This window comes from uncultured Alsobacter sp. (assembly GCF_945952055.1).
In the GTDB taxonomy this organism is placed as follows: Bacteria; Pseudomonadota; Alphaproteobacteria; order Rhizobiales; family Beijerinckiaceae; genus Alsobacter.
Genome location: NZ_CAMFHB010000015.1, coordinates 1 through 56087 on the forward strand (window position 1 = coordinate 1; position 56087 = coordinate 56087).

The window sequence follows — 56087 nt, forward strand, 5'->3', positions numbered from 1 at the left end:
GGGCCCGGAAGGTCCAGACAAAGCCGGCGCCGGCCGGCGTTCCCGTGCGGATCGAGACATAGGTGCGGTGCGGATGGTCGGCGTCGGCCCGCAGGCCGTAGCCGATCCAGGTGTCGTTCGCCCCCACGCAGGGCAGGCCGAGCGCGCCCAGGACGGCATCGTAGAAGCGCCGGGCGGCGGCGAGATCCGGGACGTAGAGGCAGACGTGATCGATCACGCCCGTCACAGCATCGACGGAAGGACCCGGTCCGGCGGACGGTGGCCGTCCATGAAGGTCTTGATGTTGACGATGACCTTCTCGCCCATGTCGATGCGGCCTTCGTGCGTGGCCGATCCCATGTGCGGCAGCACGACGACCCGATGCTGGCGCGCCAGCTTCAGGAGCCGGGGCGAAATGGCCGGCTCGTGCTCGAAGACGTCGAGGCCGGCGCCTGCGATCTCGCCCGCTTCCAGCATCCGGGTGAGGGCATTCTCGTCGATGATCTCGCCGCGGGCCGTGTTGACGACGATGGCATCGGGCTTGAGGAGCTTGAGCCGGCGCGCCGAGAGCAGATGGTAGGTCGCGGGCGTGTGCGGGCAGTTCACCGACACGATGTCCATGCGCGCGAGCATCTGGTCCAGCGAATCCCAGTAGGTCGCCTCCAGCGTCTCCTCGATCGGCGCGGCGACGCGGCGACGGTTGTGGTAGTGCACCTGCAGGCCGAAGGCGCGGGCGCGGCGCGCCACCGCCTGGCCGATGCGGCCCATGCCGACGATGCCGAGGCGCTTGCCGGTGATCCGGCGGCCCAGCATCCAGGTGGGGGACCAGCCGTTCCAGGCCTCGTCGGGGATCACCCGCGAGCCTTCGGCGATCCGGCGGGCGACCGCCAGGATCAGCGCCATGGTCATGTCGGCGGTGTCTTCTGTCAGCACGCCTGGCGTGTTGGTGACGGTGAGACCGCGCGTCAGCGCCGTCTGCACGTCGATATTGTCCACGCCGTTGCCGAAATTGGCGATAAGCTTCAGGTTTTCGCCGGTCTGGGCGAGGAGCTGGGCGTCGATCTTGTCCGTAACGGTGGGCACGAGCACGTCCGCCGTGCGCAGGGCCTCGGCCAGCTCGGCCTGGGTCATGGGGTGGTCGTCGACGTTCAGACGTGCATCGAAGAGCTCACGCATCCTCGTTTCCACGACGTCGGGCAGTTTGCGCGTGACGACGACGAGCGGCTTCTTCTTGCTCATGACCGGCCTCACCCCCTCGCTCGACGCCCGACCGCGCACCCGACGGATGCCCGGCCTTTCACCATCCGTTAACCGCCTCGACCCCAGAACTTGGGGCCATACGGTGACGGTTCGCGGGCGCGTCGGACTTCTGTATCGGTGCGGATTGCGAAAGACAATCTCCGCTCAGCCGCCACCTTCGGACGAGACCCGGGACCGCCTTTCCATGCCCCATGCCCCGCGCCGCGCTCCGGCCCTCCTCGCCCTCCTCGCTCTCCTCGCCGTGGCCCCGACCGGGGGGCCCGGGGCTCGGGCCGCCGAGCCGGTCAGCATCGGCCCGGTCTCAAAATTGCCGGTCCCGCGCTTCGTGAGCCTGAAGTCGGACAGGGTTAACCTGCGTGAAGGTCCGTCCAAGGAGCACCGCACGAGCTGGGTGTTCCAGCGGTCGGGACTACCGGTGGAGATCACCGCGGAATTCGAGACCTGGCGCCGGATTCGCGACTCGGAGGGCTCGGAAGGCTGGGTGCTGCACAGCCTGCTCAGCGCCCGCCGGACAGCCCTGGTAGCACCGTGGTCGAAGGACGCGGCACTACCTCTTTACGCAAAGTCGAATACCTCTTCGGAAGTATCCGCCCAGTTGCAGCCGGGCGTGCTGGCTTCGGTCAAGGCTTGCGATGGCACGTGGTGCCGGCTTACAGGTCAAGGCTTCGACGGCTACATGCAGCAGGCGAAGCTTTGGGGCGTCTATCCGAACGAGAAGGTCGAGTAATCGCCGCCGCCCGGCCAACGGGCTGCATGGCACCTCTGCGCCTGCGCGGTCGTGTCCAAGACTGCGTGACAAGATCTGCGAAATTGAGCAGGCTTGTGCCATGACCATGGGTTTCCGCCTCGGCTGGCAGCGCACCAAACGCCAGCCGGATCCTTCACATCTCGAAATTCCGCACGCCGGAGAGGTCTTCCGGGTGGCCGTGCGGCGTGTTGCCGCTGCGCGCCGGTTCACCCTGCGCGTCAGCGCGGCCACCGGCGACGTCGTCCTGACCCTGCCCTACAGGGCGGATTTCGCCCGCGCGGCGGATTTCGCACAGCGCCACGGCGGCTGGATCGCCGCGCGCGTGGCGAAGCTCCCGGAAACGGTCGAGCTCCTGCCCGGCGCCGTCGTCCCCATCCGGGGCGTGGAACACCGCATCGAAAACCGCCCGAATGCCCGCGGCACCGTCTGGGAGGAGCCCAGGGCGACCGGCCGGCCGCGGCTCGTGGTGTCGGGCCTGCCCGAGCACGCCCATCGCCGGATCCTGGATTTCCTCAAGCGGGAGGCCCGCAAGGACATCGAGGCGGCGGTCCTGCGCCACACCGCGGCGCTCGGCAAGCGCGCGACCAAGATCACGATCCGCGACACCACCAGCCGCTGGGGATCCTGCTCAACCACCGGCAGGCTGAACTTCTCGTGGCGCCTGATCCTCGCGCCGCCCTTCGTGCTGGACTACCTGGCCGCCCACGAGGTCGCCCACCTGAAGGAAATGAACCACTCGCCGCGTTTCTGGCGCCTGGTCTACAAGCTGTGCGAGAACACGGACGAGGCCGAGGCCTGGCTGAAACGCCACGGCGCAGGCCTGCATCGCTTCCGCTGAACATACTGAGAGAAGGTGGATCCGGCTTCTCGCGAGAAGCATGCGACCACCCGGAAATTGGGATCGCAGCTCGTTTCCGTTGAAACGAGCTGCGACCAGACGGTCGACAACACCCATTTCAGCCGATAAACGGGGTTTTTGAGCAAGAAAGCCCGTCCTCAATGCGTCTACGCCCCGACACGCTGGCTCTGACCGCTGTTCTCGGGCTGATGACGGCCTTGGGCCCGCTCTCGACGGACATGTACCTCCCGTCGCTGCCGGCGATCGCGGAGGCCTTCGGCGCCTCGACGAGCCACGTGCAGCTCACGCTGTCGACCTACCTGGTGGCGTTCGCCGTCGGGCAGGTCATCTACGGTCCCTTGTCGGACCGCTACGGGCGCAGGCCCGTGCTGATCGCAAGCTTCTCGCTCTACGTCCTGGCGTCCGGCGCCTGCGCGGCCGCGCCGTCGGTCAACGGCCTGATCATGGCCCGTGCGCTGCAGGCTCTCGGCGCGGCCGGACCGATCATCCTGGCCCGGACCGTCGTGCGCGACCTGTACGACGGCCACCGGGCCGCCCGGGAGATGGCCCGGATGGGCACCATCATGGGCGTGGTACCGGCGATCGCGCCGGCCCTGGGAGGGCTGCTGCAGACGTGGTTCGGGTGGCGGGCGAGCTTCATCGCCAGCTTCGCCGGGGCGGCGATGCTGGCCGCCGCGGTCATCGTCCTGCTGCCCGAAACGCTGCGCCAGCGATCAGATGCGTCGATCTCGCCGCTCGGGATCCTGCGCAACTTCGCCTTCATCGGCAAAAATCCCGTGTTCCGCATGAACGCGGCCATCGCGGCGCTGGCCTATGGCGGCCTCTTCGCCTTCATCTCGGGCGCGTCCTTCGTGCTCCAGGGGCCCTACGGACTGACGCCCTTCCAGATGGGGCTGTCGTTCTGCCTCGTCGTGGTCGGCTACGTCTCCGGGACCGTGCTCAGCCGGCGGGTGATCGGGATCGGCGGCGGTCCCGCCGTCATTCGCTACGGCACCTCGTTCCTGGCCGCGGGCGGCGTGGTGATGCTGGCGTTGCGGCTGGTAGGCACCGGATCCTTCCTCGAGATCGTGCTGCCCATGATGCTCTACACCTGCGGGATCGGCTTCATCCTGCCGCAGACCATGCTCGGCGCCATGCAGCCCTTCCCCGAGCGCGCGGGGGCAGCGTCCTCGCTGCAGGGGGTGACCCAGATGACCTCGGCGGCGCTGGTCGGCATCGCCGTGGCCTGGGGCCTCTCCTACTCCCCCACGGCCCTGCCGCTCGCCATTGCCGCCTCGGGCCTGGCCTCGTTCACCGTGGCGCGCCTCTCACTGCGCCGCTCAGCCACCGGCTGAGGCGACCAGCCGCATCGCCGAAAAGCGGCCCCTACCGGCGTCGTCGAGACACATGCGACGGTTTGAACCGTTAGCCTTGCTCCCGTCACAAATGAGAAGTTAAGATCGACCATCGGGAGAGTTCCATGGCAAAACTCATTTTGGCGGTCGTTTGGTTGACGCTGGCGGTAGACGCTGTCGCTGCGGGTCCGCTGAAGTGGCAGCCGTGAGCCAAGCGAGATTTTCGCCGCCGTTCTAGCCGCACAGCGTAGCCGGCGCCTGCTTTAGAATAGACTGTATGCGCTTTTGCAGCGCGCCCACCTTGTCGCCGATCTTGTCATCGTCAACCTGATCCAGCTGCACATAGAGATAGCTGTCGTTGTCCAGCGGCGCCGCCTCCGACAAGCAGGACGCTGTGATTGCAGCAACCTCGATGGCAGATCTGGCGGAGCAGAGATGCTTTTTGGCGTCGCCTGACCATTCCCCGTCAAAGGTTTTCAGGGCAAAATGTAATTCTGCGCCGGCTATCGTATGGTAAATATTCGCCTTGACCTCATTGTAGTCCGACCCTGTACCTTTCAAACATTCCCAGCGGAATGCCTGCAGATCTTTGATCATTCGACTGGCGCGATCGACGTGGCTTGGCTTGACCTCGGCCAGCTTGTCTGCAGTCATGTAAAACAGCGACATGTTCTTTGCTAGATATGTATTGTAGATTGCACGCTTCACCATCGTGGGCACACGAAGACATTCGGCCTCGTTGCGCGCGGAAAAATCTGATTTGTCTTTGAACAAATCCAAATACTTGGCGACCGTTTCGGATCCGACCAAGAGCTGCATGCCCGTATCGGCAGCATCGCTCCAAATCCGGGCAACCATGGTCAATCCCGGCCAGGCCGAAGAACCATCGAGTTGCATCGCCCCGGCAAGCCGCGCTCGGAACTCCCAAACCTTCAACCGGAAGGCGCCTTCCGGACTATTGTCTTTGCTGGCGCGGGACTGGGCCTTTCGCATCCACTCGTGCAATTCCGCGACGCCGGCGTTTCCGTGTCCTATACCGTTGAGCAGACCGGCCAATGCGATGTGAAGAAAGGGCCTCTCTTGCGGCTTTTCGAGAGCACCATCGCGCACCGCAATGCCCAGTGTTGGCAATGATGAACGGGTGGGGTGTCGATTGCCGATGACCTGGACAGCCTCTGCTTCCAAGAAGAGCTGGGCGTTTGGTGCGGTGGGACAGCGCTCGACCTCTTTCTTGCCATTCTTGTTGAAATGGAACGCCATGAACTCGGGCTCATTCGCGCATAGCAATCGAAACTGGTCCGCTACCGAATAATAGATGGCGTTGATATGAAGGATGGCCTCGTCGAGGTTGGGGTTCTCCCGTGCCAAGGCCAGCCGAATTCCGTGGACTGATTTGGGGTCGACGATAAACTCGAGGCTCTTGTTGTGCCAGCGATCGTGCATGACGCGCAGGCGACTGACTGTCGGATCGATAACGGTCCGGATGAACTCATGCTCCGGGTAGTCTTCGACTTTACGACCAGAATTTCCCGCGAAGACTTCGCGCACGAGGGTCTCATCCCGGGCCATCTGGCCCGAGATATCCGTGGCGAGCAGAAACGCCACGGCCGTGGGGTCGGACGACACGGGCGCCTTGAAGCTCGTGGGAGGTACAATGGCCGGGTCCGACGAATCTGCCCCGCGGAGCGACTGGGCCAGCTCGAGGGTGAACCCACTCGTCTGCACCTTGGCGACGCGAGACATGATCCCGTAGTCGTGGTCGAGCGCCAGGATCAGGCCGGCGATACCCAAGCCGACGACGACCAGTGAACGCTGGGTGTAGAACAGGTCGGAGCGCTTCGAGTCCTGTGACGGGTCGGTTTCCGACAGCCAGGCACTCACGAAGGAACCGATGAAAAATCCCGAGAGCGACAGAAGCAGCCTGGACTCGCTGAGCTTCCCCCAGAATGCCGGCAGCTTGTGGGATGCGGCGAGATCGGGCGGAAAGGTCAGGGCCAGCAGACCCACCGCAACGAAGCCGAAGAAGACAGCGAGGACGAAGGGCCCGGAACTTCCTCGGAACAGCCAGCGCTGGGGCCAACCAAAGAGCGAGACGCCAAACAGCCGATCGCAGTAGTACCCAATGACGAAAGCAACGACGAGATTGAGCATGACGGCCTCGCTGAAGATGGAAGGCAGACACGCCGACAGACTATGACAAAGCAGCGCTCACGTTAAGGCCCGTTCGACTGGCTCAAGCGACACTTGACGGCCGATCCGCCGTCATCGGCCGTCTGTCGCGCATGACAGGATCGCGCCCCGAAAGGCAACCTGGACATCAACCTCGATGCGGTGGCGTCCGCGAAATGACCGCACGAAGCGCCAATACGGACGAAGGCACGCCCCCCTCCGGCTTGAGAACCAGCGGCAGCCCCGCGGCGACGAACACGGCCGCGTCGCAGGCCTGCGCCATGCGTTGGTTCAGCCGTCCCTGCGCATCCCGGAAGCGGCGCCCGAGCGGCGTGTCGGGCACCAGGCCCAGCCCGATCTCGTTGCTGACCAGCACGACGGGGACGGTGACGGACCTCAGGGCCTCGATCGCCTCCGCGGTGCGCGCTTCGACGTCGTGCCCGCCGAACGTCAGGTTGGACAGCCAGAGCGTCAGGCAATCCACGACCACGGCGGCGCCGGGCGCGTCGGCGGCGCGCAGGGCACCGGCGAGATCGACGGTTTCCTCGATCGTCCGCCAGCGCGGCCCGCGCTCCTCGCGGTGCCGCGCGATCCGGTCGGCCATTTCCGCGTCCCCCGCGGTCGCGGTGGCGATCATCACCGGCTCGTCCGAGGCAGCTTCCACGGCGGACAGAGCGAGGCGGGTCTTGCCGGAGCGGGCTCCGCCGAGGACGAGAAGGGTGCGCAGGCTGCTCATGGGCGGCGGGATGACACGGGACGCGCGGGCGGGCAAGAGCGAGGGCGGCCCCCGGCTTGGGCGCCTTCGCGGCCCATGATACGGAAGACCCCGTCACGACGGGGACGATGCATGAATCCGCTGTTCGCCGAGCTTCCCACCACCGTGTTCGAGGTGATGTCGCGCCTCGCCCGCGAAACCGGCGCCATCAATCTCGGCCAGGGCTTTCCCGACGATCCCGGCCCGGAGGACGTTCGCCGCGCCGCCGCGGACGCGGTGATGACGGGCTGGAACCAGTATCCGCCGATGATGGGCCTGCCGGAACTGCGCCAGGCGGTCGCGGGCCACTACGCGCGCCACCAGGACGTCGCGCTCGACTGGGAAAGCGAGGTGATGATCACCTCCGGCGCCACCGAGGCGCTCGCCGGCGCGCTGATGGCGCTGATCCAGCCGGGCGACGAGGTCGTCCTGTTCCAGCCGCTCTACGACGCCTATCTCCCTCTCGTGCTGCGGGCGGGCGGCGTGCCCAGGTTCGTTCGCCTGGAGCCGCCGCACTGGCGCTTCGACGAGGCGCAGCTGAGGGCGGCCTTCTCGCCGAAGACCCGGGTGGTCCTGCTCAACAACCCGCTGAACCCCTCGGCGACCATCGCTCCACGGGAGGACCTCGAGCTGCTCGCGCGTTTCTGCGTCGAGAACGACACGATCGCCTTGTGCGACGAGGTCTGGGAGCACGTCGTGTTCGACGGAGCCAGGCACCTCTCGATGCTGGCGATCCCCGGCATGCGCGAGCGGACGGTCAAGATCGGCTCGGCCGGCAAGATCTTCTCGCTGACCGGCTGGAAGGTCGGCTTCGTCTGCGCCCACGCCCACATCCTGCGGGTGCTGGCCAAGGCCCACCAGTTCATCACCTTCACCACCCCGCCCAACCTGCAGGCGGCGGTCGCCTATGGGCTCGGCAAGGACCAGACCTACTTCGAGGGCATGCGCGCGGCCCTGCAGCGTTCGCGGGACCGTTTCGCGACGGGTCTTTCGGAGCGGGGCTTCTCGGTCCTGCCCAGCGCCGGCACCTATTTCCTCAACGTGGACCTCGCCCCGCTGGGCGAAACCGACGACGTCGCGTTCTGCCAGCGGCTCGTGCAGGAGCACGGCGTGGCGGCCATCCCGGTCTCGGCCTTCTATGCGCGCGATCCGATCCGCAGCGTCGTGCGGTTCTGCTTCGCCAAGCGCGACGAGGTGCTCGACGGGGCGCTGTCCCGGCTGGAGACGGTGGCCCGCAAAGCCGCTTGACCGGCCGGCGTCAGGCCTTAGCGTCCCGCCGCGGTCCGCGGCACCCCGGCGCGAGGCTTGCACGCGCCCATACGGTTTCTTTCTCCACCGGAGCGTTCTCGATGACTTGTGACATGGCCCGTTCCCGCGGCATCCCCGCGGGTCTCTTCCTGACGATCTCGATCGCCGCCCTCGGCTGGGCGCTGCCGGCGCATGCGCAGAACAAGGTGGTCAACGTCTACAACTGGACCGACTACATCGATGCCAGCGTCCTGGACGACTTCACCAAGGAGACCGGCATCAAGGTCGTCTACGACACCTACGACAACAACGAGATCGTCGAGACGAAGATGATGGCCGGCAAGTCCGGCTACGACATCGTGGTGCCGTCCGGGCCGTTCCTGCAGCGCATGGTCGCCGCCGGCGTCTTCCAGAAGCTCGACAAGGCCAAGCTTCCCAACATCAAGAACGTCTGGCCCGAGATCGCCGACCGGCTGAAGGCCTTCGACCCCGGCAACCAGTTCGCCGTGAACTACATGTGGGGCACGACGGGCTTCGGCTACAACGTGACCAAGGTGAAGGAGCGGCTCGGCAGCACCCCGGTGGACAGCTGGGACGTCGTGCTGAAGCCCGAAAACCTCAACAAGCTCAAGGACTGCGGGGTCATGATGCTGGACAGTCCCGAGGACATGTTCCCGGGCATCCTGCGCGGTCTGAACCTGAACCCCGACTCCAAGAACGCCAACGACTACCAGAAGGCGGCCGATGCCCTGATGAAGGTGCGCGGCGCGGTGCGCAAGTTCCACTCGTCCGAATACATCAACGCCCTGGCCAACGGCGACGTCTGCTTCGTGATCGGCTACTCGGGCGACATGCTGCAGGCCAAGCGCAGGGCCGAGGAGGCCAAGAACGGCGTCGAGATCGCCTACGCCATCCCGCGCGAGGGTGCGCTCATGTGGTTCGACTCGATGGTGATCCCGGCCGACGCGCCCAACAAGGACAATGCCTACGCCTTCATCGACTACATGCTGCGGCCCGACATCGCGGCGCGCAACACCAACGTCGTGAACTACGCCAACGGCAACGCCGCGTCGCGGGCGCAGGTCAAGCCGGAGATCCTCCAGAATCCGGGCATCTATCCGAACGACGCCGTGCTGAAGCGGCTGTTCACCAACTCGTCGCCGGACGACAAGCTGCAGAAAACGATCACGCGCCTGTGGACGAGAGTGAAGACGGGCAAGTGAAGCGGCGCGATCGGCAGGTTGCGGCGGGCTTTCGGGCTCGGCGATGACTTGACAGAGCGACGACTTGGCGAACGGCAGCGTTGACGTTCCGTCAACCCCGGATCACGATAGTCGGCAATATGGGCCCCTCGGACCGTACCGGGGGGCCTCTCCTTTTCCGAAAGGGCGCGAAAACGTGCCCTTGCCCCCGCGGAGCGCCGAAATGTCGGAAAACCGCTCGACCCACATCCGCCTGACCTCCCATCCGGAGCCGGGCGGCGGCGTCGCGCGCTGGCCCCTCGCCTGGGGCGCGGCGGATGCCAGGAGCCGCGGACCGGTGGTCGGTTCCGTGACCTCGCCGGGCGACCGCAACGTCATCGGGGCCCACGGCGGCGCCTATTCGCTCTATCGCGCGCTCGCGGTGTCCTCCGGCGCCCTCAATCCGCTTTCGCGCCCGGACCTCACCAACACGCATCCGGTCGTCGGCATCGGCCCGCACCCGCAGTGGTCGGAGCCCGGTCGCATCGTCTCGCTCGATCCCTGGGGCCACGTGGCGGGACAGGCCTTCGCCACCGAGATCGGCCAGGGACTGGACGTGCGCCCGACCATCGCGATCACCAAGGCGCGCCTGAACATGCCCGAGGTCGTCGCCGCGCTGTCGGGCGGCAGGCTGAAGGCCGACGAGGACATCATCTACCGCTCGGGCGACGTGTCGGTGACCAAGGTCGCGATCGACCCGGTCTGGCACCTGCCCGGCGTGGCGGCGCGCTTCGGCGTGACCGAGACGCAGTTGCGCCGGACCCTGTTCGAGCAGACCGGGGGCATGTTCCCCGAACTCGTCACGCGTCCCGACCTGTCGGTGTTCCTGCCTCCCATCGGCGGGACCACCGTCTACATCGTCGGCGACATCGAGGCGCTGACCGACCCGCGGCGGACGATCGCCTGCCGTGTGCACGACGAGTGCAACGGCTCGGACGTGTTCGGCTCGGACATCTGCACCTGCCGCCCCTACCTGGTGCACGGCATCGAGGAGTGCGTCCGCGAGGCCCAGAAGGGCGGAGTTGGCGTGATCGCCTACAACCGGAAGGAAGGCCGCGCTCTCGGCGAGGTGACCAAGTTCCTCGTCTACAATGCCCGCAAGCGTCAGGAAGGCGGGGACCAGGCCGCGACCTATTTCGAGCGGACCGAATGCGTTGCCGGCGTCCAGGACGCCCGGTTCCAGCAGTTGATGCCGGACGTCCTGCACTGGCTCGGCATCCGCCGCATCGACCGGTTCATGTCCATGTCCAACATGAAGTACGACGCCATCGTCGGATCGGGCATCGAGATCGTCGAGCGGGTCCCGATCCCCGACGAACTCATTCCGCCCGACGCATCGGTCGAGATGGAAGCCAAGAAGGCGGCGGGCTACTATGCCCCCGACGGCACCCCGACGCGCGACGACCTGCGCGGCACGGTGGGCCGACCGCTCGAACGCTACTGAGGCCACACCGCTCCATGGCCCCTTCCGACACGGACCTCGCCCGGTCCCTGCTTTCGCCGCGGCCGATCCGCGACCGCGCCCACAGGATGCTGGATCTCGGCATTGCAGGCGATCTCCCGCACTTCGTCGTGGATTCGGGCCGGCTGCTGCGCTGCTGCGACTACGTGCTCGACACGATCCGGCGCAATTATCCGACCCTGGACGTCCCCTTCCACGCGCGTTGGCGGCATTTCTCGGCCGGGGGGTTCGACCGCTGGGCCACGCTCGACCGTGCGACGACCTGGCCGTCCTCGGCCGCGAGGGCCCGGGCCGCCTTCGACCTCGCCATCACCAGCGTGCTCCTGGATGCCGGCGCCGGCCCGGCCTGGCGATACAAGGAAATCGTGAGCGGCGAGACCTTCACGCGCTCCGAGGGGCTGGCGATCGCCAGCTTCGACGTCTTCGCCGCCGGCGGCTTCTCGGCGAGCACGCGCGACCGCCTGCGCGCCGACGCCTCGGCGCTCTCGGCCACCTCCGCCGAGACCCTGGCGGAAGGCTTCCAGGTCGGCCCCGACAATCCGCTCGTCGGCCTCGAGGGGCGCGCGGCCCTGATGCGCCGGCTGGGCGACACGGTGGCCGCCAAGCCGGAGGTTTTCGCCCGGGCGGACGTGCCGCGGCCGGGCGGCCTCTTCGATTATCTCACCGCCCGGGCCGAAGGCGGCGTGCTGCCGGCCGAGGCGATCCTGACGGCGCTGCTGGAGCACCTGGGCCCGATCTGGCCGGGCCGCAGCACGCTGGGCGGCATCGACCTGGGCGACACCTGGTTCCATCCCAGCCTGGTCACGCAGGACGCCACCACCGGGCTCATCCCCTTCCACAAGCTCTCGCAGTGGCTGGCCTATTCGCTGATCGAGCCCCTGCAGTGGGCTGGCATCGGCGTGTCCGGCATCGACGCCCTCACGGGCCTCGCCGAGTATCGCAACGGCGGCCTCTTCATCGACGCCGGCGTCCTGCGCCACGTCAATCCGCGCGAGGCCAAGGAACCGCACCGGGTGGATTCCACGCTGGTGGTGGAGTGGCGGACGCTGACCGTGGCCCTCCTCGACGACGTGTCAGCCCTGGTGCGGCATCGCCTCGGACGGACGGCCGAGCAGTTCCCGCTCGCCAAGGTGCTGGAAGGCGGCACCTGGGCGGCCGGACGACGCCTCGCACGCGAAAAACGCGTGGATGGAGCACCGCCGATCACCGTGATCAGCGACGGGACGGTGTTCTGACGCCCTGACCGCGCTTAGACTGCGCCCAACCAGGTCCAGTTGCCGCCGAGGGTCCTCATGGAAGGCGTAACCGTCGTGTCTCACCCGCTGGTGCAGCACAAGCTCACCCTGATGCGGGACAAGAAGCGTTCCACCAAGGGCTTCCGGCAGCTCCTCAACGAGATCGGCATGCTGCTGGCCTACGAGGTCACGCGCGACCTGCCGCTGGAGCTGGTGGAAACCGAGACGCCGATCACGACCATGATGGCGCCGACCATCGCCGGCAAGAAGCTCGTCTTCGCGCCGATCCTGCGCGCCGGCGTCGGCATGCTGGACGGCATGCTCTCGCTCGTGCCCTCCGCCCGCGTCGCCCATATCGGTCTGTATCGCGACCCCGAGACGCTGACGGCCGTCGAGTACTACTTCAAGGCACCGTCCGACATCGCAGACCGCCTCGTGGTCGTGATCGACCCCATGCTCGCCACGGCCAACTCCGCCGTCGCCGCCATCGATCGGCTGAAGGAGCGCGGCGCCAAGGACATCCGCTTCGTCTGCCTGCTCGCCGCGCCGGAGGGCGTGTCGCGCCTCACCGGCGCCCACCCGGAGGTGCGGATCTGGACGGCGGCGATCGACGAGCACCTCAACGATCACGGCTACATCGTGCCGGGCCTGGGCGACGCCGGCGACCGCATGTACGGCACGCGCTGACGGTTCGGCGCCGGCTTACTGCGCGCGCGGATGCGCGGCGTTATAGGCGGCGAGCAGCCGCGACGTATCGACCTCGGTGTAGATCTGCGTGGTCGACAGCGAGGCGTGGCCGAGAAGCTCCTGGATGGCCCGCAGCTCGCCGCCCCGCGCCAGGAGGTGGGTGGCGAAGGAGTGGCGTAGCGCATGCGGCGTCGCCGTGTCCGGCAGACCCAGCGCACCGCGCAGCCGCTCCATCGCCGCCTGGATGATGCGCGGTGACAGGGGGCCACCCTTGGCCCCCCGGAAAAGGGACTCGTCCGGCACAAGCGGCCAGGGGCACAAGCTCACATAGTCCTGCACCGCGACCGCCACCTGGGGCAGGACCGGCACCGAGCGCGTCTTGCCGCCCTTTCCGGTCACCGTGATGCTGTCGATGCCCGGAACCGGCGCATCCTTGGCGCGGATCCCCAGCGCCTCGGAAATGCGAAGTCCGCAGCCGTAGAGGAGAGCGAGGACCGCCGCATCGCGCACCAGGACCCAGGTGTCGCGATCCTCCGCGGCGCGCATGTCCGGATCGATCACCTTGCGTGCGGCCTCGGCGGGAAGGGGCTTGGGCAGGGTCCGGCTGAGTTTCGGCCCGCGAATGGCCGACAGGGCCGAGGCCTTGGCGAGGCCTTCTCTCTCCAGGAACCGCAGCGCCGACCGGACACCGGCCAGGTTGCGCATCAGCGATCGGCTGCCGATGCCCTCCGACCTGCGCCCGGCCATGAAGGCCCGCAGGTCGGCCGGCTTCAGCCGCGAGATGGACGGCAGGTCCGGCGGGGTGCCGTCCCGCTCGGCCAGGAAGCTCGCGAACTGCCGCACGTCGCGCTCGTAGGACTCCAGCGTCTTGGGCGACAGCCGGCGTTCCGAGGCCAGGTGACGGCGCCAGCGGACGAGCGCGGCGGCAAGATCGGGAGCCATGGGCAGGAGCATGGAGAGAGCCTGATGGCGGGTGGTGAACGCCGTGTTAACGCGCGACGCGCCCAAAGGGCCTCGAGGACCGATGATCGGAGAATCACGAGCCGTTTCGGCTCCGATTCAAACGCCTTGGAGTGGTCGGAGAATCACTTCGGGCCCAGCGCGTAACCCGAAAAGAAGAGTCCGATCAAAGCCTTGGTGCTTCTCTCTTCAGCGCATCCTGAGCCACGGCCCGCAGGGCCGTGAGCCGAAGGACCACGCACAGAAGCGCCGCTGCGCCAGCCTGCGTCGTTCGACACGGCCGCCGTGCGGCCGGCTCAGGATGAGGGAGATGGGGGCAGGGAGAGGGTCACAAGCGCTCGGGATCAGGACGGTCGTGGCCTACCACAGGCAGTCCCATCACCCTCGCGAAAGCGGCGGTGGTCACGGAATCACCGCGGGAAACGAGTCCCGTTTCAGGCGATTCTGGTGGTCGATGAATCACTTGGTCGGGGAATCACCAGCCCCGCCGGGCGCCTCACCGCGGGATCAACAGCCACAGGTCGAGGTCGAGGATGACGGAGGGGTCGTACTCCTCGCCGGTCTTGAGCGGGAAGTCGGCGCAGGGACGGTCCTTGGTCGCCACGGTCCTGACGCGCAGCGCGCCGACGTCGTCGCGCCCTGGCAGCGGCTGCTTGTCGAGGATCTCGCTCCAGGCCGACACCGTGCCCCCGGCAAAGAGCGGCGCGACGTGGCGTCCGCCGTTGATCGCGGCGATGTGGAAGGCGTTGCCGAGCCCGTTGAAGCTGAGCGCGCGCGCCAGCGAGATGACGTGGCCTCCGTAGATCAGACGGCGGCCGTGGCGGCTCTGCGACTGCGAGAGCTGGTCGAAGTGCACGCGCGCGGTGTTCTGGTAGAGGCGCGTGGCGAGCTGGTGCTCGGCCTCCTCCACCGTCATGGCATCCACGTGATCGATCGTTTCGCCGATCTCGTAGTCGTCCCAGCGGAACGGCGAGCCGGAAAGGGACTCGTCCCAGGCATCGCGATCGATGATCGGGCAGGCATCGCCCAGCGCGTCGGGAGCAACCACCCGCGGCAGCGTCGGGACGTGTTCCTCGGCGATCACCGACGCCGGATCCGCCTTGCGCACCATCACCCAGCGCACGTAGTCGAGCACCTCGACGCCGTCCTGGTTGTAGCCGGTGGAGCGGACGTAGACGACGCCGGTCTGCCGGTTGGAGTTCTCCTTGAGGCCGATCACCTCCGACACGGTCGACAGGGTGTCGCCCGGCACGACCGGCGCGAGGAACCGTCCCGCCGCATAGCCGAGATTGGCCACGGCGTTGAGCGAGATGTCGGGCACCGTCTTGCCGAAGACGAAGTGGAAGACGAGCAGGTCGTCCACGGGCGCCCTGCGATACCCCACGGCGCGGGCGAAGGCGTCCGACGACTGGACCACGAAGCGCGGGCCGTACAGCGCCGCGTACAACGCGACGTCGCCTTCGCTCACCGTGCGCGGCGTGGCGTGGCGGATCGTCTCGCCCAGACGGAAGTCCTCGAAGAAACGCCCACGGTTGGTCTTGCTGGTCATCGGCTCCTCCTGCACGACAGCACCTTGCCGGGGCGGCCGTGGCGCAGCAAGGGTCGTGGAGACCGACCTTCGGCCATGGCCGCGTGTGTTCGCCCGCCCGATGGCGCGGGCTGCGCATTGCGGGTCGACTCCGGCCCGGATGTCGTGTAAGAGCGCGCGTCCAACTCACAACAGCGGCGCCGAACGCCTGCCCGAGGACACCACCACGGGCACACCGGCAGGAGACTTACACGATGGATATCATCCAGCAGCTCGAGAAGGAGCAGGCCGAGAAGCTCGCGTCTGCCCGCGCCATCCCGGACTTCCGTCCCGGCGACACCGTCCAGGTCAACGTGAAGGTGGTCGAAGGCGACCGCACCCGCGTGCAGGCCTATGAGGGCGTCTGCATCGCCCGCAACGGCGGCGGCCTCAACGAGAGCTTCACCGTTCGCAAGATCAGCTACGGCGAGGGCGTGGAGCGCGTGTTCCCGGTCTACTCGCCCCTGATCGACAGCATCAAGGTCGTGCGCACCGGCAAGGTGCGGCGCGCCAAGCTTTATTACCTGCGCGATCGCCGCGGCAAGTCGGCCCGCATCGCCGAGCGCAAGGACGCCCCCAAGGGCGACAAGAAGGCCGGCTGATCCGCCGCCCCTCATCGGTTTTGAAAAGGCCGGGAGCGATCCCGGCCTTTTTTCATTCTTCCCTCCCAACGCCGGCTTGGGTAAAGGAAGCCCATTCCCTTGCCTTCGTGACAGAGAGCGTCCGCCATGGCTCCCCGTACCCTCTACGACAAGATCTTCGACGACCACGTCGTCGACCGCCAGCCTGACGGGACCTGCCTGCTCTACATCGACCGGCATCTCGTGCACGAGGTGACGAGCCCGCAGGCCTTCGAAGGCCTGCGCGTGGCCGGCCGCAAGGTGCGCGCGCCGGAGAAGACGCTGGCCGTGGTCGACCACAACGTCCCGACCACCGACCGCACCCACGGCATCGAGGACCCCGAGTCCCGCACGCAGGTCGAGACGCTGGCCGAGAACGCCCGCGACTTCGGCATCGAGTACTACAACGAGCTCGACAAGCGTCAGGGCGTCGTCCACATCATCGGGCCCGAGCAGGGCTTCACACTGCCCGGCACGACGATCGTGTGCGGCGACAGCCACACCTCGACGCATGGCGCTTTCGGCGCGCTGGCCCACGGCATCGGCACCAGCGAGGTCGAGCACGTGCTCGCCACGCAGACGCTGATCCAGAAGAAGGCCAAGAACATGCGGATCACCGTCGACGGCGTGCTGCCGGCCGGCGTGACCGCCAAGGACATCATCCTCGCCATCATCGGTGAGATCGGCACGGCCGGCGGCACCGGCCACGTCATGGAATATGCGGGCGACGCGATCCGCGCGCTCTCCATGGAAGGCCGCATGACGGTCTGCAACATGTCGATCGAGGGGGGCGCGCGCGCAGGCCTCGTCGCGCCGGACGAGAAGACCTACGCCTACCTGAAGGACCGTCCGAAGTCGCCCAAGGGCATGGCCTGGGACATGGCCATGAAGTACTGGGAGACGCTCTATTCGGACGAAGGCGCCCACTTCGACCGCGAGGTGAAGCTCGACGCCGCCAACCTGCCGCCGATCGTCACCTGGGGCACCAGCCCCGAGGACGTGGCCACGATCACCGGGGTCGTGCCGCGCGCCGAGGATGCCGCCAGCGAGCAGAAGCGCATCTCCATCCAGCGGGCCCTCGACTACATGGGCCTGAAGGGCGGGGAGAAGATGACGGACATCGCCATCGACCGCGTCTTCATCGGCTCGTGCACGAACGGCCGCATCGAGGACCTGCGCGCCGCGGCTCAGATCGTCGCCGGCAAGACGGTGAACGGCAACGTCAACGCCATGATCGTCCCGGGCTCCGGCCTGGTGAAGGAGCAGGCCGAGGCGGAAGGTCTCGACAAGATCTTCAAGGCCGCCGGCTTCGAGTGGCGCGAGCCGGGCTGCTCGATGTGCCTGGCGATGAACGCCGACAAGCTGGCTCCGGGCGAGCGCTGCGCCTCGACCTCGAACCGCAACTTCGAGGGGCGCCAGGGCTTCCGCGGCCGCACGCACCTCGTCTCCCCGATGATGGCCGCCGCCGCCGCCATCGCCGGCCGCTTCGTCGACGTCCGCGAGTGGCGCTGAACGCCGGGCGGGGCTGAAACGGGACTGCAAACAGCGTTCCAGGCCCCACCCTCCTCATCCCGAGAGGGTGTGCATCAATACCCGGTCGGGCGTTTCATCTGACTACTCCAGCGCGCGGCCACCTCTCCGCCGTCCTGCCCGGGCTCGGCCCGGGCATCCACGACTGTGCCGGGGCCATCCTGAAGTCGTGGGTGGCCGGGCCAAGCCCGGCCATGACGCGGAGGGGGAGGTGCTCGCTGGACCACCCATAAGCGTCAGAGCTCTCAGGATGAGGAGCGTGGTGGCATTTTCATGCGCCGGCGGGCGATGTTCACCCGCCCATGAGGTCCGCGGCGACCGCGGCCCTGGCGATGGCCGTGCCGGCCAGCAGGTGCACGTGGATCTCGTCGGGGGCGCACGCCGGCACCGTCCCCTCGATCCCCACCCCCACGATGCGCCTCACGCCGCCAGCGTCGCGCCGGACCGCGATGAGCACGGCCCCGTCATGGGCCGGAACGGCCTCCGGCCTGTAGACGGACACCACATAGCGCCGGCCCGAGCGCCCGCGCCATGCCCGGAACGGCGTCACCACGCCGGCATCGCGCGCGGCGGCGAGGATCTCGAACCGCGGCTCGGATGGCAGGACCACGGTCTGGTCGTCGTGAGACATGGAACGGCAAGCGGCCACGGCGGCTCTCCCTGAGCGAACAAAGAGAGAACAATCCGCTCGCGTTGTCAACGGCACAGGCGGATTCAGCCGACCATAGTTTCGCTACAGCCCCGCGGCCTACTGGGCACGGATGCGGGGGAGCGAGTCCATGGCGGTGAGCCGGCGAACGGTGCTGTCGGGTCTGGTGACGCTGGCCACGGGCGTCGCCCTGCCGGAAACGGCCACGGCGCGGCCCGGCCGGCGGGTCCTGCCGCTCGTGCCGGCGCTGCCGCCGGTCGACGCCGACGTCGTCGAGCGGCTGCGCCGGGGGCTGGCACGCTGGGGACGGATGACGGACATGCCGGCGCTGGCGATCGAGAACCGGATTCTGTACCAGCACATGGTGGGGTGGCGGCTGGCTGCCCTCGCCTGGCCCGGCGCCGACGCGTTGCGCGCGATCCAGGCGATCGGCGACCGCTGGCCGCACCTGCAGCCGAACATCGACCGCCTTCTCGCGGCCCGGGCAGCCGGCCTCGCGGATTTCGACACGAGGACCGACTGGGACTACTCCAATGTCCGGATCGACGGCGGGCCTCCGCCACGGCCCGAGGTGCCGTGGACGGATGATCAGCCCCGCGGGGTCACGCCCCCGGAGGAGCCGTCAGCCTCAGCCGTGGGCCCGCGCCAGGGCCTGGTCGAGGTCGGCGAACAGATCCTCGACGTCCTCGATGCCGGCCGAGAGGCGCAGCAGGTCGACCGGGCACGGGGTTCCGGGCCCCTCGATGGAGGCCCGATGCTCGATCAGGCTCTCGACGCCGCCGAGTGACGTCGCCCGCTTCCACAGCTGAACGCCAGCCGCGGTGGCCACCGCGCTCGCCTCGCCTCCGCGCACGCGGATCGACAGCATGTGGCTGAATCCGCCTTCCATCTGCCGGGCGGCGACGTCGTGACCCGGATGGTGCGGCAGCCCCGGATAGAGCACGGCCGCCACGTGCCGGTGGTTCGACAGCCGCTCGGCGAGCTCGGCCGCATTGCGGCTGGCCGCGCGGACGCGCAGGTCGAGCGTGCGCAGGCCGCGCAACAGGAGAAAGGCCTCGAACGGGCCCAGGATCGCGCCGAAGTTCTTGCGCAAGGTAGCGATGCGGTCCCAGGCCGCGTCCTTGCGGGCCGTCGCCAGGACGCCGGCCACGACGTCCGAATGGCCGTTGAGCGCCTTGGTGGCGGCGTGCATGACGATGTCGGCCCCCAGCGTCAGGGGGCGCGTGAACACGGGCGTGGCGACGGTCGAGTCGACGCCCAGGCGGGCGCCGGCGGCGTGGGCCATGTCCGCGATGGCCCGGATGTCGGCGATCGACCAGAGCGGGTTGGACGGCGTCTCCAGCCAGACAAGCTTGGTGCGCCCCGGAACGATCGCCTTGCGGACCGCCTCGATGTCGCTGGTATCGACCAGCTCGACCACGAGGCCCCAGTCCTTGGCGTAGGTCATGAGCCAGTTGCGCAGCGCCCAGTACATCACCGTGGGCGCGACGACGTGGTCGCCGGGCGCGAGCGCCATGAACACGGAGGTGGCCGCCGCCATCCCCGAGGAGAACAGCATCGCCGCCTCCGCCTCCTCCAGCATCGCCAGCACCGCTTCCGTCTCGCGAACGGTCTGGTTGTCGGGCCGGCCGTAGACGAAGCCGGAGGAGTACTGGTTGTCGGGATCGCGCAGGAAGGTCGTCGCCACGTGGATGGGCGCCACCACCCCCTTCGTGGTCGGGTCGATCGCCCCCATGGCATGGGCGGCGAGCGTGCGGCGGCTCCAGCGGTTGGATCGGTTTGCGTCGGTCATGCGTTGCGTCTCCCGATGGGCCGCAGGAAGCGATGTCCCGCGCGCCACGCCCCGATACAGGAATTCTCACCCGGCTGGAAAGGCCCGGGGCGAGGGTTTGTGCCGCCGCGGGAGATCGGCCCCACCTGCGACGTGACGCCGCGCCTCCGGCCGCCGTGCCTTGTTCGTTCCAGCGATGACCCGATATCGCGACTTGGAGATCCCCCGATGACCTTTGCCCCGTCCAGCCCCGCGTCCCGCGCCCCCGTGTCCCGTCCCGGCCGGGGCGTCGCCCTGCGCAACGCCGCGATCGCGGGCTTGTCCGTGGTGGCCACCTCCACTATCGGCGGCCTGGCGACCGGCCCGAAGATCCTCGGCTGGTACGCGGCGCTCGCAAAGCCCTGGTACAACCCGCCGAACTGGGTGTTCGGCCCGGCCTGGACCTTGCTCTTCCTGCTGATGGCGATCGCGTTCTGGCGCATCCTGCAGACGCCCGCCGGCACGCCCTGGCGGACGCTCGCGATCGTGCTGTTCGGCGTGCAGCTCGTACTGAACGCGCTCTGGTCGGTCCTGTTCTTCGGCATGGAGAGCCCGGCGCTCGCCCTGGCGGAGGTCGGACCGTTCTGGCTGGCCATCCTGGCGACGCTGGTGGTGTTCGCGCGGATCGACCGGATCGCGGGCTGGCTGTTCGTCCCGTACCTGGCCTGGGTCGCCTTCGCCGCCGTGCTGAACTACGGGGTCTGGAGCCTCAACTGACGGGCTCCTCGAGGGTCCGGCGCACCATGGTGCGCAGATCGGCCAGCGAGAACGGCTTCGTCAGCACGTCGCGGATGAGCGCGTCGAGATCGCGCGCCCGTTCCCGCTGGTCGGCATAGCCGGTCATCAGCAGGATCGGCATCGTAGGGCGCTCCCGGGCGGCGGCGAGCGCCAGGGCGATGCCGTCCATGATCGGCATGCGGATGTCGGTCAGCAGCAGGTCGTAGGCGGCCCCTGGCGCCGTCAGCATGTCGAGAGCCTCGGCTCCGTCCTGGGCGGCCTCGACGACGTGCCCGTCGAGCTGCAGGCCACGGGCGACGAAGCCCCGCAAGGGTTCCTCGTCATCGGCGATGAGGATGGTTGCCAAGGGCGGTCCTCCGTCAGTCCGGCGCCGTTTCGTCCTTCTCGACGACGCCAATGAAGGGGAGCTGCCGGTAGGAATGGGCGACGTCCATCCCGTAGCCGACGACGAAATAGTCCGGGCATTCGAAGCCGACATAGTCGGCCTTGATGTTGACCGCCCGCTTGCCGGGCTTCTCGAGCAGGCAGCAGCTGCGAACGCGGGCACCACGAGCCGCCAGCAGGTCCTTGGCAAAGGCGATGGTGCGGCCCGACTCCAGGATGTCGTCGACCAGCAGCACGTCGCGGTCGGCGACGCCGCTGTCCACGTCGCGCAGGATCGCGACCTGGCCCGAGGACACCGTCGCGGCCCGGTAGCTCGACAGGTGCATGAACTCGACCTGCGGAGCCATGCCGGCGCGGTGCATGGCGCGGATGAGGTCGGCGGCGAACATGAAGCTGCCTTTGAGGATCGCCACGACCAGGAGATCCTGCGGCTGCCAGGCCGCGATCTCCTTGGCAATCTCGTCGTTGCGGCGCGCGATCGTCGCCTCGTCGAACAACACGCGCACGCGCCAGTCGCTACTCATTGCCTTGGTCCCCGCTGGCAGGCGCTCAGTGCGCCGCCGGATGTGATTCCCGTCCCGCGAAGCGTATCACGACATCGCGGCCCTCGGCGGGGGGAGCGACGAGGCGCGCGCGGAACGGGGCCGTTTCGCCCTGACGCAGGGCGGAATTGCCGGCTTCCGCCGTCCAGGAATAGACCTCCTGGCCGTCGGCGCCGCGAATGCTCAACTGCAGCGGCGGAACCTCGACGTTGCCGGACGCCACCGCCCGCACGGTGCCCTCGACGACGAGGATGGTCTGGGCGGCGTCGGCGACGAGCTCCGACTTGACGCCCTCGATGGTCAGGCCCCGCAGGTTCACCGGCAGGCCGATCGCCGCGAACAGGCGCGCCGTCTGGGGCATGACGCGCACGATCGCCTTTCGTTGCGCGACCGCGAGGCCGGCCAGCACGACGAGCGCGATCACGGCCGCGGCGGCCGGCGGCACGCGGCGGATCCGAGTCGCGAGGGCGGCCAGACGCTGCTTCAGCTGGGCGCGCGGGAACGGCGCGCGGCGCGCGCGCGGGGGCTTCTTGGTCTTCACCGGCGCCGGTTCGGCCGCGACGATGGGTTCTTGTCCCATGTCCTCGCGGTGGCTAAGCACTTCGGCGGCGATCTCGGGAGCGGGTTCGGTCGCGGCGGCGACGACGGGCACGGGGCCGTCGCCCGGCTCGGGCAAAGCGTCTTCCGGCGTGGCCAGCCACTGGTGGCGGCACGCCGCGCAGCGCAGCTTCCGTCCGGCGCCGAGTTGCTCGGCGGTCAGCGAATAAGAGCTTGCACAGGACGGACAGACGATGAGCATGGCGAATCGGCGCTCGGGGATTGGGTCGAAGCGGGCGACTGTGCCATTTGTGAACAAACAGCCTTAACGAATGATGAAGATTCGGCACGCGAGCACGGTGGGAGAAGGCGGAATCCGGCTCGCAGACGGCATGGGACCACCAAGACCCGCGGAGCGTGGTGCGTTTCCGGAGAAACGCGCCGCACTTTAGGGCATCATCCCGCCCGGGTTCACCCGATCGGCGGAACCGGTGATGCTGCGGCGGGACCGGCGGCAGGAGTTCAAGGACCTTGGTTCGCTTCGAGAACGTCGGACTGCGCTATGGGATGGGTCCCGAAGTGCTGCGGGACATCAGCTTCAGCATCGAGCCGCAGAGCTTCCAGTTCCTGACCGGCCCCTCGGGCGCGGGCAAGACCACGCTGCTGCGGCTGATCCTGCTGTCGTTGCGCCCGACGCGCGGACTGATCAACCTGTTTGGCCACGACGTCGCCGGCATCGAGAAGGACACCCTCACCGCCCTGCGGCGGCGCATGGGCGTCGTTTTCCAGGACTTTCGTCTCCTGGAACACCTCACGACCTACGAGAACGTCGCCCTGCCCCTGCGCGTGCAGGGTCGCGAGGAGGCCAGCTACCGGGCCGAGGTGGTCGAGCTGCTGCGCTGGGTGGGGCTCGGCGAGCGCATGCACGTCCTCCCGCCCGTGCTGTCGGGCGGAGAGAAGCAACGCGCCGCGATCGCCCGGGCGCTGATCGCCCAGCCGCAGCTCCTCCTGGCCGACGAACCGACGGGCAACGTCGATCCCTCGCTCGCCCGCCGGCTCCTGCGCCTCTTCGTCGAGCTCAACAAGACCGGCACGGCGATCGTCATCGCGACCCATGACATCGCGCTCATGGAACAGTTCGACGCGGCGCGGCGCCTGGTCCTCGGCGAGGGGCGCCTGTACGTCTATGACTGACACGCGCTTCGATCCGCAGGCCTCGAGCGACTGGGCCACGGCCGAACCGGAGGCGCCGCAACCGGCGCTGGGCGGCAGCCAGCCCCTGGTCCCGGCCGCCTCCATCGCCGGCCGGGCACTCGTCACGGTCATCGCGATCATGACCTTCCTGGCCGCCCTCACCGCCGGCGCGGCGCAGCTCGTCGCCGAAGCCTCGTCGGGCTGGCGGTCCTCGGTGGCGCGCGAGGTCACCATCCAGATCCGCCCTTCGCCGGGACGCGACATCGAGGCGGACCTGGCCAAGGCGGCGGCCCTGGCCAAGGCCGCGCCGGGGGTCGCCGACATCCGCGTCTACACCAAGGCCGAATCCGAACGCCTGCTCGAGCCCTGGCTGGGCACCGGGTTGAATTTCGACGAGCTCCCCGTCCCGCGCGTCGTGATCCTGCGGCTCGAGGCCGGCAACCGTCCGGATTTTGCCGCGCTGCGCAAGGCGCTCACCGAGACGGTGCGAGGCGCCACGCTCGACGACCACCGCATCTGGATCGACCGGCTGGGCGTCATGGCCAACACGCTGGTGGTGCTGGGCATCGGCGTCACCATCCTGGTGCTGGCGGCCACGGGGCTGGCCGTCGTCTTCGCGACGAGCGGGGCCATGTCCGGCAACCGGGAAATCGTCGAAGTGCTGCATTTCGTGGGAGCCAGCGACGACTACATCGCGCGCGAGTTCCAGCGCCATTTCCTGCAACTCGGCCTGAAGGGCGGCCTCATCGGCGGGATTTGCGCCATCGTCTTCTTCCTGGGCGCGGGCGCCTTGTCGTCGAGCTTCGTGGCCACGCCGGGGGGCAGCCAGATCGAAGCGTTGTTCGGCACGGTCGCGCTCGGCATCGGGGGCTTCGTGGCCATCGGCGCCATCGTCGCCGTGGTGGCGGGGGTGACCGCCGTGGTCTCACGGGTCACCGTGCGCCGGACTTTGAGGGAAATCGGCTGACGGCAATGCCTCCAGCATGCCGCAATGCCTGCTAAGGTTGCCGCCGCCGGCCCCTTCGATTCGGCCGGCGGCGTCAAAGGATCAAGTGCCGGCCGATCGGCCGGGCGCAGCCCGCATGGAACGGCTACTCCGCCTCGCCCGAAATCTCCTGCTCACGGGAGCGCTTCTCGGTGCTCTCGTGCTTGGCGGCGGGTTCCTGCTGTTCGTCGACATGCTCGATCGCGTGGAAGGCAGCGAGAGCCGTCCCGTTGACGGCATCGTCGCGCTGACCGGCGGGGCCGAACGGGTGTCCGACGCGCTCGACCTGCTCGTCCATGGCCGCGGCAACCGGCTTCTCATCACCGGCGTGAACGAGAAGACGACCCGCGAAGAGCTCGTTCGCCAGCGCCCGGACAGCAAGGCCGCCTTCGCCTGCTGCGTCGATCTCGACTATCGGGCCCTCAACACGGTCGGCAACGCGGAGCAGACGAGGGTCTGGGCCCGGCGCAACGGCTTCAAGTCGCTGCTGGTGGTCACGTCGAGCTACCACATGCCGCGCACCCTCGCCGAGATCGGGCACGTCCTGCCCGACGTTCAGCTGGTCCCGCACCCGGTGGTGCCGGAGAGCCTGGACATCGACCGCTGGTGGCGCGCACCCCAGACCGCGAAGCTCCTGGGCTTCGAGTACGTGAAGTTCGTGGTCGCCATGGCCCGCATGCGGCTGAAGCCACGCGCCGGGGACGAAAATCTGGCGCGGGCATCCGAGGCGGCGACCTTGCGCCGGATGTGAGACTGGGCCACAGGAGGGCGCCGCATCGTTTGCGCCGTCCGCCGGAGTGCCCATGGCCCGATCCACCCGCCCGTCGCCGCGCTCCGTCGCGCTGAACGTGGCCCTCTATGTCAGCCTCGTCGGCATCATGCTGGTGGCGCTCCCGACGCTCCCGTTTCGCCGGGCGGCCATCCGCAGCGTGGTGAGGTTCTGGGGCCGCTACTTCGTGTGGCTGTGCCGCGTGGTCGGGGGAATCCGGCTCGAGGTGCGAGGCACCGCACAGGTGCACAGCGGGCCCCTCCTGGTCGCGGCCAAGCACCAGTCGATCTGGGAAACCTTCGCCCTGATCGGGCTCTTCGACGATCCTTGCTTCATCCTCAAGCGCGAGCTCACCTTCATCCCGCTCTTCGGATGGTACGCGCTGAAGGCCCGCATGCTGCCCGTCGACCGGCGCGGCGGCGGCTCCGTCATGAACCGGCTGAACGCGCAGGCCCGCGAAGAGGTGCGCAACGACAAGGGCCGGCAGATCCTGTTCTTCCCCGAAGGCACGCGGCGGCCGGCCGGAGCACCGCCGGCCTACCGGCAGGGCGTGTCCCACGTCTACGAGAACCTCGGCGTCCCCTGCCTGCCGATCGCGCTCAACTCGGGGCTCTACTGGCCGCGGCGGAGCATGGCCCTCAACGAGGGCACCATCGTGGTCCAGTTCCTCGAGCCCATTCCGCCCGGCCTGCCGCGCGACGAGTTCTTCGCGCGGCTGCAGTCCTCCATCGAGACCGCATCCGACGCGCTCTACCGCGAGGGCATGGCGGCCCTCGGGGAGCCGTTGCCGGCGGCCGGCAACGGCTGATCCCCGACCAGGCGGCTCAGCGGGCCCCCGCCTCGATCGCGTCGTCCGTGCTGCGCAGCCCCGTGCGGGCGGCGCTGACCAGCACGGCCATGTTTCCCGGCGCGTGCTGGTTCTTCCACATCTTGGTGTGGGCGAGCGGGATCTTGTCCCAGGCGAAGACCTCGCTCATGCAGGGGTCGACGCGCCGGTCCACGACGAACTGGTTGGCGGCGGCCGCCTGCTTGAGGTGGGCGAAGTGCGAGCCCTGGATGCGCTTCTGGCGCATCCACACGAAGCGGGCGTCGAAGGTGAGATTGAAGCCGGTCGTCCCGGCGCAGAACACCACCATGCCGCCGCGCTTCACCACGAAGCAGGAGGCAGGGAACGTCGACTCGCCCGGATGCTCGAACACGATGTCGACGTCCTTGCGACCGGTGATGTCCCAGATCGCCTTTCCGAACTTGCGCGCCTCGCCCATGTAGGCGTGGTACTCGGGCGAATTGACCTTGGGCAGCTGGCCCCAGCAGTTGAAGTCCTTGCGGTTGATGACGCCCTTGGCGCCCAGCCCCAGCACGTAGTCGCGCTTGCTCTCGTCCGAGATGATGCCGATGGCGTTGGCGCCGGAGGCGGCGCACAGCTGCACGCCGAACACGCCGAGGCCGCCCGACGCGCCCCACACCAGCACGTTGTCGCCCGGCCGCACCGTGTGCGGAGCATGGCCGAACAGCATGCGGTAGGCCGTGGCGAGCGTCAGCGTGTAGCAGGCGCTCTCTTCCCAGGTCAGGTGGGGCGGCTTCTTCATCAGCTGGCGCGACTGCACCCGGCAGAACTGGGCGAAGGAGCCATCCGGCGTCTCGTAACCCCAGATGCGCTGCGAGGTCGAGAACATCGGGTCACCCCCGTTGCACTCCTCGTCGTCACCGTCGTCCTGGTTGCAGTGAACGACGACCTCGTCACCGACCTTCCAGCGCTTGACCTTGGCCCCGACGGCCCAGACGACGCCGGAGGCATCGGATCCCGCGACATGGAACGGCTGCTTGTGGCCGTCGAGAGGCGAGATGGGCTCGCCCAGCGCCGCCCAGACCCCGTTGTAGTTGACGCCGGCCGCCATCACGAGCACGAGGACTTCGTCGTCGCCGATCGTCCAGGTGGGCACCGCCTCGAGCTGCATGGCGGTCTCCGGCGGGCCGTGCCGGTCCTTGCGGATGGCCCAGGCCCACATCTTCTCCGGCACGTGGCCGAGCGGCGGGATCTCGCCGATGTCGTACAATTCCTTGGTCGCAGGCGTCTTTTTCGCAGTCGAAGTCGCGGCCATGGAGGATCCTCCCGTTCCTGAGGCTCGGGATTATAGGGTCCATGCTGCACTGCGCCATAGGCCGAACGGAGGGAGAGCCTCGGTGGTCAAGTCTCCGTCGCCAAGGCCCCTTCGACCAGGCGTGGATCTTTCGCGATCACGCGCAGGTAAGCACGGACGGTGCCGTCGGGAAGCCGCTTGCCCTCCTCCCAATCGCGTAAACACTCGGCATTGAAATGGAATCGGTGAGCAAATGCCTCGAGATCGAGCCCCATCCGGTGGCGGAGAAGTCTAATGTTCCGACCCGTGACGGCGCGCTCCATCTCCTCGTCGGTCGCAATGGGATTGTCTGGATCGGTCGATGCGGCCGACACGATGTCGCCCTCGGTCAACGCATTCAGACGAGCGACTGCGTCGGGGTCCATCGTCTGCGGAACCGCGCCTCTCTTAAATCGAACGATCGCCATAGCGCCGCTCCTCCGACCTGTTCGTACGTCTGGCAGAGATGACGCGAACTATATCGCCTCGGACGGTGAACACCAACGCATGGAGACTCGTGCCGATCCGCCCTGCAACCTTCCATCTTGGTTCGTGATCCCCCGGTCGCGATACGTCCCAGGTCACGCGGAAGGCGTCGTCGAAAACTTGCACGGCGAATGAAAAGTCGAGCCCATGCTTGGCGAAATTCGCGTTCGCCTTTTCGGAATCCCACTCGAAATAGCGCGGATGAAACACGACCGTATGAAAATGTCAGGATGCAATACGTGCCAGCAGATCACCCACGGGCCCTTCCGTCCAGCGCGGCGTCACCGACGACCTTGCAAGATCTCCATTCCTGACTTGAGCCGCTGACGAAGGTGTCCCGATCGGATCCTTCGTCTCCTCGACGGGGTGGCGGTCTTGGCCCTCGAAGACGGAGCCGGTGCCCCGGCGGAGGAACGGGTCGTCGACCCAAATGTTCTCCAGAGCCTGGGACCGCGTCTGCTCACGGTTTCGGTGAGCTTGGTGAATTCGTCGACCCCACTCGCGCAAGCGTGCCACCGCCGATGACGATCAAGGCGTGAATGTCGTAAGAGAGCGAAACGCTGCAACCCATGAGAATGAGTGTGCAGACGACGGCCAAGCCGGAGCCTCGGGGCTCCATCCACTCCAAGGATCACGGCGCATGAATCTCGTCAGGCTCTATGCCCGGGTCCTCCAGCAACTCGGCCCCGAGGCGCGGCTCGGCGTGCTTCTCGCCTTCGCCAACGTCCTGCTCGCCGTGGCCCAGTTCGCCGAGCCGGTCCTGTTCGGACGCATCGTCGACCTGCTGTCACGCGCCCAGGCCACCGGAATCCCGCCCCAGTGGAACGACCTCGTGCCTCTGGCGGCCGCATGGGTCGGTTTCGGCCTGTTCACCATCAGCGGTGGCGTGATCGTGGCGCTGCACGCCGACAGGCTATCGCACCGCCGACGCCTCGCCATCATGGCGAGCTATTTCGAGCACGTGCTGACCCTGCCGCTGGCCTTTCACGCCACGACCCATTCCGGCCGCGTGCTCAAGGTGATGCTCGACGGCGCGTCGGGCATGCAGTCCCTGATGCTCTCGTTCTTCCGCGAGCACTTCGCGTCGTTCGTCGCGCTGATGGTGCTCCTGCCCCTGTCCCTCTTCATCAACTGGCAGCTCGGCCTGATGCTGGTGGTGCTGCTGGCGCTCTTCACGGTGCTGACCGCCATCGTCCTGCGCCGCACGGAAACGCTGCAGGGCTCGGTGGAGCGCTACCATTCGACGCTCGCCGAGCATGCATCGGACGCGCTGGGCAACGTCCCGGTGATCCAGAGCTTCACCCGCATCGAGCTGGAGGCGCGCGCGCTGCGCGGCGTCGCCGACCGGCTGCTGGCCGCCCAGATCCCCGTGCTCGGCTGGTGGGCGGTGGCTGCTGTCGCGACACGCGCCTCCGCCACGATCACGATCCTGGGCATCTTCCTGCTAGGCACCTGGCTCAATCTCAACGGTCTGGCGACGGTCGGCCAGATCGTGGCCTTCATGAGCCTCGCGACCATGCTCATCTCGAAGATGGAGCAGGCCGTGGGCTTCATGAACGGCGTGCTTTTGCAGGCTCCCAAGCTCAGGGAGTTCTTCGAAATCGTGGATACGGTGCCGGCCGTGCGCGACCTTCCCGGTGCGCCCGACCTCGGACACGCCAGCGGCACCATCCGCTTCGAGAACGTGAGCTTCTCCTACGACGGCAAGCGCCCGGCCGTCGCCGACGTGAGCTTCTCGGTGAAGCCGGGGGAGACCGTCGCCCTCGTCGGGGCGACCGGCTCGGGCAAGTCGACGACGCTGGGGCTGCTGCACCGGGCGTTCGATCCCCAGTCGGGCCAGATCCTCGTCGACGGCAAGGACATCCGCGAGGTGTCGCTGGCCTCGCTCCGGCGCAACATCGGCGTCGTCTTCCAGGAGCCGATGCTGTTTGCCCGCGAGATCGAGGAGAACCTGCGGGTGGGTCGGCCGGACGCCAGCGAGGAGGACATTCGCAGGGCGCTGGAGCGCGCGCAGGCCGCCGAGTTCATCGACCGCATGCCGAACGGCCTCGACACCGTGGTGGGCGAGCGCGGTCGCTCGCTCTCGGGCGGCGAGCGCCAGCGCCTGTCGATCGCGCGTGCCATCCTGAAGGATCCGCCGATCCTGATCCTGGACGAGGCGACCTCGGCGCTCGACGCCGGCACGGAGGCCAAGCTGCAGCAGGCGCTCCAGGAGGTGATGGTGGGACGCACCACCCTGGTCATCGCCCATCGCCTCGCCACCATCCGCAATGCCGACCGGATCCTCGTCTTCGACCAGGGCCGGATCGTGGAATCGGGCAGCTTCGACGAGCTCGTCTCCCGGGGCGGCCGCTTCGCCGCGCTGGCCAAGGCCCAGTTCATGGGCGACACGGCCAAGCCGGTGAACGCGGGCATCGTCACGGGCTGAGCCGAGGCGTCCCGCGAGGGGCGCCTTACCCCCGCGCCGCCTTGCGCGACCGGCCCTCGTCGGCGGGTCCGCGGGGCGCGCGGGCCACGATGCGGACGATGTCCTTCATGATCTCGTCCATGGCGTAGTCCTTCGGCGTGTAGATCGCGCTGACGCCGATGTTGCGCAGCACGTTCTCGTCGTCGGGCGGGATGATTCCGCCGACGACCACCGGAATGTGCGACAGCCCCTCGGACCTGAGCCTCGCCATGACGTCGCGCACCAGGGGCACGTGGGAGCCGGACAGGATCGACAGCCCGATCACATGGGCCTTGGTCTCGATCGCGCGCGCCACGATCTCGGCCGGCGTCTGGCGGATGCCCTCGTAGGTCACGTCGAAGCCGACGTCGCGGGCGCGCAGCGCGACCTGTTCGGCCCCGTTGGAGTGGCCGTCGAGGCCGGGCTTGCCGACGGTCAGGCGCGGCGTCTCGCCCAGCTGGGCGGCCAGGTCCGACACCATCAGCCGCACCTCGCGCTCGACCTCGGCGGTGCGGGTCTCGGGCGTGACGCCGGTGGGGGCCCGGTACTGGCCGAACACGGCCCGCAGGGTCTCGCCCCACTCGCCGGTGGTCACGCCGGCCTTGGCGCAGGCGATCGACGGATCGACGATGTTGCGGCCCTCAGCCGCGGCGGCGCGGAGGTCGGCCAGCGACGCCTCGACGGCGGCGGCGTCGCGGCCGGCGCGCCAGGCGCGGATGCGGCCCACGGCCTCCATCTCGACGTGCTCGGGCACGGTCATGACGCTGGCCTCGCCCGACGTCAGCGGCGACGGCTCGGTCTCGCGCCAGCGGTTGACGCCCACGACGACCTGGCCGCCGGCCTCGACGCCGACGATCCGCTGGGCGTTGGATTCCACCAGCGCCCGCTTCATGTAGCCGCTCTCGACCGCCGCGATCGCGCCGCCCAGCCCCTCGATGACGGCGAGTTCGGCCCGGGCGGCCTCCTTCAGCGCACCCACCTTGCGCGCCACCTCCACCGATCCGTCGAAGAGGTCGCCATACTCCAGGAGGTCGGTCTCGTAGGCCATGACCTGCTGCATGCGCAGCGACCACTGCTGGTCCCACGGGCGTGGCAGGCCGAGCGCCTCGTTCCAGGCCGGCAGCTGCACCGCGCGCGCCCGCGCCTTCTTCGACAGCACGACCGCCAGCATCTCGATGAGGATGCGGTAGACGTTGTTCTCCGGCTGCTGCTCGGTGAGCCCCAGGGAGTTCACTTGCACGCCGTAGCGGAAGCGGCGGTGGCGCTCGTCGCTGACGCCGTAGCGCTCCAGCATGAGCTCGTCCCACAGCTCGCAGAACGCCCGCATCTTGCACAGCTCGGTCACGAACCGCATGCCGGCGTTCACAAAGAAAGAGATGCGCCCCACGACCTCGCCGAAGGCCTCGTCGGTGAACTGGCCGGAGGCCTTCACCTGGTCCAGGACCGCGAAGGCGGTCGCCAGCGCGTAGGCCAGTTCCTGCGTCGGCGTCGCGCCGGCTTCCTGCAGGTGGTAGCTGCAGACGTTGGTGGGGTTCCACTTCGGCATCTCGCGCGTCGTGAACAGGATCACGTCGCTCACGAGCCGCATCGAGGGCGCCGGCGGGAACACGTAGGTCCCGCGCGACAGGTATTCCTTGATGATGTCGTTCTGCGTGGTGCCCTGCAGCGCGGCGCGGGGCGCCCCCTGCTCGTCGGCGACCGCGGCGTAGAGCGCCAGGAGCCATGCCGCCGTGGCGTTGATGGTCATCGACGTGTTCATCTCGGCGAGCGGGATCTGGTCGAACAGGGCCCGCATGTCGCCCAGATGCGCGATCGAGACGCCCACCTTGCCCACCTCGCCGCGCGCCAGCACGTGGTCCGGGTCGTAGCCGGTCTGCGTCGGCAGGTCGAAGGCGACGGAAAGGCCCGTCTGCCCCTTGGACAGGTTGTTCCGGTAGAGCCGGTTGGACTCGGCCGCCGTGGAGTGCCCGGCATAGGTCCGGATGATCCAGGGCTTGTCGCGGGTCGGGGCATCCTTGGTCATGGCCGGCTCTCCTGCTCCGCGGCGAGTGTGCTGCACCGCATCATTGTGGAGCAAGACCGCCGCGGGACAATCGGCCAAAGGTTGACCGTGGCAGGCGTGGCAGCTCCAGCCTTGCTGCGTGCGTCGGCACGGCCGATGTGCGGCTTGTGACGTTGAACCGTCCAGCTTGCCTGCCCCCTCTCCGCGTCATGGCCGGGCTTGGCCCGGCCACCCACGACTTGAGCATGGCGCCGGCAAAGTCGTGGGTCCCCGGGCCAAGCCCGGGGATGACGGCCGAGACGTGGGATTGAACTTGACTGCCAGTCCTCAGACGAGAGTTTCACGCGCTCCGCGCAGCCGCCAGCGGCGGCGTGGCGCAGGACGCGGGATCGTCGAGGGCGCCAGCCCTCAGTGGCGGAAGTGCCGGTGTCCGGTGAACACCATGGCGAGGCCGGCCTCGTCGGCCGCCTTGATGACCTCGTCGTCGCGCATGGAGCCGCCGGGCTGGATGATGGCGGTGGCACCCGCTTCGGCGGCGGCGAGCAGGCCGTCGGCGAAGGGGAAGAAGGCGTCGGAGGCGACGACCGATCCCTTCGCGAGGCTCTCGGAAAGGCCCGCAGCCTTGGCCGCCTCGGCCGCCTTCCAGGCCGCGATGCGCGAGGAATCGACGCGGCTCATCTGGCCGGCGCCGATGCCCACCGTCGCGCCGTCGCGCACGTAGACGATGGCGTTCGACTTCACGTGCTTGGCCACGCGGAAGGCGAAGCGCAGGTCCGACAGCTCCTGCGTGCTCGGCTGACGCCGGGTCACGACCTTCAGGTCCATGTCGTCGACCACCGCGTTGTCGCGCGACTGGGCGAGGAAGCCGCCCGCGACGGTGCGGAAGACGAGGCCCTCGGCGCGCGCGTCCGGCAGGCCGCCGGTGACGAGCAGGCGCAGGTTCTTCTTGGCGGCGACGATCGCCACGGCCTCGGGATCGGCGTCCGGCGCGATGATGACCTCGGTGAAGATCTCGACGATGGCCCTGGCCGCCTCGGCATCGAGCCGGCGGTTCAACGCCACGATCCCGCCGAACGCCGAGACCGGGTCGCAGCGCAGCGCCCGCGCATAGGCTTCGGCCAGCGTCGCACCCTCGGCGACGCCGCAGGGATTGGCATGCTTGATGATGGCCACCGCCGCCGCACGGGCGGGGTCGAACTCGGCCACGCACTCGAAGGCGGCGTCGGTGTCGTTGATGTTGTTGTAGGACAGCTGCTTGCCCTGCAGCTGGCGGGCCGTGGCGACGCCGTAGCGGCTGTCCGTCGTGCGATAGAAGCCGGCCGCCTGGTGCGGGTTTTCGCCGTAGCGCATCGGTTCGGCGAGCGTGCCGCCGAGCGCGCGGAAGCGCGGCATGGTCTCGCCGATCTCGTTCATGAACCAGGTCGAGATCGCCGCGTCGTAGGCCGCGGTCCGGGAATAGGCCTTGGCCGCGAGCCGCCGGCGCGTGTTGGCGGTCGTCGAGCCACCCGTGGCCTCGAGCTCGCGCAGGATGGCGTCGTAGTCGCCCGACTCGACCACCACGGCGACGTCGCCGTGATTCTTGGCGGCGGCGCGGATCATCGCGGGCCCGCCGATGTCGATGTTCTCGACGCACTCGTCGTAGGACTTGCCAGCGGCGACAGTGCTTTCGAACGGATAGAGGTTCACGACCAGGAGATCGATCGGCGGAATGCCGTGCGCCAGCATGGCCGCCTCGTGCTCGGGATTCTCGCGGATGGCGAGAAGGCCGCCATGGACCTTGGGATGGAGCGTCTTGACCCGGCCGTCCATCATCTCGGGAAAGCCGGTGAGGTCGGAGATGTCGGTGACGGGCAGGCCGGCATCGGCGATGGCCTTGCGCGTGCCACCGGTGGACACGAGCGCCACCCCGTGTCCGTGCAGGGCCTGGGCGAAGGCGATCAGACCGGTCTTGTCGGACACGGACAGGAGGGCACGGGTGACGCGCCGAAGATCGCTCGCCATGGTCTTCACCTTCGAAAAGCGTGGGCCGGCCGCGGGGCGCCGCCGATTGCTGCGGCGCGATAGCACGATCCTCCGGCGGGCGAAACCGCTGCGGATGGATCATGCCGCGAAAAGGTGGAAGCCGGCTTTTCGCGCTGAAATGCGCCGTGCCCTAGACCGGGCCGTCCCCGGCATCGTCGGGAGCCGCGTGCCGCGGCGGGATCGCGTCGTCGCGCTCGAAGCGCCATGACATCTGCGGCTGGGTGCGGAAACCGCCCGCCACCACCAGCTGGTCCGTCCGCCGTGCCCCCTCCGGGGTCGCGAAAAAGATGCTTTCCTCGAGCTGGATCGGCAACCCGCCCGCGGTGAACGTCCAGCTGGCCCCGCCGGGCAGGTCGAGGCGCACGGAAAGACCACCCGAGGACCGCGTCGCCCGGACCAGCGGATGCAGGTGGAACCGCAGGGCATAGGCGTCGCTGCCCGATTGCGCCCGCGACGGATTGACGATCGCGATCACGTCGGTGCCGACGAGGCGGCGGCCGCTGGCGCTGAGCACGAGGCGTCGCTGGTGGACGAGGCCCAGCATGGACCGATAGCCGTCGTGGGACGCCGCGACGCCGACCCCGGCCTCATCGCCGTCCCGCACCACCTCCCGCACCATCGTCACGTCGCTGGGGCCGGCAATGATCGGCGTCCCCAGGACGGAGCCGAGGCCGTCGCCCTCCAGGAAGCGGCACGACGAGGTGTCGGCGACGGTCAGCGTGGAGTGGGCGGCCGTGCTCCTGGCTAGTGCCCGCCAGCCGTCCACGCCGGGCGGCGGCGCCCCGCAATTCACCACGATGCGGCCCGGTCCGTCCGAGAACTCGAACGACAGGCAGCCGGCATGGGCCCGCGACGAATAGCCGGCCGGTGGCGGCGGGCCCGTGTCGACGATCACCGTGGCGGAGCGCGCCGCGAGCCTCTGGTAGCCGGAATACGGGGCGTTCTCGATCGGCTGGGCCCGGGCATCGGTATAGGCGAGGAGTGTGGCGAGCCGGTCCGGCGGCGTGACGCTCATGCCGTTGAAAAGGGCCAGCGCGCCGTCGCCGTGCCGGAACAGGCGCAGGGCCGGCATCATCCGGTCGATGGCGCCGACCAGGGCGCGCGGCGGTTCGTGGCCCTGGCTGAGGAAGGCCTGCCGCAGGGGCAGGAGATCGGTGAGCAGGTCCACCAGCGTCTGCGGATTGCGCCCGACATGGCCGCCGTCACGCAGGATCTGGCGATCCAGCTCCTCGGAGAGCGTGCGCCCGATCCGCCGGATCTGGGCGGCCGAAGCCCCGGTGCAGACCACGGTATAGGCCAGCGCGATGGCGACCCACAGGCGGTTCTCGCTCGGCGGCAGGGTGCGCAGGGCCCGCGCGAGCCACACGGTCTGGCGCCCGATCGAGCGCAGGAAGCGGCGATAGAAGGCGCGGTCGGCGCCATCGAGGATGAGGGGCGATTGCGCCAGCCAGGACATCAGCCGCCGGGAGGTGACGGCGGGGTCCCAGGCGGGCCCGGTCTGGGATCGCCCGCACTCGGTCATCCAGTCGTCCACCAGCGCGCGCGCGTTGGCACGGGCCAGGGCCGAGTCCGCGGCACGCAGGTGCCGCAGCCAGCCAAAGCCCATCAGCGCCTCGGACCAGGCCTCGGACGGCGCCAGCGCGCGGAACGGCGAAATGCCCGCGGTGGCCACCACCTTGCCGGCAAAGGCGAAATAGCCGGCATAGATGTCGTTGGCGACGGTGGGATCGGTGGTGCGCAGGTCCTGGGGCGCGATGACGAGCCGATCGGGAGAGCCACCGCGCGGGCCGGGGAGCAGGACGCGCAGCGGCGCTCCCGCGATGTGCAGGGCGCGCCGGCCGGCGTGCCGGGCCAGAAGCCAGCCCAGTCGCCATCGATCTGCGAGCGCGCGCGTCGCCAACCGGTTTACCCCCATACGCGCCAAGCGGCGACAGGCGCGGCCCGCCCCGATGGACCCGCACCCGCCCCAATTCACCCTGACTTGTGATGGTTAACGGACGTTTACCGAACCCGCACCAATCGGGCCGCGAAGAAGCCGTCCAGGCCCGAAAAGCGCGGGTCGGCATCGGGAAGCATGAACGGCAGCGTCCGCAGGTCGCCCTCAGCGGTGATCGCACCCTCGAGGCCCCCGATCTCGGAGGGATCGACGGGCCGGCGCTCGACACGGTCGTCGCGGGCCAGGAGCCCGCGGATCTGCGCTTCGCCCTCCTCGGGCTCCAGCGAGCAGGTGCAGTAGACGACGCGCCCGCCCACACGGACGAGATCGACCGCCTTGGCCAGGAGCCGCGTCTGCAGCGCCGCCAGGCGGAAGACGTCCTGGTCATCCTTGGTCCAGGCCACGTCGGGATGCCGGCGCAGCGTCCCCGTCGCCGAGCAGGGGGCGTCGAGCAGGACGGCGTCGTACAGGCCGTCACCGGCCATGGCCGTGGCGTCGACGGCCTCGACCTCCACCGACAGGCCGAGGCGGGCCATGTTCGTCTTCAGGCGTTCCAGCCGCGCCGCCGAGCGATCGACCGCGGTGACGGCGGCCCCGGCCGCGGCCAGCTGCGCCGTCTTTCCGCCCGGGGCCGCGCAGAGATCGGCGACCTTGTCCCCGGCGCCGACACCGAGGAGCCGCGCCGGCAGGGCCGCCGCCGCATCCTGGACCCACCAGTCGCCCTCCTGGTAGCCGGGCAGGCTCGGCAGGGGAGCACGGTCCGCCAGGCGCAGCGAGCCCGTCGGCAGGACGAGCCCGCCGAGCTCCGCCGCGCGCCGGTCGCGGATGTCGGGCGTTTTGAACGTCAGGTCGAGCGCCGCTTCCGACATGTGCGCGGCGGCGAGCCGGCGGGCCGCATCCTCGCCGTAGGCGGCGGTCCAGCGGCGCCGGAGCCAGGCCGGCGTGTCGAGGGCGAGGGGGTCGAGCGCCGCCAGGATCGCGTCCCGCTCGCGCCCGACGCGGCGCAGGACGCCGTTGGCGAGCTTCGTGTAGCGCTGGCCGTGCTTGTCCTCGAGCAGGAGCCGGATGGCCAGGTCGACGGCCGCATGGTCCGGCACGTCCATGAACAGAAGCTGCGCCACGGCGGTGGCCAGAACCTGGGGCAGCGGTCCGCCCTCGTCGGGCAGCCCGCTCGTCATGCGGTCGAGCAGCACGCGGCGAATGGTCCCGAAGCGCCGCACGGCCGTGGTCGCGATGGCGCGCACCAGGCCGCGGTCGCGGTCCTCCAGGGCGCGCCCCGGCGGAGAGGCCAGGATCCGGTCCAGCGTATCGTCCAGCGCCTGCCGCTGTTCGGTGACGGCCGCGAAGACCTCGCCGGCCAGCCGGCGGGCGGGGAGACCCGCGACGTCGGCCGCGGGACGAGGCGCGGCGGAGCGGCTGGGAGAACCGGGACGGTGGGGCGGACGGGGCATGAGCGATGCGGTCTCCGCGGGCGGGAACGAGGACACGGCCGGGATTTTTCCCGGAGCCGACCGGTTGCCAACCGGCCTGCGGCCCCCTTTATGAGGGGTCATGGACCGCGCACGAAGGCGGACCCGACCCGGACGAATGACATGGCGAACGAGACGAAGGACACGGCCGTGGGGGCCGAATCCACGGCACCCGAGACACCACCCCGCGTTCTCAGCCCGGCCGCGCGCAGGGCGCTGGCCGAAGCCGAGGCCCGCCGTGCGGCCGTGGACGCCCACGCCGCCGAGCTCGCCGGCCGGCCCGAGAAGGACGGACGCGGCGGGCTCGAACCCGTGCGCTATGGCGATTGGGAAATCAAGGGGCTGACCAGCGACTTCTGACGCATCGGTTCCATCCCGGGGCCCATTGGTCTAGAAACGCGCCGCACCCATCAGCCACGGTCACGCCATGCCCCTTTCGCCGCAGGACCTCTTCCAAGCCCTCGACCGCCTGGGGATCGCCTACGAGACCCAGCACCATCCCGCCGTGTTCACGGTGGAGGAAAGCAAGCGGCTGCGGGGCGTTCTGCCCGGCGCCCATGTGAAGAACCTTTTCATCAAGGACAAGAAGGGGCGTCTGTTCCTGATCTCGGCCGTGGAGGACACGCGCATCGACCTCAAGCGCGTGCACGAGCTGATCGGCGGGTCCGGGCGGGTCACCTTCGGCTCGGCGGACCTGCTGCGCGAGGTGCTGGGCGTGGAGCCGGGATCGGTGACGCCCTTCGCCGCCGTCAACGACACACAGGGCCGGGTCACGGTGATCCTCGACGCGCGGCTGATGGAGCACGAGCGCATCAACGTGCATCCGCTGGTCAACACCATGACCACCGGCCTGCACCGCGACGCGCTGCTCGCCTTCCTGCGCTCGACCGGGCACGAGCCCGTCGTGGTGGCCCTGGCGTCGGCCGGGGCGGAAACGACGGAGCCGGAATCGACAGGGCCAGAATCGACGGGGCACTGAGGCGACGATTGCGCTGCGACCCGCCGCGCCCCACATTGGGGGCGACATCGACGAGGGCCTCGACGGCCCGCCATCAGCCGGGCACAGGACCGCGAAGACCAGCGAGCCGGCCTGAGGAGAACACGACCATGGATCTCGCGCTCAACCCCGCCGGCCAGCCCAGCGGCGACACCCTTGTCTCCGACACGACGACGGCCGGCTTCCGCCAGGACGTGATGGCCGAGTCGATGAAGCGGCCGGTGCTGGTCGACTTCTGGGCCCCCTGGTGCGGGCCCTGCAAGCAGCTGACCCCCGTGCTGGAGAAGGTCGTGAAGGCCGCCGGCGGCAAGGTGAAGCTCGTGAAGATGAACATCGACGAGCATCCCCAGATCGCGGGCCAGCTCGGCATCCAGTCGATCCCCGCGATCATCGCCTTCCAGAACGGCCAGCCCGTGGACGGCTTCATGGGGGCGTTGCCCGAGGGCCAGATCAAGAGCTTCATCGAGCGGCTCGTGGGCCCGCTCGGCCCGGGCGCCACGAGCGAGATGATCAAGGAGGCCGAGGGCCTCGTCGCCGCCGGCGACGCCGAGGGCGCCGCGCAGCTCTATTCCGCCGTGCTGGCGCAGGAGCCCGACAACGCCGCGGCCATCGGGGCGCTGGCCAAGCTTCACGTCGACGCCGGCGACCTCGAGGCGGCGAAGGAGTTCCTCGCCATGGCGCCGGAGGCCAAGGCCAACGACCCCGCCATCGCCGGCGCGAGGGCCGCGATCGAACTCGCCGAACAGGCGGCCAAGCTGGGCGACTTCGCCGAACTCGAGGCCAGGCTCGCGGCCAACCCCGCCGATCACCAGACGCGCTTCGACCTGGCGGTGGCGCTGGCGGGCGCCGGCGACCGTGAAACCGCGACGGACCACCTGATCGAGATCATCAAGCGCGACCGCACCTGGAACGAGGACGGGGCGCGCAAGCAACTCGTCCAGTTCTTCGACGCCTGGGGTCCGATGGACGAGATGACGATCGCGGGCCGGCGCAAGCTGTCCGCCGTCCTGTTTCGCTGACGACAGCCAGAGGACGGGAGCGACGCGATGAGCATGAACGCCGTCTATCGCGGACCGGGCGATCTGCCGGGCGTCATTCCCGTCTTTCCGCTTCCCGGCGCCCTGCTGCTGCCGCGCGGCGAGATGCCGCTCAACATCTTCGAGCCGCGCTACCTCTCGATGGTCGACGACGCCCTCAAGTCGGGGCGGATCATCGGGATGGTCCAGCCCGAGGTCCCGGTCGGCGGCGGCACGCCCAAGGTGCCGTCCCTGCACGCGGTCGGCTGCGCCGGCCGCATCACCGCGCTCGCCGAGACCGGCGACGGCCGCTATCTCCTGACCCTGACCGGCATCGCCCGATTCCGGATCGTCGAGGAGCTGCCCTCGCTGACCAGCTACCGCCAGTGCAAGGTGGACTTCGCCGCCTTCCCCGTCGACTTCGAGGCCCGCGCCGGCGAGGACGCGGTGGATCGTCCCGCCGTGATCCGGACGCTGCGCGACTTCGTCGAGGCCAACAACCTGTCGATCGACTGGAAGGGCATCGACGAGGCCTCGAACGAGGCGCTCGTGAACGCGCTGGCGATGATGAGCCCCTTCGACGTTCGGGAGAAGCAGGCGCTCCTGGAAGCCCCCGACCTGCGCACCCGCGCCGAGATCCTGATCGCGATCACCGAGATGGAACTCGCCCGCGGCGACGACGGTTCGGAAACACCGCTGCAGTGACGGGCGCGTCAGCCCGGAGGCCATCATGACCGAACCCGCCGTTCCGGCCCGTGCCGACCAGCAGCCCTTTCCGGCGCCGCGCATCGATCCCAAGCTGTTGGAAATCCTCGTCTGCCCGGTGACCCGGGGGCCGCTGGAATACGATGCAGCCCGGCAGGAGCTGGTGAGCCGGTCGGCGAAGCTCGCCTACCCGATCCGCGACGGCATCCCGATCATGCTGCCCGAAGAGGCGCGGCGGCTCGACGACTGACGCGACGGCTGGGCGCATCGGGTCCGGCCCGCTACCATCACGCCATGCGCCGAATCGCTCTCCTCACGGCCCTCGCCGTCGTCGCCACCGCGGGGTCCGCCGCGGCCCAGTCCGATTTCCGCAGTTGCCTCGCCGGCCTGCGCAGCACCGTCGGCGCGGGCATCTCCGCGCAGACCTGGACCAGCGCGACCCAATCCCTCGAGCCCGACATGAAGGTGCTCGACTTCCTCAACGACCAGCCCGAGTTCAAGACGCCCATCTGGGACTATCTCGCCGCCCTGGTCGACGAGGAGCGGGTGGCGGACGGGAAGGCCATGCTGCGCCAGTGGTCGAGCGCGCTCGCCACCGCCGAGAGCCGCTACGGCGTCGACCGCCACACCATCGTCGCGGTGTGGGGCGTGGAATCGGACTTCGGCCGCGCCATCGGCAAGCGGCCGCTGGTTCAGTCGCTGGCGACCTTGTCGTGCTACGGCCGGCGGCAGGCCTATTTCCGCACCGAACTCAACGCCACGCTCAAGATCCTGGATCGCGGCGACGTCGATCCCTCGCATCTCACGGGCTCCTGGGCCGGCGCCTTCGGCCACACGCAGTTCATGCCCTCGACGTTCCTGCGGCTCGCGGTCGACCTGGACGGCGACGGGCGGCGGGACGTGGTCGATTCCGTCCCCGATGCGCTGGGCTCGACGGCGAACTATCTCGACAAGGCCGGCTGGATGTCGGGCCAGACCTGGGGCTTCGAGGTCCGCTTGCCGTCGGGCTTCGATGCCTCGGTTGCGGGCCGGACGAAGAAGCGGCCCTTCTCGTCCTGGGCCGGCCTGGGCGTTCGCCGGGTCGGCGGCGGGGCACTGCCGGGGGAGGGAACGGCCGGGCTGCTCCTGCCCGCCGGCGCCCAGGGGCCGGCCTTCCTCGTGACCAAGAACTTCGACGCCATCTACGCCTACAACGCGGCCGAGAGCTACGCGCTGGCGATCGCCCACCTGTCGGACCGGCTGCGCGGCGCCGGGCCGTTCGCGACGCCCTGGCCCACCAACGACCGCGGCCTGTCGCGCGCGGAGCGGCGCGAGGTCCAGGCCCTGCTCAACCGCCGCGGCTATGACGTCGGGCAGCCCGATGGCGCCATCGGCACCAAGACGCGCCAGGCCATCGCCGACTGGCAGGCCCGCAACGGGGTCGAGCGGACCGGACGCGCGTCCGGATCGGTCCTCGACGGACTGCGCGCCGGCCGCTGAAGCGGCGCGCCGGCTCAGGAGCCGTAGCGGCCGTTGCGGTAGAGCAGCGCGGCGAAGCCCGGCTCCGTGGTCGCCGCCAGCACCTTGCCGATGACGATGGCGTGGGTGTGTCGCTCGATGAGCTCGTCGACCACGCAGTCGAAGACCGCCGAGGCTCCGGCGAGCGCGGGCGCACCGCTGGCCAGGGTCAGCCAGTCCGCTCCCTCGTAGCGCGCCAGCCCCTTCAGCCCCCCTGCCCCCGAGAACCGCTCGGCCACCGACTGCTGGCCGGCGTGCAGGACGTTGACCGTGAAAGCGCCCGAACGCGACAGCACCGGATAGGACGAGCTGGCGCGGTTGAGGCAGACCAGCAGCGTCGGCGGCTCGGCCGACAGCGAGGACACGGACGTGGCCGTGAAGCCGGTGCGGGCGGCGCCGGACCCTGTCGCGATGACGCTGACGTGGCCCGCCAGCTCGCGCATCGCCTGGCGGAAGGAGGCCGGATCGGCGACGGGTTGGGCGGACGCGGGGTGGGCGGAGAACGGCGGGAGATCGAGCACGGCGAGCCTCAGATGTCGTAGTCGGGGGAGACGGACGGGCCGACGATGCGCCGCAGGATGTCCTCCTCCAGGCGAGCCAGGGTCACCGACCCGCGCCGGCGCGGGCGCGGCACGTCGACGCCGATGTCGGCGGTCACGCGGCCATCCTCGATCAGCAGGATGCGGTCGGCGAGCGCGAGCGCCTCGCCCACGTCGTGCGTCACCAGCACGGCCGTGAAGCCCTGGTCCAGCCAGACGCGTTCGAGCAGGGCCTGCATCTCGATGCGGGTCAGGGCGTCGAGCGCGCCGAGCGGCTCGTCCAGCGCCAGGAATCCGGGGCGGCTCACGAGCGCCCGCGCGAGCGCCACGCGCTGCTTCTGGCCGCCCGAGAGCACCGATGGCCATTCGCCGGCGCGCTGCAGCAGGCCGACCGCCGACAGCGTCTCGAGGGCCTGCTGCCGGGCCCCCGGCGCCCGGCGGCCGGATCCCAACCCCACCTCGACATTGGCGAGGACGCTCGCCCATGGCAGCAGGCGAGGCTCCTGAAACATGATGCGGGCCGAGGCGACCCGTCCCGCCTCGGCCGTCAGCGCGACGTCGCCGCCGGTCGGCCGATCGAGGCCCGCGAGGATGCGCAGCAGCGTGCTCTTGCCGCAGCCGCTGCGCCCCACGATGGCCAGGAACTGTCCCGGGGGGACGGTGAGATCGAGGCCCTTCAGGACCTGGTTGTCGCCGAAGCTGCGGGTCAGGCCGGCGATGCGGATGGCGACGCCGCGCGGGCCGTGTTCGCGCGCGGCGATGGAGGGTGACGACGCTGGCATCGGTTGCTCCTCAGGAACGCTGGAAGGCCGGATGCCAGGCGAGGCACAGCCTCTCCAGCACGCGGACCGCGCTGTCGGCGAGCTTGCCGAGCAGGGCGTAGATCAGGATCGCCAGGACGACGACGTCGACGAGCATGAACTCGCGCGCGTTCATGGCCATGTAGCCGATGCCGGAATTGGCGGCGATGGTCTCCGCCACGATCAGCGTCAGCCACATGATGCCGAGCGCGTAGCGCACACCGACGAAGATCGACGGCAGGGCACCGGGCAGGATGATGCGGCGGAAGAGGTCGAAGCGGCCCATGCCGTAGGAGCGCCCCATCTCGACGAGTTGCGGATCGACCGTGCGGACGCCGTGGAAGGTGTTGATGTAGATCGGGAAGAAGACACCCAGCGAGGTCAGGAACAGCTTGGCGTCCTCCTCGATGCCGAACCACAGGATCACCAGCGGGATCAGGGCCAGGTTGGGAATGTTCCTGAGCATCTGGATGGTGGTGTCGGTCAGGCGCTCGGACAGCCGCGACAGGCCGTTGGCGAGCCCCAGCGCGAAGGCGAGCGAGCCACCCACGAGGAAGCCGGAGAAGGCCCGCCGCGCGCTCACCGCGATGTTGTCGAGAAGCTGCGCGTTGAGGATCAGCTTCCAGCCGGCGGCGAGCACGTCGGTCGGCGCGGGAAGGACGCTGGGGGCGATCAGGCCGGCGCGGGCCGCGGCCTGCCAGGCCGCGAGGAGCGCCAACGGCACGAGCCAGGGGCCGAGCCTGCCCCTCACGGCTCCCGCGAGGACGACGAGAATCGCCTGTCCTCGGCGGACGTCTCCGGCCGTGCCCGGATCGGAGCCGCGCGGGATGGCGCGGGCCCGGGCCGGGCGGAGGCCTGCGGAAGCGAGATCCGTCATGGCGGGCCTCACGAGGCCGCGGCGAGGCGAACCCCGGTGCCGCTGGTGCCGAATTCACCCGGCTGCGTGCCGTGGATGCCCCGCCGGGCCGCCGGGCCGATGCCGAGGACCGGGAACAGGAGTTCGGCCACGGTGTAGGCCTCCTCCAGGTGCGGATATCCCGAGGCGATGATCGTCTCGATGCCGAGCGCCTGGTATTCGCGCAGGCGCGCCGCCACGGTCTGCGGACTGCCGACGAGGGCCGTTCCGGCCCCGCCGCGCACCAGGCCGATGCCGGCCCACAGGTTCGGGGCGATCTCCAGCCGGTCGCGGCGTCCTCCGCCGTGAAGCACGGTCATCCGCTTCTGGCCCACGGAATCGCTCTCCTGGGCGAACTTCTTCTGGGCCGCGGCGATGGCCTCGTCCGGCAGCTTGCTGATGAGTTTCTCGGCCGCCGCCCAGGCCTCCGCGTCCGTCTCGCGAACGATGAGGTGGATGCGCAGTCCGAACCGCACCGTGCGCCCCAGCGCCGCGGCCCGTGCCCTGACCGCGTCGAGCTTCTGCGCCACGTCCACCACCGGCTCGCCCCAGGTCAGGTAGACGTCGCTGTGCCGCGCCGCCACGTCGAGGGCGGGATCGGACGAGCCGCCGAACCAGACGGGCGGGATGGGTTTCTGCACCGCCGGGAACTCCAGCTTCGCGCCGCGCACCCGGATGTGCCGGCCGTCATGGTCGACGGTCTCGCCGGCCAGCAGCCTGCGATAGACGCTCAGGAACTCGTCGGTCTGCGCATAGCGCTCGTCGTGATCGAGGAAGATCCCGTCGCCAGCCAGTTCGGCCGGGTTCCCGCCGGTGACGACGTTGATGATGAAGCGCCCGTTGCTGATCCGGTCCAGCGCCGCGGCCTGCCGCGCGACGTAGCTCGGCGAGGCGACACCCGGGCGCAGCGCCACGAGATAGCGAAGCCGCTCGGTGAGTGGCGCCAGAGCGGCGGCCGTGACCCAGGGGTCGTCGCAGTTGCGGCCCGTGGGAATGAGCACCCCGCCATAGCCCAGCCGGTCGGCGGCCTGGGCGATCTGGCGGAGGTAGCCGAAGTCGGCGGGGCGATGGCCCTGGGTCGTGCCGAGATAGGATCCGTCGCCGCTGACCGGGATGAACCAGAACAGGTCGAGCGGGGCGGAAGGGGTCGATTGCGTCATGGCGCGGGGTCCTGCTGCTCGGGGAGAAAAGGGAGGCCCGGGCGTGGGAGGGAGGTCCAGCCCGGGCCATCCGTCAGGAGTTGGGCGTCCAGGCCCAGACGATGTCCCTGACGGAGATGGGGTTCGGGATGAGGCCCAGCTTGTGGAAGCGATCCGCGACGCGCTGCTGCTCGGCGATGACGGAGGGCGTCAGCGGGCCGATGGCGAACTCGCTGCGGGCGATGGCGCGCTTCCAGCTGTCGAGATCGAGACCGGTGGCGGCGGCCTGCACCGCGGCGACGTCGTCACGATGGGCCTCGGCCCATCGGGCGATTCTGGCCAGCTCGTCGTTGACGGCCGCGACGACCTGCGGGTGCTTGCGGGTGAAGTCGCCGTTGGCCAGGAAGTAGGAGTTCTGCGCCACGATGCCCCGCGACAGGGCCAGGATCCGGACGCCGGGCTGCTTCTCCGCGATGGCGAAGTAGGGATCCCAGATGGTCCAGGCGTCGAGCGAGCCTCGCTCGAAGGCCGCACGGGCATCCGCGGGCGGCAGGTAGAGCGGCGTGATCTCGTCGTAGCCGATGCCCGCCTTTTCGAGCGCCGCGATCGTCAGGTTGTGGGCGCTCGACGCCTTGGCGAAGCCGATCCTCTTGCCCTTGAGGTCGGCGAGCGACTGGATGGGCGAGTTGGGCGGCACGAGGATGGCGGCACCGGACCCTGCCGCCTCCTGGGCGGCGACGTAGACGAGATTGGCTTTCGCGGCCTGGGCGAAGATCGGCGGCGCGTCCCCCGTCGTGCCGTAGTCGATGCTGCCGACGTTGAGCGCTTCGAGGAGCGGCGGACCGAAGCTGAACTCGACCCACTTCACCGCGATGCCGAGCGGCTTGAAGCGCTGCTCCAGCACCCCCTGCTGCTTGGCGATCAGGAGCAGCCCGTTCTTCTGGTAGCCGATCCGCACCTCCTTGGGGGCGGGGGCGGATTGGGCGCTGGCGGGCGAGGCGTTCGACAAAGCGAACGCAGTGGATGCGGCCAGGACGGATTGGAGGAGACGGCGGCGGTTCATGGCAAGGGCTCCGGGACGGGGAGGATCAGGCGAGGACGGTCAGGCGACGACGGCGCGCGACCAGGCGGCTCAGGGCCTTTTCGGCCTGGCGAAGGCTGCGGAACGTGTGGTTGTCGAGAGGGTAGAAGGGCTTGGACGCCGCGAAGAAGGCAAAGCCGTTGGCATCCGCGGTGACGATGCCCGCGGGCTCTCCCGCGATCTCGATGATGATGGCGTTGGACATGATGCTCCTGCCGCCGCACGCGGCGACGGTTCCCGATGAAGGTTGAACGGACGGTCTGGGAGAGGTCAGAAGGTCTCGGTCAACACGAACGAGTCATCGCCCATGCAATGCGGCAGGAGGGACCCATCGGTCCGAAGTCGAGGGAAGAAGACACACTGGTGATCATGCGAAACGACATGGACGAGTCTCCGGATCGGCAGAGCCCACGAAACGGTTCGCGGTGCTTTTAGCCTTGGTGACGCGGTGCAAGCTGCTCCATCAAATCCCGCGACCGGGCATCGACGTGATGTCCGATGGCTGAAAAGGTCGCTCGAAATGGTCGATCCGTCAACGAGAATGTTCTTTTAAAAGAACGATGCGGGGGAGAGAGTTCGTCTCCCGCAGGAGCCGACGACGTCAGGACGCCGGGGCGAGTGCGCCGGCGGGGGCAGCCGGGGGAATCGCCAGGGCCGTCGTTTCCTTGATCCGCTCCATGGCGAAGCGCGACGTGACGTTCTTCAGGGCGAAGCGCCCGACGAGGGCCTTGTAGAAGGCATCGTAGGCGGCCATGTCCGCCACCACCACGCGCAGCATGTAGTCCACGTCCCCGGCCATGCGGTAGAAGGCGACGACCTCGGGCATCGCCGCGATGGCGCCGGCGAACTCCTCCAGCCACGTGCCCGAGTGGTCCGCCGTCTCGACCTCCACGAACACGGTGAGCCCGAGGCCGATGCGCTCGGGCGCGACCAGCGCGACGGTTCCCAGGATCACGCCCTGCTGCTGCAGGCGCTGGACCCTTTTCCAGCATGGCGTCTGCGACAGCCCGACCTCGGCGGCCAGCGCCGCGATTGAGATCGTGGCGTCCTTCTGCAGGCGCGACAGGATCTTGCGGTCGATGGCGTCCACGGTCGTCTCCCGAAGCACATCAGGGAAGCGATATTATCCTACAAAATTGATAGACTAAAGAGGAAACCCTCCGCGGCCGCCCATCAGAAGACGGCATGGTCTCCGCGCTCGACCACCGCGTCGCCCCGCAGCACGCGGCGATAGTGGTCGAGCAGGGTGCGCGTTCCCGTCGATGGCGTGGCGTCCGCATCGTACCGGCGCGTCTCCGGATCGAGCACCAGCATCGATTCCGTCGCGTAGTACCGCCCGATCCTGGCGAGTTCCGCCTTCTCCGCGAGGCGCGCGTTGAAGCGCCCGAGGGCCCCGAGACCCCCGGCGATGGCGTCGATCAGCCCGACCGGCACATGGCGGAAGCGCGGCGACCGCCCCAGCGCCTGGAACAGCAGCTCGCCCTGGTCCAGCGGCGTCATGGCGGCTCCCGGCCCCCCGATCGGCAGGATCGCGTTCCAGCGGGCGGGATCGTCGAGGCAGCCCGCGATGTAGTCGCCCAGGTCCTCGTCGGCGATCGGCTTGCACGCCGTGAGCCGCCCGTCTCCGAAGACCAGGAAGGGCCGCCCCGCCCGGACCCGCTCGATCTGGCCGGACAGCGACTTGAAGTAGGCGGTCGGTCGCACGATCGACCAGGTGAGCCCCGACGCCCGCAGGGCGGCCTCGAAGGCGAGCTTCGCGTGCTGGAAGGCGAGGAGCGGCTTCTGCACGCAGATCGCCGACAGCAGGACGGCGTGGCGGACCCCGGCATCCTTCGCCGCGGCCAGCGCCGCGACATGGGCGTCGTGGTCGATGGCCCAGGCGTCGCGAGGCGCCCCGGTTCGCGAGGCAAGGCAGGAGACGAGCACGTCGAAGCGCTCGCCACGAAAGCCGTCGTGAACGAGCGAGGCGGGGTCGGTGGGGTCGCCGAAGCGCAGGTCGGCCCCGGGCAGCAGGCGCGCGGTGTCGTCGGGCGCCAGCCTGCCGCCGGTACCCGCCCGCGGCCGCACGAAGGCGGTGACGGCATGCCCGCGCGCCGCGAGCGCGGCGACCGTCGCCTGGCCGATGGTCCCCGTCCCGCCGAGAACGAAGACCCGGTTGGGCGTCGCCCGGCCCTGCCCCAGGCCGCCGGCCTCTCTGTCGATCGCGTCCATGCCCGCCCCCGCTGCGCCGCCACAATGCCATGCCAGCGCTGCGATGCCAGCACGGACAAGGCCCATGGCTTCGTGTAGCCTCGGCCGCGCAGATCCCGCAGATGCCGCAGAGTGGTCGCCTTGGCTCCAGCCCCGCCGCCCCATCCCGTCCCCACGGGTGCCCTGCGCCGGCCAAGCGGCTCCTTCCGCCTGATTTTCCTGTCGCTGGCGCTCGGCGCCGTCATCGGCTGCCTCGTCTTCGGGGTGCAGAACCTCGTCGTGCTCATGCAGCGCGCCATTCTGGGCTTCGCCGCCGAACGGCGCGTCGTGCTGCCCGACCACGCGTCCTACCTGCGCATCTTCCTGGCGCTGGCGGCGAGCGGCCTGCTCCTCGCGCTGCTCGCGCCGCTTTTCAGCCGCAAGGACGGTCCGCCGCCGATCGACGCGGTGGAGGCGAACGCCCTGCGCGGCGGCACGATGCAGTGGTTCGACGCGATCGCGGTGGTGCTGCCCATCCTGCTCTCCGTGTGCTTCGGGGCCTCGGTGGGGATCGAGGCCGCGGTCACCCAGATCGGCGCCGTGCTGGCGAGCCGCCTCGGCCGGCTCCTCAAGCGTCCGCGCTCGGACCTGCGGATCCTCGTCGGCGCCGGGGCCGCGGCCGCCATCGCCGCCGCCTACCGGGCGCCGATCGCCGGCGTGCTCTATGCCTTCGAGCTCGTCATCGGCACCTATGCCAAGCGCACGCTGGCGCCGGTGGGCGCGGCCGCGCTCGCCGCCGTCCTCACCATGTGGCTCCTGAGCGGCCAGGACAAACCGTTCCAGCTCGACAGCCCCGTCCGCGCCGGCTGGATCGACTATCCGATCGCCATTCTCATCGGCCTCGTCGCCGCGTGCCTGGGCATCGCCATCATGCTGCTCGTCACGGCGGTCGAGCGCTGGACCAAGCCCATGCCGGGCGGCGACGCCGCGGCGCGGGTCGTGGTCGCCGGGCTGCTGACGCTGCTGGCGCTGCGCTATCCGGCCGTGCTGGGCAGCGGGCACGCCGCCATCGAGCGGGCCGCCCACGGCGACATCGTCGGTCGCCAGGCCCTCGGGCTGCTGGGCGCCAAGTCGCTCGCCTCGGCGGCGTCCCTGGGCACCGGCTTCCGCGGCGGCCTGTTCAGCGCCTCCCTGATGATCGGCGCGCTGCTCGGGCAGGTCATGTCCTGGGCTCTCTCCGCCATCCCGGGGGTCACGGTCGAGCCCAACCTGTGCGCCATCGTCGGCATGGCGGCGCTGGGCGCCAGTATCATCGGCAGCCCGCTGGCGATGGTGTTCCTGGTGCTCGAGACCACGGGCGACTTCGACGCCGCGGTCCTCATTGCGATGGGCGCCGTCACCGCCTCGTTCCTGACCGATCGCCTGTTCGGCTACTCCTTCGCCACCTGGCGGTTCCAGCAGCGCGGGCTCGCCATCGACGGCGGCCAGGACATCTCGCGCCTGTCGAGCACGACCATCGAGAGCCTCATCCGCGCGCCGGGGCAGGTCGTGGGGCCATCCGCCCCGTTGCGGTCGGTCATCCCGGCCCTCAGCCGGGCCGGGACCCGCGGCACGGTGGTGGAGGACGAGAAGGGCCGGTTCCTGGGCGTCGTCGACCCCGCCTTGGTGGAGGTGGCGGCGGCCGCGGAGGACGAGCTGCCGCTGGTGGCCGCCGACCTCGTCCACGCGACGAACCCGGCGATCGTGCCCACGACGACGCTCTCCGAGATCACGGCGCTTCTCAGCGCCGACGACCGCACCACGCTGGCGGTCTTCGATCCCAAGCGCACGGGGCGCATCGTCGGCTGCGTGCGGGCGCGCGACGTGTTCGCGCTGGCCTCCGAGGTCTCCGACGCCCAGCGGCAGGAGGAGCTGGGCCTCGCCGGCTCTCAGTGGCCGCGCAGCACCACGTAGATCGCCGGGATCACGAGCACGGTCAGCAGCGTCGACGACGCCAGCCCGAACAGGAGCGAGATGGCGAGGCCCTGGAAGATCGGGTCCGCGAGGATCACCGCCGCGCCGATCATGGCCGCGAGCGCCGTGAGCAGGATGGGCTTGAAGCGGATGGCGCCCGCCTCCAGCACGACGTCCTTCAGCGTGCGCCCGGTCATGTCCGCATGGCGGATGAAATCGACCAGCAGGATCGAGTTGCGCACGATGATCCCGGCGAGCGCAATGAAGCCGATCATCGACGTCGCCGTGAACGGCGCGTGGAACAGCCGGTGTCCGAGCATGATCCCGATGAAGGTCAGCGGGATCGGCGTCAGGATCACCAAAGGCAGCTTGAACGACCCGAACTGGGCGACGACCAGGATGTAGATCCCCAGGAGCGCCACGATGAAGGCACCGCCCATGTCGCGGAAGGTGACCCAGGTGACCTCCCATTCGCCGTCCCACAGGAGCGTCGGGCGCCCCTCGTCGAGCGGCTGGCCGTGCAGCGCCACCACCGGTCTCGGCAGCCCCTTCCAGTCGATCCGGTCGAGGGCGTCGTTCACCGCGAGCATGCCGTAGACGGGCGCCTCGTAGGCGCCGGCCAGCTCGGCCGTGATCATCTCCGCGGCCCGCCCGTTGTGGCGGAAGATCGGCCATGACGAGGGTTCGCGCGAGACCGTGACGACGTCGCCCAGCTCGATCACGCCGCGGTTGCCCGGCAGCGCATTGGCCGGCACCGGCGTCGACAGCATGCGCTCGTCCACCACGCGCCGGTCCTTGCCGAGCCCGATGCGGATGGGGACCGGCTGGCGGCCTCCGCCACGATGGGAATAGCCGATCGGCGCCGGTCCCTGCAGCGCCCGGATCGTGTCGTGCACGTCGCGCTGCTCGACCCCGTGGTACTCGAGCTCGTCCTGCGCCACCTGCAGGCGCACGCGGGGCATCGGCTGCCCCCAGCTGTCGTCGATGTCGACGATGAAGGGCACGGCGGCGAAGGCCTCCTTCACCTTGGCCGCGACGTCGCGACGGGTCTGCGGGTCGGGCCCGTAGATCTCGGCGAGCAGCGTGGCCAGCACCGGCGGACCCGGCGGGGGCTCCACCACCTTGATCGCGGTGCCGGCCGGCCCGGCGATGTCGGCGACGCGCCGGCGGATCTCCAGCGCGATCTCGTGGCTCGTCCGCTGGCGGGCGTCCTTGGGGGTGAGATTGACCTGCACGTCGCCGAGCTCGGGTGCCGTGCGCAAGGCGTAGTGGCGCACGAGGCCGTTGAAGTTGAACGGCGCGGCCGTACCGGCATAGGTCTGGAAGGAGAGGATCTCGGGGATGGCGACGAGGCGGTCGGCGACGGCGCGCAGCGTCCGGTCCGTGTCCTCGACCGAGGATCCCTCGGGCAGGTCGACCAGCACCTGCAGCTCCGCCTTGTTGTCGAAGGGCAGCAGCTTGACCGTCACGTCCTTGGTGTAGAGCAGGCCGAGCGAGCCCAGGGTCGCCACGCCCACGACCAGCAGGAACAGCCAGGCCCGCGCCTTGGACGCGAGCAGGGGCCGGGCGACCGCGAGGTACAGGCGGCCCAGCAGACCCACCGCGGCATGGCCGTGGGCATCGCCCGCCCCGCGCGACCCGCCGTGGCCGCCGACCTTCACCATCAGCCACGGCGTCAGGATCACGGCCACGAAGAAGGAGAAGATCATCGCTGCCGAGGCGTTGACCGGGATCGGCCCCATGTAGGGACCCATCATCCCCGACACGAACAGCATGGGCAGGAGTGCCGCGACCACCGTCAGCGTCGCCACGATGGTCGGGTTTCCGACCTCGCCCACGGCCTCGATCGCGGTCTCGACCCGGCTGCGGCCGTCGCGCATGGCCCAGTGCCGCGCGATGTTCTCGATCACCACGATCGCGTCGTCGACGAGAATGCCGATGGAGAAGATGAGCGCGAACAGGCTCACGCGGTTGAGCGTGTAGCCCATGATGCGGGCCGCGAAGAGCGTCAGCAGGATCGTCGTGGGGATGACGACGGCGACGACGATCGCCTCACGCCACCCGATGGACACGGCCACCAGGACGACGATGGAGAGCGTGGCGAGCCCGAGGTGGAAGAGGAGCTCGTTCGCCTTGTCGTTGGCCGTCTCGCCGTAGTTGCGCGTCACCGCGACGTCCACGTCGGCCGGTACCAGGCTGCCCTCGAGGTGCCGGAGGCTCTCGACGATGTGCTCGGAGAGGAGGACGGCGTTGGCGCCGGCGCGCTTGGCGATGGCCACCGACACCGCCGGAGCGGCCGCCAGCGTGCCGTCGGCGAGCCGCGACAGGTTGGACACGCGCGATTCCGACGGCGAGGTGTCGAGGGCGATCCGGGCCACGTCCCGCACATAGACCGGCCGGCCGTCGCGCGTGGTCAGCAGGAGATTGCCGATCTCGGCGAAGCCCTGCAGCGTCTGGCCGGCCATCAGCGGCACCTGGCGGCCGCCGTCGCGCACCTGGCCCGCCTGGAAGGAGCGGTTGGCGCCCTCGATCTTGGCCGTGAGCTGCTGCAGCGTCACGCCCGTCCTGGCCAGGGCCTCCGGGTCCGGCTCGACGCGGATTTCCTCGCCCTGCTCGCCGACGATGTAGGTGAGCCCGACGTCGTCCAGGCGCGCCAGCGCCACGCGCAGCTCACGGGCGACGCGGGTCAGGGCGGCGGCATCCCAGCGCTCCGCCGCGGCCGGCTTCGGTGTCAGGGTGAGGACCACGATGGCCACGTCGTCGATGCCGCGCCCGACGATCAACGGCTCCGGAATGCCGGCCGGAATCCGGTCCATGTTGGCACGGATCTTCTCGTGCACCCGCAGGATGGCGGCGTCCGAGGAGGTGCCGACGAGGAAGCGCGCCGTCACCATGACGGCGTCGTCCTTCGTCTGCGAGTAGACGTGCTCGACCCCGTTGATGCTCTTGACGACGGTCTCCAGCGGCTCCGTGACGAGCTTGACCGCGTCCTCGGCCTTGAGGCCGTCGGCGCGCACCATCACGTCGACCATCGGCACCGAGATCTGCGGCTCCTCCTCCCGCGGCAGCGTGACGAGCGCGATGAGGCCCACGGCCAGCGCCGCGAGCAGCACCAGCGGCGTGAGGGGCGAGCGGATGAAGGCGCGCGTCAGGACCCCGGCGAGGCCGAGGCGCGGCTGCGGGGCGCCGGACTGGATGCTCATGGCGTCACCACGCGGTCGCCGGCCCGAAGGCCGCTGAGAACCTCGACGTCCCCGGGCGACCCCTCCAGCGGCGCGCCGAGCACGACGGCGACGTCCTGCGCCGCGCCCGTGCCGGACACGACGCGGACGAGGTCGATGCCGTTGCGCGTGACGACCGCGGCCGACGGCACGGCGAGCGCCTGGCGCTCGGCGACCGCGACCCACACCGCGACGCGCTCGCCGACGAAGAAGTCACCCAATCCCTCGACCTCGACGTCCGCGACGACGCGCCCTCCGTCGAGCTCGGGATAGACCTTGACGATGCGCCCCTCGCGGCTCGGGGCGGCGGACGCGGTCGCCGGGGACATGCCACGCGCGCCCACCTGGACGGCGTTGCCGACCTTGATCCTGGCGGCGTGGCGCTCCGGCAGGGCGATGCGCAGGAAGTAGCCTCCGGCGGCGATCCGCGCGATCGGCTCGCCGGGGAGGACGACGCTGCCCGGCACCGCGGGGACCGACAGGACGCGCCCGGACTTCGGGGCGAGCACCTGGCCCTCGGCCGTCTGCTGGACGACGACGGCCCGCTCGGCCTTCGTCGCCTCGATCTGGTTGGCCAGCACGTCGACCGCCGTGCGCAGCTGGTCGAGACGGCTCTGGGTGACGGCGCCGCGCGACAGGAGGGACTGGGCGCGCTCGAGGTCGGTCTTGGCGTTGTCCAGCTGCGCGACGAGCGCCTTCAGGCGCGCGTCCACGGCCTGGAGCTGGAGGCCGAGCTTTTCGTCACCGACGACCGCGATCACCTCGCCGGCGGAGACGGCGCTGCCCTCCTCCACCGTGCGCGACAGCAGCGTCCCGCCGATGCGCGCGCGCGCCGGGACGGTGTCCCGGCTCTCGATGCGGCCGAACACCGCCTTCCGATCGACGACGGGTCGCGGCGCCAGCAAGGTCTCGCCGGCCCGCGCCGCCAGCCCGGAGGGACCGAGAAGGCAGGCCAGCGCCAGGGGCAGGGCCGCCGCCAGGGACGTGATGCGCATGATGTGCTCCGCATGTCGTGGCAGCCGGGGAAGCCGGCATCGCCACGTTGGCCTTGATGTATATTCGAAGGTGCGCAATAAACAAGTCATGGCAAACCCGGATACGCCCATGGCCGCAGTCGCCGACCGAATTCCGGCCCGGACCCTCGCCGCGGCGGCCGACGAGGCCAGCGCGTTCCTGAAATCGCTGGCGAGCCCCGTCCGGCTGCGGATCCTGTGCACGATCGCGGGCCGGGAAGCCTCGGTCCGGGAGTTGGCGGACATGCTCGGGGTGCGCCAGAGCGTCGCGTCGCAACACCTGGCGCTGCTGCGCAAGGACGGCCTCGTCGCGACGCGGCGGGACGGCCAGACGATCTGGTACTCGCTGGCCGACCCTCGCGTCCTGGGCATCATCGTCGCGCTGCAGGCGACCTTCTGCCCTGCCGGGTGAGCCTCAGCGGAACGCCTCGCCCACCCTGCAGCCCAATCCCTTGAACACCAGCGCCGCCGGGCAGAACCCGGTGAACGAGGACTGGATCAGGTTCAGGCCGATGAAGCAGGTGAACAGCAGGAACCAGGGCGAGACGAAGTAGACGAGGGCGGCCGAGAGCAGGACCATCGCCCCGGCGAATGCGAGAACGGCACGATCGATCGTCATGGTGGAATCTCCTTCAGGGGATCGGGGCGGCGGTCAGACCGCCTCCTCGTGGATGTCCTTGAGCTTGCTGATGCCGAGCATGTCGAGCGCGAGCTTCTCGTAGAAGGTCTCGCTCTTGCCCTGGCGGATCTTGCGCAGGAAGTACCGCTCGAAGCCGATCTTGGCCGCGTGCACCCACTTGCCCGAAGACGACCAGTTGACGTTGCGGGGCGGGATCTGCGGCTGGGCGACGAAGGCGATGCCCCCGTCTCCGAAATCGGCCAGGCACACCGCGTTCCAGGTGCCCACCGCCCGGGCTTCCTCGCCGCGCAGGAGTGCGCCGATGTTCTGCGCCGTGGCCGTGACCATGGATTCGATCATGAAGCCCGTCTTCGGCGTGCCGACGGGCAGCGGCGTCTTGCCGACGGGCGGGATCGCGACGCACACCCCGACGGAGAACACGTTCGGGAAGGTGGGATTGCGCTGGTGCTTGTCGGCGAGGATGAAGCCCCGGGGGTTGGTGAGACCCTCCACGCCGCGCACGGCGGAGATCCCGCGGAAGGCCGGCAGGAGCATCGAGTAGGCGAAGGGCAGCGCATGGGCCTGCTTGACGGACCCGTCGTCGTTGACCTCCTCCACGTGCATCACGTCGGCCTCGACCTTGGTGACCTTGGCGTTAGTGATCCACTTGATGTGCTTGTCGCGCAGCGCGCTTTCCAGCA

General features: G+C 69.4%; 54 protein-coding genes (1 of these 54 running past the window's edge). 24 read left to right on the plus strand and 30 right to left on the minus strand.

All coding sequences use genetic code 11. The features are described 5' to 3' along the window. On the minus strand, nt 1–217 hold a 217-nt coding region (locus Q0Q47_RS13125), incomplete at its 3' end, for a VOC family protein (RefSeq protein WP_293860156.1). A gap of 5 nt (nt 218–222) precedes the next feature. Further along, nucleotides 223–1218: a D-glycerate dehydrogenase gene (locus Q0Q47_RS13130; protein ID WP_293860159.1), complete on the minus strand. Its 996-nt coding sequence runs from the start codon at nt 1216–1218 to the stop codon at nt 223–225. A gap of 205 nt (nt 1219–1423) precedes the next feature. On the opposite strand from Q0Q47_RS13130, the gene Q0Q47_RS13135 reads away from it, so the two are divergent. From Q0Q47_RS13135 to Q0Q47_RS13145, 3 genes are all read left to right on the plus strand, one after another. After that, nucleotides 1424–1966 (plus strand): SH3 domain-containing protein, encoded by a 543-nt coding sequence (locus Q0Q47_RS13135; protein ID WP_293860162.1) that lies wholly within the window; start codon nt 1424–1426, stop codon nt 1964–1966. 100 nt (nt 1967–2066) lie between these two features. Then, complete coding sequence (locus Q0Q47_RS13140; RefSeq protein ID WP_293860165.1) at nt 2067–2825, plus strand: M48 family metallopeptidase; 759 nt, start codon at nt 2067–2069, stop codon at nt 2823–2825. 161 nt (nt 2826–2986) lie between these two features. Beyond that, a complete protein-coding gene (locus Q0Q47_RS13145) occupies nt 2987–4180 on the plus strand; it encodes a multidrug effflux MFS transporter (protein WP_293860168.1) in 1194 nt (397 codons plus the stop codon). Between the two features lie 234 nt (nt 4181–4414). Here the strand turns inward: Q0Q47_RS13145 and Q0Q47_RS13150 are convergent, their stop codons facing one another. Next, on the minus strand, nt 4415–6331 hold the full coding sequence (locus Q0Q47_RS13150) for a hypothetical protein (RefSeq protein ID WP_293860171.1): 1917 nt from the start codon (nt 6329–6331) through the stop codon (nt 4415–4417). Nucleotides 6332–6497: 166 nt separating this feature from the next. Then, on the minus strand, nt 6498–7085 hold the full coding sequence (gene cobU, locus Q0Q47_RS13155; RefSeq protein ID WP_293860446.1) for a bifunctional adenosylcobinamide kinase/adenosylcobinamide-phosphate guanylyltransferase: 588 nt from the start codon (nt 7083–7085) through the stop codon (nt 6498–6500). A gap of 111 nt (nt 7086–7196) precedes the next feature. Between cobU and Q0Q47_RS13160 the strand changes: the two genes are divergently transcribed. From Q0Q47_RS13160 to upp, 5 genes are all read left to right on the plus strand, one after another. Next, the gene (locus Q0Q47_RS13160; protein ID WP_293860174.1) at nt 7197–8351 is read left to right on the plus strand and encodes an aminotransferase; all 1155 of its coding nucleotides are present in this window, start codon (nt 7197–7199) and stop codon (nt 8349–8351) included. Between the two features lie 113 nt (nt 8352–8464). Next, on the plus strand, nt 8465–9574 hold the full coding sequence (locus tag Q0Q47_RS13165) for a polyamine ABC transporter substrate-binding protein (protein WP_293860177.1): 1110 nt from the start codon (nt 8465–8467) through the stop codon (nt 9572–9574). A 202-nt stretch (nt 9575–9776) separates the two neighbouring features. Next, nucleotides 9777–11036, plus strand: coding sequence for a GTP cyclohydrolase II (locus Q0Q47_RS13170; RefSeq protein ID WP_293860180.1), 1260 nt, complete (start codon nt 9777–9779; stop codon nt 11034–11036). A gap of 14 nt (nt 11037–11050) precedes the next feature. Beyond that, nucleotides 11051–12289 (plus strand): URC4/urg3 family protein, encoded by a 1239-nt coding sequence (locus Q0Q47_RS13175; RefSeq protein ID WP_293860183.1) that lies wholly within the window; start codon nt 11051–11053, stop codon nt 12287–12289. A 57-nt stretch (nt 12290–12346) separates the two neighbouring features. Next, nucleotides 12347–12976 carry a uracil phosphoribosyltransferase gene (upp, locus tag Q0Q47_RS13180; RefSeq protein WP_293860186.1) on the plus strand — a complete coding sequence of 210 codons (630 nt, stop codon included), beginning with the start codon at nt 12347–12349 and terminating at the stop codon, nt 12974–12976. Between the two features lie 15 nt (nt 12977–12991). Here upp and Q0Q47_RS13185 read toward each other — a convergent pair whose 3' ends face one another. Both Q0Q47_RS13185 and Q0Q47_RS13190 read right to left on the minus strand, forming a co-directional pair. Continuing rightward, nucleotides 12992–13930: a tyrosine recombinase XerC gene (locus tag Q0Q47_RS13185; RefSeq protein ID WP_293860189.1), complete on the minus strand. Its 939-nt coding sequence runs from the start codon at nt 13928–13930 to the stop codon at nt 12992–12994. Between the two features lie 502 nt (nt 13931–14432). Next, the gene (locus Q0Q47_RS13190; RefSeq protein ID WP_293860192.1) at nt 14433–15485 is read right to left on the minus strand and encodes a MaoC family dehydratase; all 1053 of its coding nucleotides are present in this window, start codon (nt 15483–15485) and stop codon (nt 14433–14435) included. A gap of 233 nt (nt 15486–15718) precedes the next feature. Here Q0Q47_RS13190 and rplS point away from each other — a divergent pair, with 233 nt between their 5' ends. Together rplS and leuC are read left to right on the plus strand one after the other, a co-directional pair. After that, nucleotides 15719–16105: a 50S ribosomal protein L19 gene (rplS, locus tag Q0Q47_RS13195; RefSeq protein ID WP_293860195.1), complete on the plus strand. Its 387-nt coding sequence runs from the start codon at nt 15719–15721 to the stop codon at nt 16103–16105. A gap of 126 nt (nt 16106–16231) precedes the next feature. Then, on the plus strand, nt 16232–17635 hold the full coding sequence (leuC, locus tag Q0Q47_RS13200; protein ID WP_293860198.1) for a 3-isopropylmalate dehydratase large subunit: 1404 nt from the start codon (nt 16232–16234) through the stop codon (nt 17633–17635). 310 nt (nt 17636–17945) lie between these two features. On the opposite strand, the gene Q0Q47_RS13205 is transcribed toward leuC, so the two are convergent. Then, a complete protein-coding gene (locus tag Q0Q47_RS13205) occupies nt 17946–18302 on the minus strand; it encodes a hypothetical protein (RefSeq protein WP_293860201.1) in 357 nt (118 codons plus the stop codon). Nucleotides 18303–18930: 628 nt separating this feature from the next. Next, complete coding sequence (locus Q0Q47_RS13210; protein WP_293860204.1) at nt 18931–20094, minus strand: PLP-dependent aspartate aminotransferase family protein; 1164 nt, start codon at nt 20092–20094, stop codon at nt 18931–18933. 207 nt (nt 20095–20301) lie between these two features. Here Q0Q47_RS13210 and Q0Q47_RS13215 point away from each other — a divergent pair, with 207 nt between their 5' ends. Then, the gene (locus tag Q0Q47_RS13215; RefSeq protein ID WP_293860207.1) at nt 20302–20829 is read left to right on the plus strand and encodes a TspO/MBR family protein; all 528 of its coding nucleotides are present in this window, start codon (nt 20302–20304) and stop codon (nt 20827–20829) included. On the opposite strand, the gene Q0Q47_RS13220 is transcribed toward Q0Q47_RS13215, so the two are convergent. Genes Q0Q47_RS13220 through Q0Q47_RS13230 form a run of 3 tightly spaced genes read right to left on the minus strand, consistent with a single transcriptional unit; the run spans nt 20822 to nt 22575 of the window. Beyond that, nucleotides 20822–21196: a response regulator gene (locus tag Q0Q47_RS13220; RefSeq protein WP_293860211.1), complete on the minus strand. Its 375-nt coding sequence runs from the start codon at nt 21194–21196 to the stop codon at nt 20822–20824. The two genes, Q0Q47_RS13215 and Q0Q47_RS13220, sit on opposite strands and share 8 nt — an antisense overlap. A gap of 13 nt (nt 21197–21209) precedes the next feature. After that, complete coding sequence (gene hpt / locus Q0Q47_RS13225) at nt 21210–21758, minus strand: hypoxanthine phosphoribosyltransferase (protein WP_293860214.1); 549 nt, start codon at nt 21756–21758, stop codon at nt 21210–21212. Between the two features lie 25 nt (nt 21759–21783). Beyond that, nucleotides 21784–22575 (minus strand): zinc-ribbon domain-containing protein, encoded by a 792-nt coding sequence (locus tag Q0Q47_RS13230; RefSeq protein WP_293860217.1) that lies wholly within the window; start codon nt 22573–22575, stop codon nt 21784–21786. Nucleotides 22576–22844: 269 nt separating this feature from the next. Here Q0Q47_RS13230 and ftsE point away from each other — a divergent pair, with 269 nt between their 5' ends. The 4 genes from ftsE (at nt 22845) to Q0Q47_RS13250 (ending at nt 26069) form a co-directional block, all read left to right on the plus strand. Beyond that, nucleotides 22845–23507 carry a cell division ATP-binding protein FtsE gene (gene ftsE / locus Q0Q47_RS13235; RefSeq protein ID WP_293860220.1) on the plus strand — a complete coding sequence of 221 codons (663 nt, stop codon included), beginning with the start codon at nt 22845–22847 and terminating at the stop codon, nt 23505–23507. Continuing rightward, entirely contained in the window at nt 23500–24474 is a 975-nt protein-coding gene (locus Q0Q47_RS13240) for an ABC transporter permease (RefSeq protein ID WP_293860224.1), read from the plus strand. Before ftsE ends, Q0Q47_RS13240 begins: the two co-directional genes overlap by 8 nt. A 115-nt stretch (nt 24475–24589) precedes the next feature. Continuing rightward, the gene (locus tag Q0Q47_RS13245) at nt 24590–25243 is read left to right on the plus strand and encodes a YdcF family protein (protein ID WP_293860227.1); all 654 of its coding nucleotides are present in this window, start codon (nt 24590–24592) and stop codon (nt 25241–25243) included. A 52-nt stretch (nt 25244–25295) separates the two neighbouring features. Then, nucleotides 25296–26069 carry a 1-acyl-sn-glycerol-3-phosphate acyltransferase gene (locus Q0Q47_RS13250; RefSeq protein WP_293860230.1) on the plus strand — a complete coding sequence of 258 codons (774 nt, stop codon included), beginning with the start codon at nt 25296–25298 and terminating at the stop codon, nt 26067–26069. 16 nt (nt 26070–26085) lie between these two features. Here Q0Q47_RS13250 and ccrA read toward each other — a convergent pair whose 3' ends face one another. From ccrA to Q0Q47_RS31145, 3 genes are all read right to left on the minus strand, one after another. After that, entirely contained in the window at nt 26086–27363 is a 1278-nt protein-coding gene (gene ccrA, locus Q0Q47_RS13255) for a crotonyl-CoA carboxylase/reductase (protein WP_293860232.1), read from the minus strand. 86 nt (nt 27364–27449) lie between these two features. After that, entirely contained in the window at nt 27450–27809 is a 360-nt protein-coding gene (locus Q0Q47_RS13260) for a transcriptional regulator (protein WP_293860234.1), read from the minus strand. Continuing rightward, entirely contained in the window at nt 27790–28077 is a 288-nt protein-coding gene (locus Q0Q47_RS31145) for a BrnT family toxin (protein ID WP_367278244.1), read from the minus strand. The genes Q0Q47_RS13260 and Q0Q47_RS31145 overlap by 20 nt, the downstream gene beginning before the upstream one ends. A 430-nt stretch (nt 28078–28507) precedes the next feature. Between Q0Q47_RS31145 and Q0Q47_RS13265 the strand changes: the two genes are divergently transcribed. Then, nucleotides 28508–30295 (plus strand): glucan ABC transporter ATP-binding protein/ permease, encoded by a 1788-nt coding sequence (locus Q0Q47_RS13265; protein ID WP_293860237.1) that lies wholly within the window; start codon nt 28508–28510, stop codon nt 30293–30295. Nucleotides 30296–30320: 25 nt separating this feature from the next. Here Q0Q47_RS13265 and Q0Q47_RS13270 read toward each other — a convergent pair whose 3' ends face one another. From Q0Q47_RS13270 to Q0Q47_RS13285, 4 genes are all read right to left on the minus strand, one after another. After that, on the minus strand, nt 30321–32336 hold the full coding sequence (locus tag Q0Q47_RS13270; protein WP_293860240.1) for a protein meaA: 2016 nt from the start codon (nt 32334–32336) through the stop codon (nt 30321–30323). A 387-nt stretch (nt 32337–32723) separates the two neighbouring features. Continuing rightward, nucleotides 32724–34316, minus strand: a complete 1593-nt coding sequence (purH, locus tag Q0Q47_RS13275) for a bifunctional phosphoribosylaminoimidazolecarboxamide formyltransferase/IMP cyclohydrolase (RefSeq protein ID WP_293860243.1) — start codon at nt 34314–34316, stop codon at nt 32724–32726. A gap of 151 nt (nt 34317–34467) precedes the next feature. Next, on the minus strand, nt 34468–36237 hold the full coding sequence (locus tag Q0Q47_RS13280) for a heparinase II/III family protein (RefSeq protein WP_293860246.1): 1770 nt from the start codon (nt 36235–36237) through the stop codon (nt 34468–34470). A gap of 101 nt (nt 36238–36338) precedes the next feature. Further along, the gene (locus tag Q0Q47_RS13285; protein ID WP_293860249.1) at nt 36339–37724 is read right to left on the minus strand and encodes an RsmB/NOP family class I SAM-dependent RNA methyltransferase; all 1386 of its coding nucleotides are present in this window, start codon (nt 37722–37724) and stop codon (nt 36339–36341) included. Nucleotides 37725–37865: 141 nt separating this feature from the next. Between Q0Q47_RS13285 and Q0Q47_RS13290 the strand changes: the two genes are divergently transcribed. The 6 genes from Q0Q47_RS13290 to Q0Q47_RS13315 all read left to right on the plus strand — a co-directional run bounded on the left by Q0Q47_RS13290 (nt 37866) and on the right by Q0Q47_RS13315 (nt 41939). Continuing rightward, complete coding sequence (locus Q0Q47_RS13290) at nt 37866–38102, plus strand: DUF1674 domain-containing protein (protein WP_293860252.1); 237 nt, start codon at nt 37866–37868, stop codon at nt 38100–38102. A 67-nt stretch (nt 38103–38169) separates the two neighbouring features. Continuing rightward, nucleotides 38170–38721 carry a prolyl-tRNA synthetase associated domain-containing protein gene (locus tag Q0Q47_RS13295; protein WP_293860255.1) on the plus strand — a complete coding sequence of 184 codons (552 nt, stop codon included), beginning with the start codon at nt 38170–38172 and terminating at the stop codon, nt 38719–38721. Between the two features lie 128 nt (nt 38722–38849). Further along, nucleotides 38850–39758, plus strand: coding sequence for a thioredoxin (gene trxA, locus Q0Q47_RS13300; RefSeq protein ID WP_293860258.1), 909 nt, complete (start codon nt 38850–38852; stop codon nt 39756–39758). Nucleotides 39759–39785: 27 nt separating this feature from the next. Then, on the plus strand, nt 39786–40460 hold the full coding sequence (locus tag Q0Q47_RS13305; protein ID WP_293860261.1) for an LON peptidase substrate-binding domain-containing protein: 675 nt from the start codon (nt 39786–39788) through the stop codon (nt 40458–40460). 25 nt (nt 40461–40485) lie between these two features. Beyond that, the gene (locus tag Q0Q47_RS13310; protein WP_293860264.1) at nt 40486–40710 is read left to right on the plus strand and encodes a Trm112 family protein; all 225 of its coding nucleotides are present in this window, start codon (nt 40486–40488) and stop codon (nt 40708–40710) included. A gap of 44 nt (nt 40711–40754) precedes the next feature. Next, complete coding sequence (locus Q0Q47_RS13315) at nt 40755–41939, plus strand: lytic murein transglycosylase (protein WP_293860266.1); 1185 nt, start codon at nt 40755–40757, stop codon at nt 41937–41939. A gap of 14 nt (nt 41940–41953) precedes the next feature. On the opposite strand, the gene Q0Q47_RS13320 is transcribed toward Q0Q47_RS13315, so the two are convergent. From Q0Q47_RS13320 to Q0Q47_RS13355, 8 genes are all read right to left on the minus strand, one after another. Beyond that, nucleotides 41954–42478: a flavin reductase family protein gene (locus Q0Q47_RS13320; RefSeq protein WP_293860268.1), complete on the minus strand. Its 525-nt coding sequence runs from the start codon at nt 42476–42478 to the stop codon at nt 41954–41956. Nucleotides 42479–42486: 8 nt separating this feature from the next. Next, a complete protein-coding gene (locus Q0Q47_RS13325) occupies nt 42487–43278 on the minus strand; it encodes an ATP-binding cassette domain-containing protein (RefSeq protein ID WP_293860270.1) in 792 nt (263 codons plus the stop codon). 10 nt (nt 43279–43288) lie between these two features. Continuing rightward, a complete protein-coding gene (gene ssuC / locus Q0Q47_RS13330; RefSeq protein WP_293860272.1) occupies nt 43289–44173 on the minus strand; it encodes an aliphatic sulfonate ABC transporter permease SsuC in 885 nt (294 codons plus the stop codon). 8 nt (nt 44174–44181) lie between these two features. Then, the gene (ssuD, locus tag Q0Q47_RS13335) at nt 44182–45351 is read right to left on the minus strand and encodes an FMNH2-dependent alkanesulfonate monooxygenase (protein ID WP_293860274.1); all 1170 of its coding nucleotides are present in this window, start codon (nt 45349–45351) and stop codon (nt 44182–44184) included. Nucleotides 45352–45424: 73 nt separating this feature from the next. Further along, complete coding sequence (locus Q0Q47_RS13340; RefSeq protein WP_293860276.1) at nt 45425–46393, minus strand: sulfonate ABC transporter substrate-binding protein; 969 nt, start codon at nt 46391–46393, stop codon at nt 45425–45427. 25 nt (nt 46394–46418) lie between these two features. After that, nucleotides 46419–46616 carry a hypothetical protein gene (locus tag Q0Q47_RS13345; RefSeq protein ID WP_293860278.1) on the minus strand — a complete coding sequence of 66 codons (198 nt, stop codon included), beginning with the start codon at nt 46614–46616 and terminating at the stop codon, nt 46419–46421. A 396-nt stretch (nt 46617–47012) separates the two neighbouring features. Continuing rightward, the gene (locus Q0Q47_RS13350) at nt 47013–47501 is read right to left on the minus strand and encodes an Lrp/AsnC family transcriptional regulator (RefSeq protein WP_293860280.1); all 489 of its coding nucleotides are present in this window, start codon (nt 47499–47501) and stop codon (nt 47013–47015) included. Nucleotides 47502–47584: 83 nt separating this feature from the next. Continuing rightward, nucleotides 47585–48622: an NAD(P)H-binding protein gene (locus Q0Q47_RS13355; RefSeq protein WP_293860282.1), complete on the minus strand. Its 1038-nt coding sequence runs from the start codon at nt 48620–48622 to the stop codon at nt 47585–47587. Between the two features lie 120 nt (nt 48623–48742). Between Q0Q47_RS13355 and Q0Q47_RS13360 the strand changes: the two genes are divergently transcribed. After that, nucleotides 48743–50533 (plus strand): chloride channel protein, encoded by a 1791-nt coding sequence (locus Q0Q47_RS13360; RefSeq protein WP_293860284.1) that lies wholly within the window; start codon nt 48743–48745, stop codon nt 50531–50533. Here the strand turns inward: Q0Q47_RS13360 and Q0Q47_RS13365 are convergent. Together Q0Q47_RS13365 and Q0Q47_RS13370 are read right to left on the minus strand one after the other, a co-directional pair. Further along, the gene (locus tag Q0Q47_RS13365) at nt 50509–53736 is read right to left on the minus strand and encodes an efflux RND transporter permease subunit (protein WP_293860286.1); all 3228 of its coding nucleotides are present in this window, start codon (nt 53734–53736) and stop codon (nt 50509–50511) included. The two genes, Q0Q47_RS13360 and Q0Q47_RS13365, sit on opposite strands and share 25 nt — an antisense overlap. After that, on the minus strand, nt 53733–54749 hold the full coding sequence (locus Q0Q47_RS13370) for an efflux RND transporter periplasmic adaptor subunit (protein WP_293860288.1): 1017 nt from the start codon (nt 54747–54749) through the stop codon (nt 53733–53735). The genes Q0Q47_RS13365 and Q0Q47_RS13370 overlap by 4 nt, the downstream gene beginning before the upstream one ends. 109 nt (nt 54750–54858) lie before the next feature. On the opposite strand from Q0Q47_RS13370, the gene Q0Q47_RS13375 reads away from it, so the two are divergent. Then, the gene (locus Q0Q47_RS13375; protein WP_293860290.1) at nt 54859–55179 is read left to right on the plus strand and encodes a metalloregulator ArsR/SmtB family transcription factor; all 321 of its coding nucleotides are present in this window, start codon (nt 54859–54861) and stop codon (nt 55177–55179) included. A 3-nt stretch (nt 55180–55182) separates the two neighbouring features. Here the strand turns inward: Q0Q47_RS13375 and Q0Q47_RS13380 are convergent, their stop codons facing one another. Together Q0Q47_RS13380 and Q0Q47_RS13385 are read right to left on the minus strand one after the other, a co-directional pair. Further along, nucleotides 55183–55386 (minus strand): DUF2892 domain-containing protein, encoded by a 204-nt coding sequence (locus tag Q0Q47_RS13380; RefSeq protein ID WP_293860292.1) that lies wholly within the window; start codon nt 55384–55386, stop codon nt 55183–55185. Between the two features lie 33 nt (nt 55387–55419). Beyond that, nucleotides 55420–56087, minus strand: partial view of an FAD/NAD(P)-binding oxidoreductase gene (locus Q0Q47_RS13385; RefSeq protein ID WP_293860294.1) — the 3' portion only. Its footprint extends 622 nt past the window's final position; only the last 668 of its 1290 coding nucleotides appear in the window; its start codon lies beyond the right edge, outside the window; the stop codon is at nt 55420–55422.

Coding starts and splice junctions, on each gene's coding strand:
- Q0Q47_RS13130 (WP_293860159.1), bottom strand. CDS start 1,218: ATGAGCAAGAAGAAGCCGCTCGTCGTCGTCACGCGCAAACTGCCCGAC.
- Q0Q47_RS13135 (WP_293860162.1), top strand. CDS start 1,424: ATGCCCCATGCCCCGCGCCGCGCTCCGGCCCTCCTCGCCCTCCTCGCT.
- Q0Q47_RS13140 (WP_293860165.1), top strand. CDS start 2,067: ATGACCATGGGTTTCCGCCTCGGCTGGCAGCGCACCAAACGCCAGCCG.
- Q0Q47_RS13145 (WP_293860168.1), top strand. CDS start 2,987: ATGCGTCTACGCCCCGACACGCTGGCTCTGACCGCTGTTCTCGGGCTG.
- Q0Q47_RS13150 (WP_293860171.1), bottom strand. CDS start 6,331: ATGCTCAATCTCGTCGTTGCTTTCGTCATTGGGTACTACTGCGATCGG.
- cobU (WP_293860446.1), bottom strand. CDS start 7,085: ATGAGCAGCCTGCGCACCCTTCTCGTCCTCGGCGGAGCCCGCTCCGGC.
- Q0Q47_RS13160 (WP_293860174.1), top strand. CDS start 7,197: ATGAATCCGCTGTTCGCCGAGCTTCCCACCACCGTGTTCGAGGTGATG.
- Q0Q47_RS13165 (WP_293860177.1), top strand. CDS start 8,465: ATGGCCCGTTCCCGCGGCATCCCCGCGGGTCTCTTCCTGACGATCTCG.
- Q0Q47_RS13170 (WP_293860180.1), top strand. CDS start 9,777: ATGTCGGAAAACCGCTCGACCCACATCCGCCTGACCTCCCATCCGGAG.
- Q0Q47_RS13175 (WP_293860183.1), top strand. CDS start 11,051: ATGGCCCCTTCCGACACGGACCTCGCCCGGTCCCTGCTTTCGCCGCGG.
- upp (WP_293860186.1), top strand. CDS start 12,347: ATGGAAGGCGTAACCGTCGTGTCTCACCCGCTGGTGCAGCACAAGCTC.
- Q0Q47_RS13185 (WP_293860189.1), bottom strand. CDS start 13,930: ATGCTCCTGCCCATGGCTCCCGATCTTGCCGCCGCGCTCGTCCGCTGG.
- Q0Q47_RS13190 (WP_293860192.1), bottom strand. CDS start 15,485: ATGACCAGCAAGACCAACCGTGGGCGTTTCTTCGAGGACTTCCGTCTG.
- rplS (WP_293860195.1), top strand. CDS start 15,719: ATGGATATCATCCAGCAGCTCGAGAAGGAGCAGGCCGAGAAGCTCGCG.
- leuC (WP_293860198.1), top strand. CDS start 16,232: ATGGCTCCCCGTACCCTCTACGACAAGATCTTCGACGACCACGTCGTC.
- Q0Q47_RS13210 (WP_293860204.1), bottom strand. CDS start 20,094: ATGACCGACGCAAACCGATCCAACCGCTGGAGCCGCCGCACGCTCGCC.
- Q0Q47_RS13215 (WP_293860207.1), top strand. CDS start 20,302: ATGACCTTTGCCCCGTCCAGCCCCGCGTCCCGCGCCCCCGTGTCCCGT.
- hpt (WP_293860214.1), bottom strand. CDS start 21,758: ATGAGTAGCGACTGGCGCGTGCGCGTGTTGTTCGACGAGGCGACGATC.
- Q0Q47_RS13230 (WP_293860217.1), bottom strand. CDS start 22,575: ATGCTCATCGTCTGTCCGTCCTGTGCAAGCTCTTATTCGCTGACCGCC.
- Q0Q47_RS13240 (WP_293860224.1), top strand. CDS start 23,500: ATGACTGACACGCGCTTCGATCCGCAGGCCTCGAGCGACTGGGCCACG.
- Q0Q47_RS13245 (WP_293860227.1), top strand. CDS start 24,590: ATGGAACGGCTACTCCGCCTCGCCCGAAATCTCCTGCTCACGGGAGCG.
- Q0Q47_RS13250 (WP_293860230.1), top strand. CDS start 25,296: ATGGCCCGATCCACCCGCCCGTCGCCGCGCTCCGTCGCGCTGAACGTG.
- ccrA (WP_293860232.1), bottom strand. CDS start 27,363: ATGGCCGCGACTTCGACTGCGAAAAAGACGCCTGCGACCAAGGAATTG.
- Q0Q47_RS13260 (WP_293860234.1), bottom strand. CDS start 27,809: ATGGCGATCGTTCGATTTAAGAGAGGCGCGGTTCCGCAGACGATGGAC.
- Q0Q47_RS13265 (WP_293860237.1), top strand. CDS start 28,508: ATGAATCTCGTCAGGCTCTATGCCCGGGTCCTCCAGCAACTCGGCCCC.
- Q0Q47_RS13270 (WP_293860240.1), bottom strand. CDS start 32,336: ATGACCAAGGATGCCCCGACCCGCGACAAGCCCTGGATCATCCGGACC.
- purH (WP_293860243.1), bottom strand. CDS start 34,316: ATGGCGAGCGATCTTCGGCGCGTCACCCGTGCCCTCCTGTCCGTGTCC.
- Q0Q47_RS13285 (WP_293860249.1), bottom strand. CDS start 37,724: ATGCCCCGTCCGCCCCACCGTCCCGGTTCTCCCAGCCGCTCCGCCGCG.
- Q0Q47_RS13290 (WP_293860252.1), top strand. CDS start 37,866: ATGGCGAACGAGACGAAGGACACGGCCGTGGGGGCCGAATCCACGGCA.
- Q0Q47_RS13295 (WP_293860255.1), top strand. CDS start 38,170: ATGCCCCTTTCGCCGCAGGACCTCTTCCAAGCCCTCGACCGCCTGGGG.
- trxA (WP_293860258.1), top strand. CDS start 38,850: ATGGATCTCGCGCTCAACCCCGCCGGCCAGCCCAGCGGCGACACCCTT.
- Q0Q47_RS13305 (WP_293860261.1), top strand. CDS start 39,786: ATGAGCATGAACGCCGTCTATCGCGGACCGGGCGATCTGCCGGGCGTC.
- Q0Q47_RS13310 (WP_293860264.1), top strand. CDS start 40,486: ATGACCGAACCCGCCGTTCCGGCCCGTGCCGACCAGCAGCCCTTTCCG.
- Q0Q47_RS13315 (WP_293860266.1), top strand. CDS start 40,755: ATGCGCCGAATCGCTCTCCTCACGGCCCTCGCCGTCGTCGCCACCGCG.
- Q0Q47_RS13325 (WP_293860270.1), bottom strand. CDS start 43,278: ATGCCAGCGTCGTCACCCTCCATCGCCGCGCGCGAACACGGCCCGCGC.
- ssuC (WP_293860272.1), bottom strand. CDS start 44,173: ATGACGGATCTCGCTTCCGCAGGCCTCCGCCCGGCCCGGGCCCGCGCC.
- ssuD (WP_293860274.1), bottom strand. CDS start 45,351: ATGACGCAATCGACCCCTTCCGCCCCGCTCGACCTGTTCTGGTTCATC.
- Q0Q47_RS13340 (WP_293860276.1), bottom strand. CDS start 46,393: ATGAACCGCCGCCGTCTCCTCCAATCCGTCCTGGCCGCATCCACTGCG.
- Q0Q47_RS13345 (WP_293860278.1), bottom strand. CDS start 46,616: ATGTCCAACGCCATCATCATCGAGATCGCGGGAGAGCCCGCGGGCATC.
- Q0Q47_RS13355 (WP_293860282.1), bottom strand. CDS start 48,622: ATGGACGCGATCGACAGAGAGGCCGGCGGCCTGGGGCAGGGCCGGGCG.
- Q0Q47_RS13365 (WP_293860286.1), bottom strand. CDS start 53,736: ATGAGCATCCAGTCCGGCGCCCCGCAGCCGCGCCTCGGCCTCGCCGGG.
- Q0Q47_RS13370 (WP_293860288.1), bottom strand. CDS start 54,749: ATGCGCATCACGTCCCTGGCGGCGGCCCTGCCCCTGGCGCTGGCCTGC.
- Q0Q47_RS13375 (WP_293860290.1), top strand. CDS start 54,859: ATGGCCGCAGTCGCCGACCGAATTCCGGCCCGGACCCTCGCCGCGGCG.
- Q0Q47_RS13380 (WP_293860292.1), bottom strand. CDS start 55,386: ATGACGATCGATCGTGCCGTTCTCGCATTCGCCGGGGCGATGGTCCTG.